The organism is Enterobacter quasimori (genome assembly GCF_018597345.1).
In the GTDB taxonomy this organism is placed as follows: Bacteria; Pseudomonadota; Gammaproteobacteria; order Enterobacterales; family Enterobacteriaceae; genus Enterobacter; species Enterobacter mori.
In genome coordinates, this window is record NZ_JAHEVU010000005.1 from 228822 (window position 1) to 271018 (window position 42197).

The window sequence follows — 42197 nt, forward strand, 5'->3', positions numbered from 1 at the left end:
GAATATTGCGGGAGGCCAGGATCGCGATGATAAAGAAGCCCAGCACGCCCAACAGCACGCTGTGGGAGGTCAGGTTGCCGATGCTCACCAGCGTTTCCGGGTTCGCCACGATCACACCGGCGTTTTTCAGACCCATCATGCCTATGAACAGGCCGATACCGCTGGTGATACCCACGCGCAGGCTCACCGGGATATTGGCAATCATCCAGTAGCGCACGCGGAAAATGGTCAGCAGCAGCAGGCCAACCGCGCCCCAGAAGATAGCGCCCATGCCCACCTGCCACGGCAGGCCCATCGCCTGAACGACCACGAACGCGAAGAACGCATTCAGACCCATTGCCGGTGCCAGCGCAACCGGCAGGTTAGCGAACACGCCCATCAGGATGCTGCCTAGAGCGGCAATCAGACAGGTGGTCACGAAGACGGCGCTGGTATCCATGCCAGCAACGCCCAGAATTTGCGGGTTAACAAAAACGATATACACCATCGTCAGGAAGGTGGTGAAACCGGCGATCACTTCGGTGCGTGCCGTGGTGCCGTGTTCTCGCAGTTTGAACACGCGCTCAAGCAGACCCTGACCAGATGTCTGGGTTGTGTGTTGTTGACTCATCATCAATTTCCGAACAAGGAGGGAAAATTCGTCGCTATCCTATACCAAAATGCGACAATAGTGGCGGTTATGAGATACTTTTTTCATTGATTTTGCTTATACGGCAACGATTGCGTCTCGTTAAACTGCCGTACGTAAACGTTAAACTTGTTAAAAGGGAAAGGCATGTCCGGAATTGAAGCGGTATTTTTCGACTGCGACGGAACGCTGGTCGACAGTGAGGTCATTTGTTCCCGCGCGTATGTCGCCATGTTCCAGGAATTTGGCATTACGCTCGATCTCGAAGAGGTGTTCAAACGTTTTAAGGGCGTAAAGCTGTACGAGATCATCGACATCATTAACCAGGAACACGGTGTGGAGCTGGCGAAAGCCGATCTGGAACCGGTGTACCGCGCCGAGGTCGCACGCCTGTTTGACTCCGAGCTGGAGGTTATCACCGGGGCTAACGCGCTGCTGGATGCGATGACGGTACCCATCTGCGTGGTCTCTAACGGCCCGGTCAGCAAAATGCAGCACTCGCTGGGCAAGCTGGAAATGTTGCACCATTTCCCGGAAAAACTGTTCAGCGGCTACGACATCCAGCGCTGGAAGCCCGACCCGGCGCTGATGTTCTATGCGGCGAAAGCGATGGGCGTCAACGTAGAGAACTGCATTCTGGTGGATGATTCGTCTGCGGGTGCGCAGTCGGGGATTGATGCGGGGATGGAGGTGTTTTACTTCTGCGCCGATCCGCACAACAGGCCGATCGATCATCCTAAAGTGACGACCTTTACCGATCTGGCGCAGTTACCCGCGCTGTGGAAGGCGCGCGGGTGGGATATTACGCGTTAAGTTAACGTAGGGCGGGTAAGCGCTAGCACCACCCGCCACCATCATCACTCTTTCGGATCTTTACCCGCCAGCAGCTTGTCCAGCTCGTCGCCGCCCACGTGACGGAAGTCCTGACCCTTCACGAAGTAGAAGATGTATTCGCAAATGTTCTGGCAGCGGTCTCCGATACGCTCGATGGAGCGTGCGCAGAACAGGGCAGTCAGTACGCTTGGGATGGTACGTGAATCTTCCATCATGTAGGTCATCAGCTGACGCACGATGCCTTCATACTCCTGGTCGACCTTCTTGTCTTCACGGTAGATACGCACCGCTTCGTCCAGATCCATACGCGCAAAGGCATCCAGCACGTCGTGCAGCATCTGCACGGTGTGGCGGCCCAGCGACTCCAGGCTCACCAGCAGCGGCTGGTGCTGCTGAGAGAACTTCTCCAGCGCGGTGCGGCAGATTTTATCCGCCACGTCACCAATACGCTCCAGCTCGGCGATGGTCTTGATGATCGCCATCACCAGACGCAGATCGCTCGCCGTCGGCTGGCGTTTCGCGATAATGCGCACGCAGGCCTCGTCGATAGCGACTTCCATCATGTTGACGTTTTTGTCGCCTTCAATGACGCGCTTCGCCAGCTCGCTGTCCTGGTTGTGCATTGCCGTAATTGCATCAGAAAGCTGCTGCTCGACCATGCCGCCCATGGTCATCACCTGGGTGCGAATGCTTTCCAGCTCTGCGTTGAACTGGCCGGAAATGTGTTTATTAAGATTGAGGTTGTCCATGGTTTCTCCACATGCACTAAGGCAAATCAACCGTAGCGGCCAGTAATATAATCTTCGGTTTGTTTCTTCGCGGGCCTGGTGAACAGCGCATCCGTATCGCTGAACTCAATCAACTCGCCCAGATACATAAACGCCGTATGATCGGAACAACGTGCAGCCTGCTGCATGTTGTGGGTCACGATAACCACGGTGTAATCCTGCTTCAGCTCGGTGATCAGCTCTTCAATGCGGCCGGTTGAGATCGGGTCCAGCGCAGAACACGGCTCATCAAGCAGCAACACTTCCGGGCGAATCGCAATACCGCGAGCAATGCACAGACGCTGCTGCTGACCACCGGAGAGAGAGTAACCGCTCTGGTGCAACTTATCTTTGGTTTCGTTCCATAATGCGGCCTTGGTCAACGCCCACTGAACGCGCTCGTCCATATCGGCACGGGAGAGCTTTTCAAACAGGCGAACGCCAAAGGCGATGTTGTCATAAATCGACATCGGGAACGGCGTGGGTTTCTGGAACACCATGCCTACTTTGGCACGCAGCAGGGCGATATCCTGAGCCTGGGTCAGAATGTTTTCGCCGTCGAGGATGATTTCCCCTTCGGCGCGCTGCTCCGGATAGAGCGAATACATTTTGTTAAAGGTACGCAGCAGCGTGGATTTCCCGCAGCCGGACGGACCGATAAATGCCGTGACCTGGTTCTTCGCGATATCCAGGTTGATGTTCTTCAGGGCATGGAATTTGCCGTAGTAGAAGTTCAAATCACGAACCTGAATCTTACCCGGGGCAGTATCAACCATACTCATTGACTCATTTCCTCATTCGGCGCCGCGAGCTGCCGCGCCGTAAAAATTTAACCGTGTTTCTTCTTCGCGAAAATGACGCGCGCCAGAATGTTCAGCAACAGTACGCAAAGGGTAATGATCAGCACCCCGGCCCAGGCCAGCTGCTGCCACTCCGCGAATGGGCTCATCGCAAATTTAAAGATCGTCACCGGCAGGTTGGCGATCGGCTGCATCATGTCCGTGCTCCAGAACTGGTTGGAGAGGGACGTAAACAGCAGCGGTGCCGTTTCACCCGCGATACGCGCCACCGCCAGCAGGATACCGGTCATGATCCCGGAGACCGACGCCTTCAGCGTAATCGCGGAGATCATCTTCCATTTCGGCGTACCCAGCGCGTAAGCCGCTTCACGCAGGCTGTCCGGCACCAGTTTCAGCATGTTCTCGGTGGTACGAATGACGATAGGCACCTGCAGCAGCGCCAGCGCAATCACACCCGCCCAGCCGGAGAAGTGTTCCATCTGCGCCACCACCACGGTGTAAACAAACAGACCCACCACGATAGACGGCGCGGACAGCAGAATGTCGTTGATGAAGCGAATCACTTCCGCCAGCCAGGATTTACGCCCATATTCTGCCAGGTAGATCCCGGCCATGATGCCCAGCGGCGTGCCGAAGACCGTCGCCCAGAGGATCAGCAGTCCGCTGCCCGCCAGGGCGTTCGCCAGGCCACCACCCGCCGTGTTCGGTGGCGGCGTCATTTCGGTGAACAGCGACAATGACATCCCGTCAATTCCACGAACGACCGTCGAGAAGAGGATCCAGACCAGCCAGAACAGGCCGAATGCCATCGTCGCCATAGAGAGCGTCAGGGCGATGCGGTTTTTCATGCGGCGTCTGGCCTGCATTTTACGACGGGATTCCGCCAGTTCAGCGGTAGCTTGCATTTCGAGAGTAGCCATTAGCGTGCCCCCTCATTTTTAGCGAGGCGCATAATCATCAGCTTGGAAATCGCCAGAACAATGAAGGTGATAACAAACAGAATCAGACCCAGCTCCATCAGCGCCGCAACGTGCAGGCCCGATTCCGCTTCCGCAAATTCGTTTGCCAGCGCAGAGGTAATACTGTTACCCGGCATATAGAGCGACGCGCTGTCGAGCTGGTAGGTGTTACCGATGATAAAGGTGACCGCCATGGTTTCACCCAGCGCACGACCTAAGCCCAGCATCACGCCCCCGATCACCCCATTTTTGGTGAACGGAAGAACAATGCGCCAGATAACTTCCCAGGTGGTGCAGCCGATGCCGTAGGCCGACTCTTTCATCATCACCGGGGTTTGTTCGAAGACATCGCGCATGACTGCCGCAATGTACGGAATAATCATGATGGCGAGGATCACACCTGCCGCCAGAATGCCGATACCGAAAGCCGGGCCAGAGAACAGCGCCCCCACAAACGGAATGGCAGAGAGGACATTACCCACCGGTTCCTGGAAGTACGTGGCGAACAGCGGCGCAAAGATGAACAGGCCCCACATGCCGTAAACGATACTTGGAATGGCCGCCAGCAGTTCGATAGCAATACCAAGCGGGCGTCGCAGCCAGCCAGGCGCCAGCTCCGTCAGGAACAGAGCAATACCAAAGCTTACCGGAACCGCAATCAGCAGGGCGATGAACGAGGTCACCAGCGTGCCGTAAATCGGCACCAGTGCACCGTAGATGTCGTTCGGCGCGTCCCACTCTTTGGTCCACAGGAAGGAGAAACCGAATTTCTGGATGCTCGGCCAGGAGGAGAAAATCAGAGACACGATAATGCCGCCCAGCAGCAATAGCACAATCAGCGCAGCCAGTTTGACCAGCACGCTGAAAATCATGTCACCTTTTTTACCCGGAGGGTTAAATGCAGGCTTGGTTGCAGCCATAAATTACTCTTCTTTATGAGACGTCTTACGAATATGCCCGGTGGCGCTGGCGCTTACCGGGCCTACAGGATAAACCGTAGGGCGGGTAAGCGCAGCGCCACCCGCCATCTTCGTTAAATATATCCTGTTAGTACAGCGCTTTACCGCTGCTGTCTTTCACGTTGGTTTTCCATGCAGCACGAATCTGCTCAACCACGCTGTCTGGCAGGCTGGCGTAATCCAGGTCGTTAGCCTGTTTGCCGCCGTTTTTGTATGCCCAGTCGAAGAACTTCAGCACTTCAGTGCCCTGCTCTGGTTTCTTCTGATCTTTGTGAATCAGAATGAACGTCGTAGAAGTGATTGGCCACGCGTCGTCGCCTTTCTGGTTAGTCAGGTCCTGCGCGAAGGATTTGCTCCAGTCAGCGCCTTTTGCGGCGTTAGCAAAGTTCTCTTCGGTCGGGCTAACCGGTTTGCCGTCGGCTGAAACCAGTTTGGTGTAAGCCAGGTTGTTCTGCTTAGCGTACGCGTATTCTACGTAACCGATGGAGCCAGGCAGACGCTGTACGAACGCGGCGATACCGTCGTTACCTTTACCGCCCAGACCGGTTGGCCAGTTAACGGTAGAGCCGGAGCCGACTTTAGATTTCCACTCTTCGTTCACTTTCGCCAGATAGCTGGTGAACACGAAGGAAGTACCGGAACCGTCAGCACGACGAACCACAGCGATGTTCTGCGAAGGCAGCTTAACGCCCGGGTTCAGCTTAGTGATGGCTTCGTCATCCCATTTTTTGATTTTGCCCAGGTAGATGTCACCCAGGGTTTTGCCGTCCAGCACCAGCTCGCCTGATTTCAGGCCAGGGATGTTAACGGCCAGCACAACGCCGCCGATCACGGTCGGGAACTGGAACAGGCCTTCCTGATTCAGTTTTTCATCAGACAGAGGGGCATCTGATGCGCCGAAATCAACGGTATTCGCGGTAATTTGTTTTACGCCACCGGAGGAGCCGATACCCTGATAGTTAACCTTATTACCGGTTTCTTTCTGGTAGGTATCCGCCCATTTGGCATACACCGGCGCAGGGAAGGTTGCACCAGCACCAGTCAGGCTTGCTGCTGCAAAGGCAGAGAAAGCGCTCATCGATAAGGTCGCGGCGACAACAGTTGCGACAGTGGTACGCATAACTTTCATAATGTCTCCTGCAAGGATTTCGTAAATCATTGTTTAAGTGGCTACGATGAGCAAAATAGGACAAACAGGTGACAGATAAATGTACGAATTATGACAGTTTTATGACAGATAAAATCAACCCACAAGCAATTGAATTTTAATAACTTTTTTAAGAGGGGTAAATATGAGTTTAAAGATGTATGACAGCGACTGTCATAAAACAGTCGCCTGAAGGTCGGAGTGTGAACGAGATCGCTATTTTGTATATTCAATCGTAAATTCAGAATCGGCGTTGGCTGTGCCCGGCGTGATGGTATCGCTAATAGCGATGTAACGAGCCATAAATTGCATATCAGCCGTTCCGGCAACGGGATCAATATCAGCGCTCTTAGACGTTGTGTACAATGGCACCTGTGAACCATCGCGCAGATTATAAATGCGGATAGCCACCCCCGACGCGGCAACGGCCTGGCCAGTCCCCGTATAATCGCCAGGGCTTGCTCCAGCAACCGGAGTACCAATCGCCAGATCGCCATTACCGTTAGCCGCTTCTGTACCGTCAAAACGAACCGCCGCTTTACTATAGGTGTCAGGGCATTTCTCCAGACGGATATGAAATTCGGTCTGCATCGAGGTAGAGCCAATACCCGAAAATGTGGTTCTGTTGACTTTACCTAATGCCACATTCTGATTGGCGGTATCCGCCGTTATTTCACAGGCGCTGTCAATAACTTCACCGAGAAAATGCACGGTGCCATCAGAGGCCAGCGTATTTCCTGCCATAAAAAATGAAGATATCACTAACGTCGTTTTTAGTATTCCTTTCATCATGTTGATTCCCGTTATTAATAAAATAGGATTAGTTCGTTATTTCCAGCGTGATCGTTGCGTAGGCTTCAAATGTACCGGGTTGAGGCCGTGCTCCCGTCGCGCTGGCAGGCGCGGCAGAAAACATCAATGAGTTAGTCTCGGCGCCGCTATTATTGACGCCCATATCCATATCCATTTTTCCGCCCGTCACCTTAACCATCCGATCCCATTTGTCATAAATCATAATTCCGACATCATCATTACCCAGGACTTTCATCATATTGGCGCTGGAATCAACGGGATCAGCGTTAAATGTCGAATAGACGATATTCTCATCCAACATTCCGGTGCATTTCACCTGCACCGTTTTGGTCACTTTATGGCCTGCAGCAGCGGTGCCTTGCGTTGTCGAGAAATCCGCAACCGGGATCTTACCGAAATTCACCTCTATCACCTGGCCGGAATCAATTTCACAACTCTGCGGCGCCACGATATCGCCAACAATTCTGATTTCCGCAAGTTTGTCCGTGCTGGCAGTTGAGGAGCTGGCATCAAGCCCCCCGTATAAGTCAGCCACAATCGTGCCAGGAATAGCCACCTGACCGACAAAAGGTTTATTGATAAGAAAAGAGACTTTGACCTCCGATCCAGTTGCTAATGTTGCAAAACCGCCCTCAACGGTATCGGTATAACATGCGGTCCCCGTTTGTACCACATTAGGTTCCGCTTCAAAGGGAACCGCAATAAAACCTCGCCCATGAACCGTAATCGACGTAGCAATACTCAGGTTATCGTTGAGCGTATAGTATGTGTAACCGTTTTTGGTAGTATCAATACTCAAAGGCGAACGGGCGGTATAATAGACATTACGAAACGTCGATGAAAAGTGGGTCAAGCAATCACAACTAATTTCATACGTTTGTGATGATGTTAAATCCTTTAGATCTCTGAGTTCAGTACCGGCTTTATTAGCCTCGGCCGGAATCTTGGCACCATTGAGATTAAGATCATAAGTATAAACACCATATCTTGTATGGCAAATACCATCGCCAGCCCGGCAAACAGGCGAAATAAGAACCATAAAGCAAGAAGATAATATTATTTTCCATAAGCGCATAATTAAATCCCTTATTGGCAAGTGACGGCTTGCTGCACCAGTTCAGCATTCTCTGGTTTATTACCTAGCGTATAATTAACGGCACATGTTGTTGCTTTATCACCGCCCCAGCTCAGAGTGAAACGACCGTTTTCCGGCATCCCCGACAAATAGAGTTCGCCGTTATCGCCGACAATCCCGGTTACCGTTCCGGAATCTAAATCCGCCGACGCCATCGCGCCAAACGGCGCAGGTTTGCCGTTCGGCTGCATCACATTAAACAACACGCGATAACCGACATGCGTCACAAACGCCGCTTTCACCACGGCGCCGCGCGTTGGCACCAGATTGACTACCGTGTTATCCAGCTCAATATTGGCTTTGGCAAAATAGTTGCTGTCTATCGCCACACGGTTTTCGTCGTAAGGGTTAAGCTGCGTTTTCACCGTATAGCCCCGCCAGTCTGTAGCAACCCCGGTCGTGTTTTCTACGGTAAGGCCATCAGCGCCCGGCGCTTCCACCAGCGCGACGGTTTCCCCCAACTCCTGAGAGAAGGTCACACCGCCGCTGTGAACCAGGATGCCGCCGCGCGCGCCATAGTTCAGCGTCTGTGAATCACGGCTCCAGGCATAACCGCCGTTTACTGAACCATAAGTACCGTCATATCCCATGCTGGCATTACCGCCATAGGTATCTTCCGGCGTACTGGTCCAGGATTCCTGCACGTTATAGGAAAGATTGTGGCCCTCCAGCAACGTGCCGCCAACGCCAGCCTGCATTGTGCTGTCGTTATGATTATTTTGCGTCATCGAGTAGTTAACGTAGCTGCTCTCCATCGCCCCTGAAAGCGGGATGGAAACCGTCAGCATGAATATCTGTTCGCGATCGCTGTCATCATTGTCGTTTTTATTATTGCTACCGGAAGAACGATTCGCAGAGTCGGTATAGTTCCACGACGCGTTCCACGAAATTCGCCGCCAGCTATTGCTATAGCCAAACTGAACCAGGCGCTCGACTTCATCCGTTTGCCAGTATTGCTGACGGCTTAATGTCAGATAAATATTGCCAAAACCGGGTCCAAATGATTGCGTCCAGGTTCCTTCCACGCGGCTGCGGCGGTTGCCCGTCTCCCAGAAATCAGAACTGTTGTCCTGCCGCGATGCCCACTCGCTGAGAGTGTAATAGCCTTCCGTGGAATAACGGTACCCCACCAAACGGAAACTGGTGTCGGTATCATCAAAACGTTTGGAGTAGAGAAAACGCCAGGACTGGCCGCTTTCATTATCACCATCGTCAAAGTGTGAACGAGCGTGGGTCACATCAAACGATACGGCCCCGATCGACCCCATATCTTTACCCATACCAAGCGCGGCGGAAGCATAATCCTCCGCAACCTGCGTGCCGCCATAGAGCGTTAATCCCCACGGCAGGCCATGCAGCACCTGCGCCTGAACGACGTTAGGGGTAAATCCGCTTTCATCGCGCATTTCACCGACGCTAATATCAAAATCGGTCTGGCCTTCACGCTTCAGTATCGCCAGCGACGCGTACGGCTGGGTAAAGTGCTGCTCGCTGCCGTCTTCTTCTTTTATGGTGACATCAAGATCGCCGCCGCCGCTGGTGGTGTTCAGATCGGTGATCTCGAAAGCGCCCTGCGGCACGGCTGACTGATATATGACATATTTATTCTGCCGGATGATAACGGTGGCGTTACTTTTCGCCACCCCGCGAACCACTGGCGCAAACCCGTTCTGGCTCGACGGTAGCATATCATCGTCGGTATAGAGTCTGACCCCGCGGATTTGGGCGCTATCAAAGACATCACTCGCCGTCCAGGTATCGCCAACCATAATCTGGCTGCGCAGCGCGGCGATATCGCGCTGGACATAGCTACTGATGGAGTGATATTCCGTGTCGCTGCCAGTAGCGCTTAGCGTACTGTAGTTACGCAACCGCCATGCCCCCAGGTTAATCCCATTACGCAGGTTCAGATAATAAGAGTCATCGTTCCCATTGTCGTAATTAGACTTTATCGTGTGCGATCCGGAAAGATCATAATTGACCATCATCGCATTGATGCCCTCATCCCAGCGTGATGGGCTGATATAGTCATAGGCCGCCGTGTTCAGATAGATCTGTGGAACAGATATATTTAACGTCAGCTTATTTGCATCTAATAACCAGGTAGAGCCAGAAATTAACGGAACGGGATTCACGCAGGCTGTATTATCGACATCCTGCAAGCCTTTCACCGCGTCGACCTTGACACCATATGACGACAATACCTCCTTAACCGCGACAAAGCAGGGATGCAGTTCGGCATCCGGTTGATCCTGCACAAAGGTCACATCCCGTCGTTCAAACAGTTTCCCATTAATGACGATATCGACCTTATAATCGCCCGGCGGCAACGCGTTGGAACGGTTAAACTGATGAATATCCACGTCCACGGGGTGATCGATTTCCAGCAAACCAGGGTTAAACAGCGTTTCACTGGCCATTGTCGGGAAAGCGATACTTAGATACGCACCTGAAATCAAGACGAGGCAAAGACGAGGGTGAATCATCAAGATATCCTTATCGCAAAACTAAAGCGCTTGCTTAACAGGGCTACTAATCGCGCCATAATCATTAATAAAACGCCAGACTAAAGAGTGACCCGCAACACCAGCAGGTAAATCCAGCGTTAATTTTTCAAAAGGCTTTATCATATTCAATGGAATATCTTTACCATCTACAGAGACATCCATGATATTCATATGAATAGGACTATTATTTTCTACAACCAACTTACTTCCCTGCCGATGCCATTTGACTTTAGCAGCCGCTTTTTCAGGGATAAGCGTAATAGAGGCCGGGCGCCAGAATAACTTGATACGCGTTTTAATTGCGATCTCAAGCGTACTGCTATCTTTATTTTTACTGGATGGCGGAATGTTTTTCACGTTAAACCAAAAAACAGATTCACGATCCTTTGGCAACTCACCTGCTGTTTTAATAATGCGCAGCACTTTTTCCTGACTCGGCTCAAGACGAGAAACGGGCGGAATTACGGTAAAAGGTGGTTTGCTCTTATCATCCTTACTGAAAGGATCAACCCATACTTGTATTAGATAAGGCAAATCAACTTCTTTATTGTAAATAGAAATAGTAGAGTCAGGCTCGCTGCCATGAAAGATGACGCGAGTTCCACCGACAACAATACCTGCCAAAGCAGAGGGAAGATTAAGGCACAGGAGTGCCAGAATAAATATTTTTATTCCACGAGCAAACATAGACATACTCATCCCTGGATAAAAAAGACGCCAGACATTTATACAACGACAGTTGTTCATAATGACAGGCGTCAATACATTAATAAAAGACGATTAAAAAGAACGAATCTTATTTTTGATATTCAACCGTGAACTGAGAATCTGCGTTAGCAGTACCCGCTGTGACGGTTGCGTTAGTGGCAATATAACGAGCAATAAACTTCATGGAAGCCGTACCCGCTGTGGTATCAATCGTGCTGTACGCAGAATCGTTGTACAATTTAACCTGAGAGTTATCCGCGCGGTTGTAAATACGGATCGCTACACCAGATGCCGCAATGGCAGCGCCAGTACCGGTGTAGTCACCAGGAGTAGAGCCATTAGCAGGATTACCGATTGCCAGGTCGCCATTACCGTCAGAAGCTTCAGTACCATCGAAACGAACAGCAGCCTTAGTATACGTAGCCGGGCACCCGGTCAGATCGATATGGAACTCGGTAGGTGCAGCGGTACTCCCCACACCAGCAAAAGCCGTTTTGTTAACTTTGCCTAAACTAACGGTTTGATCCGAGGTTTGTGGCGTGACCTGACAGGTGCTATCTACCACTTCGCCAAGGAAGTGAACGGTGCCATCAGATGCCATAGCATGACCAGCAAATACTGTGGAAGACAGAACCAGCGCACCTGCAATTAAATTAAGTTTCATTACAACCCCATTAATAATATTATATCCCTGTGCTTTACTTATATTCCAAAAATAAAACACACCATCCTTACGGCGGCTTATATTACACAGCGGGTTGCTAATTACAAATAAAAATAATCTTGAAAAAAATCATTAGGCAATAAACTAATAAATTAAAACAATGTATAACCCATGAAATATTTATCAGCGAAATATAAAAAATAACATTTATCGACACAACACCACTAAAATTAAGAATTCATCTATATCATTATTGTATAATATGAAGATCAGTTCGTTTTTTCTTCGCTTTTAAAAAATAAATACATTCACCATATAGATTCAATAATTTATAAAATTTCTAACGGTAATAATAATATAAAAATTGTTTTGTAAGGGGATATTACAAGTAAAACAGGAGTGAAGTTTAAAAGATAGAGATGAAAAGCTGCTGACAATGCAGCAGCTTTTTTAAGTGAAAAATTACTCTACGGTGACGGATTTCGCCAGGTTACGCGGCTGGTCAACGTCGGTGCCTTTGATCAGCGCCACGTGATAGGCCAGAAGCTGCAGCGGAACGGTGTAGAAGATCGGTGCAATAACCTCTTCAACGTGCGGCATCTCGATGATGTGCATGTTGTCGCTGCTGGCGAAACCGGCATCTTTATCAGCGAAGACGTACAGTACGCCGCCGCGGGCGCGCACTTCTTCGATGTTGAATTTCAGTTTTTCCAGCAGTTCGTTGTTAGGTGCCACAACAATGACCGGCATATCTGCATCAATCAACGCCAGCGGGCCGTGTTTCAGCTCGCCTGCCGCATAGGCTTCAGCGTGGATATAAGAGATCTCTTTCAGCTTCAGCGCGCCTTCCAGCGCGATCGGATACTGATCGCCACGACCCAGGAACAGGGCGTGATGCTTGTCGGAGAAATCTTCCGCCAGCGCTTCAATGCGTTTGTCCTGAGACAGCATCTGCTCAATACGGCTCGGCAGCGCCTGCAGGCCGTGAACGATGTCATGCTCAACGGAAGCATCTTCGCCTTTCAGACGCGCCAGCTTCGCCACCAGCATCAGCAGAACGGTCAGCTGCGTGGTAAACGCTTTCGTGGAGGCCACGCCGATTTCGGTTCCCGCTTTGGTCATCAGCGCCAGATCGGATTCACGCACCAGCGAGGAGCCAGGGACGTTACAGATGGCCAGCGAGCCCAGGTAACCGAGCTCTTTAGACAGACGCAGCGCTGCCAGCGTATCCGCCGTTTCGCCGGACTGAGAAAGGGTGATCATCAGGCTGTTACGACGCACCGCGGATTTGCGATAGCGGAATTCAGACGCGATTTCCACATCGCACGGCACGCCCGCCAGGGATTCAAACCAGTAGCGAGAGACCATACCGGAGTTGTAGGAGGTGCCGCAGGCCACGATCTGAATATGCTCAACCTTGCCAAGCAGTTCGTTGGCGTTTGCGCCCAGCTCGCTCAGGTCAACCTCGCCGTGGCTGATGCGCCCGGTCAGGGTGTTTTTGATGGCGTTTGGCTGCTCGTAAATCTCTTTCTGCATGTAGTGACGGTAAGCGCCTTTGTCGCCCGCGTCGTACTGCAGATTCGATTCGATCTCCTGACGCTTCACCTGCTCGCCTTTGGTATCGAACACGGTCACGCTGCGGCGAGTCACTTCCGCGATATCACCCTCTTCGAGGAAGATAAAGCGACGGGTAACCGGCAGGAGCGCCAGCTGGTCAGAGGCAATGAAGTTTTCACCCATGCCCAGACCGATAACCATCGGGCTACCGGAACGCGCGGCCAGCAGCGTGGACGGGTCGCGGGAATCCATGATCACCGTACCGTAGGCACCGCGCAGCTGAGGAATGGCGCGCAGTACCGCTTCACGCAGCGTGCCGCCCTGAGCCAGCTCCCAGTGCACCAGGTGAGCAATCACTTCGGTGTCAGTTTCAGAGACGAAGGTATAGCCGCGCGCTTTCAGTTCTTCGCGCAGCGGTTCGTGGTTTTCGATAATGCCGTTGTGCACGACCACGATGTGTTCAGACACATGCGGGTGCGCGTTACCTTCAGACGGTTCGCCGTGGGTCGCCCAGCGAGTGTGTGCAATACCGGTTCCCCCGTGCAGCGGATGCTCTTCCGCGGCCTGGGCCAGCATCTGCACTTTACCGAGACGGCGCAGACGGGTCATATGACCTTCTGCATCAACGACAGCCAAACCGGCAGAGTCGTAGCCACGGTATTCCAGACGACGTAAACCTTCGAGAAGGATTTCAGCAATATCACGCTGCGCAACTGCGCCAACAATTCCACACATAGTTTTAGATTCCGAATTTAGGCATGATGCCTGCGTTGTCGCTGACCTGTATTTGCCCTTTCCGGGCACCCCGAGCCTTGTAGAGAGTGGGGTTATTTTTATGGGTACTGCTTGTGGGGGGAGGATTATATTATCCCCTCACCCCGGCCCTCTCCCCAAAGGGGCGAGGGAGAAAAACACCGCACCGAACGATCCCCTCTCCCCTGTGGGGAGAGGGTTAGGGTGAGGGGTAAATCCGTTACTTTTTCTTCACCGGGCGTTGCCAGCCCTGCTTGTTGACTTGCGGAACGCGGCTTAACACCAGCTCGTTCGCGGCCACATCGCGCGTAACGGTTGTTCCAGCAGCAATGGTCACGCCGTTACCCACGGTAACAGGCGCCACCAGCTGCGTATCGGAGCCAACGAACACGTCATCACCGATGATGGTTTTAAACTTGTTGGCACCGTCGTAGTTGCAGGTAATGGTTCCCGCGCCGATGTTCACGTTGTCGCCAATTTCCGCATCGCCCAGATAGGTCAGATGACCGGCTTTCGAGCCTTTACCCAGACGCGCTTTTTTCATTTCCACGAAGTTACCCACGTGAGCACCTTCCAGCAGCTCAGCGCCCGGGCGCAGACGCGCAAACGGGCCGATGGTACAAGCCGCGTCCAGACGGGCATCTTCCACCACACTGTACGGGCTGATTTCGCAGTCGTCACCGATAACGCTGTTTTTGATCACGCAGCCGGTGCCAATTTTGACGCGGTTGCCCAGCGTGACGTTACCTTCAACGATAACGTTAGTGTCAATCTCAACGTCACGCCCGTGCGACAGGGTACCGCGCAGATCGAAACGTGCCGGATCGCGCAGCATCACGCCTGCCAGAAGCAGCTTTTCGGCCTGCTCGGACTGATAAATACGCTCAAGACGGGAAAGCTGCAGACGATTGTTCACACCTTCCGTTTCGCTGATACGCGCCGGATGAACGGCGGCAATTTCACGCCCTTCGTGGTACGCCATCGCAATGATATCGGTGATGTAGTATTCACCCTGCGCATTGTTGTTGTTGAGCTGAGACAGCCAGCGCTTCATGTCCGCGCCGTTGGCAATCAGGATACCGGTATTGATTTCCGGTATCTGGCGCTGCTCTTCGCTGGCATCTTTGTGTTCAACAATGCCGGTCACCTTGCCGTTTTCGCGGGTGATGCGGCCATAGCCGCTCGGGTCGTCCAGTACGACGGTGAGAAGGCCAATACCGCCCAGGGGTTTGGCTTCACGCAGGCGGGTCAGAGTTTCAACGGAGATCAGCGGGACATCGCCATACAGCATCAGAATGTCTTCGTCATCGGCAAAGAACGGGGCCGCCTGCTGCATCGCATGGCCAGTTCCCAGCTGTTCAGCCTGAAGCACCCAGTTGAGCCTGTCGTCACACAGCGTCTTTTTCAGTAAATCGCCACCGTGGCCGTAGACCAGGTTTACCTGACGAGCGCCCAATTCATTTGCTGCATCAATGACATGCTGCACCATTGGCTTTCCTGCCAACGTGTGAAGCACTTTAGGCAGATCGGAATACATGCGGGTACCTTTGCCAGCGGCAAGGATCACCACGCTCATCGCACTGTTTGACATACGCATCCTGACGGTAGTTTGAGTGAGAAGTAAAAACGTTTGGTGCTTAAAATTCTACATCTTTTTCATCATGAATTAAGGCAAAAAAAAAGCCAGCCTGGTATCCAGACTGGCTTTTGAGCTTTTCAAGCCGGTGTTACATCGCTTTTTTGGTCAACTCGATAACGCGCAGTTTCGCGATCGCTTTGGCCAGCTCCGCAGACGCCTGAGCGTAATCCACGTCACCATGAGAGCTGCTAATGTGCTCTTCAGCCTTACGCTTCGATTCCAGGGCTCGCGCTTCGTCGAGATCCTGGCCACGAATAGCGGTATCGGCCAGAACGGTCACACTGCCAGGCTGCACTTCAAGAATGCCGCCGGACAGATAGATAAACTCTTCATGACCGAACTGTTTAACGATGCGGATCATACCAGGCTTAATGGCGGTGAGCAGCGGTGCGTGACCCGGGAAAATACCCAGTTCACCTTCACTACCCGTTACCTGGATTTTCTCGACCAGACCAGAGAACATTTGTTGCTCTGCGCTGACGACGTCCAGGTGGTAAGTCATTGCCATATCACCCTCCGATTAAGGCGTTAAAGTTTTTTGGCTTTTTCCACGGCTTCTTCGATGGAACCAACCATGTAGAACGCCTGCTCTGGCAGGTGATCGTATTCGCCTTCCATGATGCCTTTAAAGCCACGGATGGTGTCTTTCAGGGAAACGTATTTACCTGGAGAACCGGTGAATACTTCCGCAACGAAGAACGGCTGGGACAGGAAGCGCTGGATCTTACGCGCACGTGCTACCACCAGTTTGTCTTCTTCAGACAGTTCATCCATACCCAGGATGGCGATGATGTCTTTCAGTTCCTGGTAACGCTGCAGCAGGGACTGTACGCCACGCGCGGTGTCGTAGTGTTCCTGACCAACAACCAGTGGATCCAGCTGACGGCTGGTGGAGTCCAGCGGGTCAACGGCTGGGTAGATACCCAGAGACGCGATCTGACGGCTCAGTACCACGGTTGCATCTAAGTGCGCAAAGGTGGTTGCTGGAGATGGGTCAGTCAAGTCATCCGCAGGTACGTATACCGCCTGAACGGAGGTGATAGAACCGGTTTTGGTAGAGGTGATACGTTCCTGAAGAACACCCATCTCTTCCGCCAGCGTTGGCTGATAACCTACCGCTGAAGGCATACGACCCAGCAGTGCAGATACTTCAGTACCGGCCAGGGTGTAACGGTAGATGTTATCAACGAACAGCAGAACGTCACGGCCTTCGTCACGGAACTTCTCAGCCATAGTCAGACCGGTCAGCGCAACGCGCAGACGGTTTCCTGGTGGCTCGTTCATCTGGCCGTAAACCAGGGAAACTTTGTCCAGAACGTTGGAGTCGGTCATTTCGTGGTAGAAGTCGTTACCCTCACGAGTACGCTCACCCACGCCCGCAAACACAGAGTAACCGGAGTGCTCGATCGCGATGTTACGGATCAGCTCCATCATGTTTACAGTTTTACCTACACCCGCACCACCGAACAGACCGACTTTACCGCCCTTCGCGAACGGACACATCAGGTCGATAACTTTGATACCGGTTTCCAGCAGTTCCTGAGAGCTTGACAGCTCTTCGTAGGAAGGTGCCGCGCGGTGGATAGCCCAACGCTCTTCTTCACCGATGTCGCCTTTCATGTCGATTGGTTGACCCAATACGTTCATGATACGACCCAGTGTTGCTTTACCTACCGGGACTTCGATCGGGTGCTCAAGGTCTTTGACTTCCAGACCACGACGCAGACCGTCGGAAGAACCCATTGCGATGGTACGCACGATACCACCACCGAGCTGCTGCTGAACTTCCAGCACCAGGCTCTCGTTACCATTCTGTACCTCAAGAGCATCGTACACGCGCGGTACGGCATCCTGAGGGAACTCGACGTCAACCACGGCGCCGATTACCTGGACAATTTTTCCAGTAGCCATCTTGAATCCTCTACGAATTAACCTGGTTATACCGCGGATGCACCACCGACGATCTCGGTGAGTTCCTGAGTAATGCTGGCCTGACGAGCTTTGTTGTATACCAACTGCAGCTCTTTAATCAGGCTGCCGCCATTGTCGGTCGCGGCTTTCATCGCCACCATACGTGCGGCCTGCTCGCTGGCCAGGTTTTCTACAACACCCTGATAAACCTGTGATTCAACGTAACGACGCAGCAGGGTATCCAGCAGCGGTTTCGGATCGGGTTCATACAGGTAATCCCAGGCTTTTTGCTTCAGCTCGTCATCTTCTGATGCCGGTAAAGGCAACATTTGAGTGATCGTTGGAACCTGAGACATTGTGTTAATAAATTTGTTGCTGACAACATACAGTCTGTCCAGACGGCCTTCATCATAGGCCTGCAACATCACTTTAACCGGACCGATCAGTTCGGACAGGGACGGGTTATCACCCATACCGGTCACCTGAGCGACAATATTGCCACCCACGGAGTTAAAGAAAGAAACGCCCTTAGAGCCGATCATTGCGATATCGCACTGAACGCCTTTCTCAGACCATGCTTTCATTTCCGTCAGCAGTTTTTTGAACAGGTTAATGTTCAAGCCGCCGCACAGACCACGGTCGGTCGACACCACCAGGTAGCCCACGCGCTTAACGTCGCGTTCTTCCAGGTAAGGGTGCTTATATTCCAGATTACCGTTCGCAAGGTGACCAATCACTTTGCGCATGGTATCTGCATAAGGACGGCTGGCCGCCATGCGATCCTGCGATTTACGCATTTTGGAAGCGGCGACCATCTCCATCGCTTTAGTGATCTTTTGCGTGTTCTGGACGCTTGCGATCTTACTACGTATCTCTTTTGCGCCGGCCATGAGCTTCTCCTCAATGCCAGGCGGCTTGTCGTGAGACAAGCCGCCGGACGATTACCAGGACTGGGTTGCTTTGAAGGAATCGAGGATAGCTTTCAGCTTGCCTTCGATTTCGTCGTTATAGCCACCGGTCTGGTTGATCTCTTGCATCAGCGGAGCGTGATCACGGTCGACGTAAGCCAGCAGAGCGGCTTCGAAGCTACCGATTTTCGCCAGTTCCACATCTTCGAGGTAACCGCGTTCAGCCGCGAACAGCACCAGGCCCTGCTGAGCAACAGACATTGGCGCGTACTGTTTCTGCTTCAGCAGCTCGGTCACTTTCTGACCGTGGCTCAGCTGTTTACGGGTTGCTTCGTCCAGATCGGATGCGAACTGAGAGAACGCAGCCAGTTCACGATACTGTGCCAGTGCGGTACGGATACCACCGGACAGTTTCTTGATGATCTTGGTCTGAGCAGCACCACCAACACGGGATACGGAGATACCCGGGTTAACTGCCGGACGAATACCGGAGTTAAACAGGTTGGTTTCCAGGAAGATCTGACCATCGGTAATGGAGATTACGTTGGTCGGAACGAACGCAGAAACGTCACCCGCCTGGGTTTCAATGATCGGCAGAGCCGTCAGAGAGCCCGTTTGACCCTTCACTTCACCTTTGGTGAAGTTCTCGACGTATTCCGCGTTAACGCGGGAAGCACGCTCCAGCAGACGAGAGTGGAGGTAGAATACGTCGCCCGGGAATGCTTCACGTCCAGGTGGACGACGGAGCAGCAGGGAAACCTGACGATAAGCAACAGCCTGTTTAGACAGGTCATCGTATACGATCAGCGCATCTTCACCGCGGTCACGGAAGTATTCGCCCATTGCGCAACCGGCGTATGGCGCCAGGTATTGCAGTGCAGCAGATTCAGACGCAGTTGCTACCACAACGATGGTGTTAGCCAGCGCGCCGTGCTCTTCCAGTTTACGAACCACGTTGGAAATGGTGGACGCTTTCTGGCCGATAGCCACGTACACACATTTGATGCCGGAATCACGCTGGTTGATGATGGCGTCGATTGCCATCGCGGTTTTACCGGTCTGACGGTCACCGATGATCAGTTCACGCTGACCACGACCGATTGGGATCATGGCATCAACGGACTTATAACCCGTCTGAACAGGCTGATCTACGGACTGACGGTCGATAACGCCCGGGGCGATAACTTCGATTGGGGAGAAGCCATCGTGCTCAACCGGACCTTTACCGTCGATTGGCGCACCCAGGGTGTTAACAACGCGACCCAGCAGGCCACGGCCAACCGGCACTTCCAGAATACGGCCAGTACACTTAACCTTCATGCCTTCGGCGAGGTCAGCGTATGGACCCATCACAACTGCACCTACGGAGTCGCGCTCCAGGTTCAGTGCGATAGCGTAACGGTTACCCGGCAGGGAAATCATCTCACCCTGCATACAATCGGCCAGGCCGTGGATGCGGATAACACCGTCACTTACAGAAACAATAGTACCTTCGTTGTGAGCTTCACTCACAACATTGAACTGAGCAATGCGCTGCTTGATCAGTTCGCTGATTTCGGTGGAATTCAGTTGCATGCTCCAGTCCCCTTAAGACTGCAAGACGTCTGCAAGGCGCTCAAGACGGCCGCGTACGCTGCCATCAATGACCATATCACCCGAGCGGATGATTACGCCTGCCATTACAGACTTATCGATTTTGCAATTCAGCTTAACTTTGCGTGACAGACGTTTTTCCATCGCGGCGGTGATTTTCGCAAGCTGTTCGGTACTCAGTTCAGTCGCCGAAGTCACTTCGACTTCGGCAGTAGCTTCACTCAGCGCACGTAAGTGCTCAAACTGCTCGAGAACATCCGGGAGCACACGGAGACGACCATTTTCAGCCATAACCTTAATCAGGTTCTGGCCATTGGCATCCAGTTGCTCTCCGCACACGGCGATAAACGACGCGGCGAGGGTATCAGGCGCTAATGCACCAGACAGCAACTCGGCCATTTGTTCGTTTTTCGTCACCTCAGCGGCAAACGCCAGCATATTCTGCCAGCGATCGACATTTTGGTGTTCGACAGCAAAGTCAAAAGCTGCTTTGGCGTAGGGGCGAGCTACCGTAACAAATTCAGACATCAGCCCCTCCCTCCTTACAGTTCAGCGACAAGTTTGTCCACGATGTCGCTGTTAGCAGCTTCATCCACGGAACGTTCGATGATCTTCTCGGCGCCAGCAACAGCCAGAATCGCAACCTGCTTACGCAGTTCTTCACGAGCACGTTTACGCTCAGCTTCAATTTCAGCCTGAGCCTGTGTCACGATCTTAGTACGTTCCTGTTCTGCTTCAGCTTTGGCTTCGTCCAGGATCTGAGAACGGCGTTTGTTAGCCTGTTCAATGATTACCTGAGCTTCAGCTTTCGCTTTTTTCAGCTGGTCTGTCGCGTTGGCCTGTGCAAGGTCCAAATCTTTCTTAGCGCGTTCTGCGGAAGCCAGACCGTCAGCAATTTCTTTCTGACGTTTTTCGATGGCAGCCATTAAAGGCGGCCATACATACTTCATGCAGAACCAGACAAAGAGAATAAACGCGATGGCCTGGCCGAGGATTGTTGCGTTCATGTTCACAGCACAATACCTCTTTAATTTCTGTGGCTTGGGGTTTTAATACTACTACTACGCGACAGCAAACATCACGTACAGACCCAGACCTACAGCGATCATTGGGATTGCATCCACCAGACCCATAACGATAAAGAACTGAGTACGCAGCAGAGGAATCAGATCAGGTTGACGCGCTGCGCCTTCCAGGAATTTGCCCCCGAGGATGCCGATACCGATCGCAGCACCGATAGCCGCCAGACCCATCATCACAGCGGCAGCCATGTACAGCAGATCCATATTCAGGTTTTCCATGACAGTCTCCAGTTTGTTTCAATTAAAACGTAGTAGTGTTGGTAAAAAATCAGTGCTCTTCAGACGCCATCGACAGATAGACGATCGTCAGAACCATGAAGATAAAGGCTTGCAGCGTAATGATCAGGATGTGGAAAATGGCCCACGGCACATTCAGAACCCACTGTGACCACCACGGCAGAAGACCCGCGATCAGAATGAAAATCAGCTCACCCGCATACATGTTGCCGAACAGTCGCAGACCCAGTGAAACAGGTTTGGACAGCAGGCTAACGCCTTCCAGGATCAGGTTGACCGGAATAAACGCCCAGTGGTTGAACGGCTGCAAGGTAAGCTCTTTCACAAAGCCGCTTACGCCTTTCATTTTGATGCTGTAGAAAAGAATCAGGATAAACACGCCCAGCGCCATCGACAGGGTGATGTTCACGTCCGCAGACGGTACAACACGCAGTGCAGGCAGGCCGAAGATGTGCTCGCCGATGAACGGCAGCAGATCGATTGGCAGCAGGTCCATCAGGTTCATCAGGAAGACCCAGACGAACACGGTCAGGGCCAGCGGAGCAATCAGCTTGCTCTTGCCATGGTACATGTCTTTGACGCTGCCATGGACGAAGCCGATGATCATTTCGATGAAGGTCTGGAATTTCCCTGGTACACCGCTGGTCGCTCGTTTAGCAACACCGCGGAACATGGCCAGGAACAGAAGACCCAAAACCACCGAGAAGAACATGGAGTCGATGTTGATCGTCCAGAAGGTGGCCGGGGGGTTATGTGGATCCACCAGCGAGAATGTACGCAGGTCCAGCTGAAGGTTATTCAGATGGTGACCTATGTAATCCTGCGGCGTCATATTTTCTGAAGCCATGATGCCTTTTACCCTTTGTTATTGATTACAGCTGGAGCCAGAACTTGTACCACCAGCACCAAAACCCACGTTGCTATCAGCGGCATGAAGACCACTTTCAAAACCGCCAGCGCCATCACCAGTAGAGCAAAGGTCAGCAACACCTTACACACTTCGCCGAGGGCGAAGGACCAGGCCACGCGGCCTTTGGCAGGTGTATGCGCCTGATGACGCCAGGCAAAAATCATAAACAACACGTTTGGCAGCACAACCGCCAAACCCCCGCACACGGCGGAGATGCCCCAGAAGGGGTCTTTGAGGCTAAACAGCAGTCCACTTGCTATCACAGCCAGAAACTGAATGAACAGAAGCTTACGAGCAACGTTTCTACTCAAGAGCGACACAGACATCACGTTTTTACTCCTGCTCCCTTCGAGGTATGCCGCGTGTCGTATAAAACGTCCTTTAAGGCTCAGAGTCAAGCATCAAAAAGCGGTCAAATTATACGGTGCGTACCCGTGATTTCAAACATTAAGTAGCGAAAAGGTGAATAAATGTTTAAATATTTTTCCCCACCGCTGTTTTTCAACTTTTGTCGTCCGCGTTGACCTTCTGGCAAAACTGCAAACAGCACGAAAACGTTGGCGAGAAAGCGTGCACGAGATCACAAAATACACATTTACGATAAGGTTGTATTTATCAAAGTCGTAAATCCGATTATTTCATCCTTTTGAAATTAAAGATAAAATATCGCAACTATTTTCAAAACAACCCTGTATACAACAAAAACCTTTTATTGACATTCTTAATAAAAATTTAACATTGATGTCTTGTTGCCACTTTTCACTTTTAGCAGCCTGATATTTTCGCAGTTGATTATCTTAACGATGAACAATAACCACAACGTTAACTACAAGAAAATCCATGGTAACAACAAGGTTAAATTTAACTCAGAATAATCCCCGGAAATGCGCTGCTTTTTAACACAGTAAGAACAGCACAAATTCCCAATTTTTTATTTAATTTTTAAAAATTGTTTGGCTTAAGAATCACCAGATGACGCTCACCTTCAAGGTGCGGGACCTGTAATTTTTCAATTGATTCCACGGCAATACCTTCCGGGAGGTGCTCAATTTCGTCCTCAGGGACGAGTCCTTTCAGGGCATAAAAACGCCCTTCCTTCGCAGGCAGATGCTTGCACCAGCTCACCATATCGTTGAGCGAGGCAAAGGCACGGCTAATCACCCCATCAAACGGTGGCTCTGCCGGGAACGCTTCTACCCTGCTCTGGACGGGAGTGATGTTTTCAAGCTTCAGCTCGTGCTGAACCTGGCGCAAGAAGCGAATACGCTTTCCAAGGCTGTCCAGCAGTGTGAAATGGCTCTCAGGACGAACAATCGACAGCGGAACGCCCGGTAAACCAGGTCCCGTACCCACGTCGATAAAGCGCTCCCCCTTCAGATACGGCGCCACCACGATGCTATCGAGAATATGGCGTATCAGCATCTCGTTGGGATCGCGCACTGACGTCAGGTTGTACGCTTTGTTCCATTTGTTCAGCATATCGACATAGGCCACCAGCTGGTTTTTCTGGTGATCGGTGAGCGAAATACCTGCTTCATCCAGCAGACGAGAGAGTTTGTTGAGCACGGTGAATACCTGTTAGAGACTTAAGTGGCGGGTGGCGCTTCGCTTACCCGCCCTACGGAGTTCAGTAGGCCCGGTAAGCGCAGCGCCACCGGGCAATTTCAAGACATTACGCGCTGCGGCGCAGCATGCCCTGCTTTTTCAGCCACACCAGCAGAATCGAAATCGCGGCAGGTGTGACGCCGGAGATACGGGAAGCCTGGCCGATCGACACAGGTTTGTGATCGTTCAGCTTAGCGATCACTTCGTTGGAAAGGCCCGTTACCTGGCGGTAGTCCAGCATTTCCGGCAGCAGCGTGTTTTCGTTGCGCTGCTGTTTTTCGATCTCATCCTGCTGACGCGCGATGTAACCTTCGTACTTCACCTGGATTTCAACCTGCTCCGCCGCTTCAGCGTCTTCCAGGCCCGGCGCGAACGCGGTCAGTTTGACCAGGTTCTCGTAGGTGATTTCAGGACGGCGCAGCAGATCTTCCCCGCTGGCTTCACGCGACAGCGGTGCTGTTAAGTGAGCATTCACTTCGGCAGCGGTTTCCGCCTGCGGATTCACCCAGGTGGTTTTCAGACGCTGACGTTCCTGCTCAATTCGCTCCAGCTTCTCGTTGAAGCGCGCCCAGCGTTCGTCATCCACCAGACCCAGCTCGCGGCCCATTTCGGTCAAACGCAGGTCGGCGTTGTCTTCGCGCAGCATCAGGCGATATTCCGCGCGAGAGGTAAACATGCGGTACGGTTCTTTGGTACCCAGCGTGCAGAGATCGTCAACCAGCACGCCCAGATACGCCTGGGAACGCCCCGGTGCCCAGCCCTCTTTCTCGGCAGAGAAGCGGGCTGCGTTCAGACCGGCAAGCAGACCCTGCGCTGCGGCTTCTTCGTAGCCGGTCGTGCCGTTAATCTGGCCTGCGAAGAACAGACCCTGGATGAACTTGCTTTCCAGGGTGGGCTTCAGGTCACGCGGATCGAAGAAATCGTACTCAATAGCGTAGCCAGGGCGAACAATTTTTGCGTTCTCCATGCCTTGCATTGAGCGAACAATTTGCATCTGTACATCGAACGGCAGGCTGGTGGAGATACCGTTCGGGTAAATTTCATTTGAGGTCAGCCCTTCCGGCTCCAGGAAGATCTGGTGCTGGTTACGATCGGCAAAGCGCATCACCTTGTCTTCGATCGACGGGCAGTAGCGCGGGCCGATCCCTTCGATCACGCCAGCATACATTGGGCTACGATCGAGGTTATTGCGGATCACGTCATGGGTTTTCTCGTTGGTGTGCGTGATGTAGCACGGTACCTGCTGCGGATGCTGAGCCGCATTGCCCATGAACGAGAAGACCGGCATTGGGTTATCACCGTGCTGTTGTGCCAGCACGCTGAAATCAATGGTCCGCGCGTCAATACGCGGCGGCGTACCGGTTTTCAGGCGGCTAACGCGCAGCGGCAGTTCACGCAGACGGCGAGACAATGGAATAGACGGCGGATCGCCAGCGCGGCCACCGCTGTAGTTATCCAGGCCGATATGAATTTTACCGTCCAGGAATGTCCCCACGGTTAACACCACGGCTTTGGCGCGGAACTTGAGACCCATCTGGGTTACCGCGCCCACGACGCGATCGTTCTCAACGATAAGATCTTCAACCGCCTGCTGGAAGATCATCAGGTTCGGCTGGTTCTCGAGAGCGGTACGCACCGCCTGACGGTAAAGTACGCGGTCTGCCTGCGCACGGGTCGCCCGAACAGCGGGGCCTTTGCTCGCGTTTAGTATCCTAAACTGGATGCCTGCATGATCGATCGCTTTCGCCATCAGGCCGCCAAGTGCATCCACTTCTTTTACCAGGTGTCCTTTCCCAATGCCGCCAATCGCCGGATTACAGGACATTTGTCCCAGCGTGTCGATATTGTGTGTCAAAAGCAGGGTCTGCTGACCCATTCGCGCTGCGGCCATTGCGGCCTCAGTGCCTGCGTGACCCCCGCCAATGATGATGACGTCAAAAGGATCCTGATAAAACATGGTGGTCTGCCTCGCGTAAAGCGGTATGAAAATGGATTGAAGCCCGGGCCGTGGATTCTACTCAACTTTAGTCTTTCGAGGAAGCATTGGGATCCTGGGCTATTAAAAAGAAGATCTTTTTATTTAGAGATCTGTTCTATTGTGATCTCTTATTAGGATCGCGAACCCGTGTGGATAAGTCCGATCTCATAAAGAAGATCATGCAGTTAGAAAGGATCGTTTGCTGTGAATGATCGGTGATCCTGGACCGTATAAGCTGGGATCAGATCGCGACTTTATACACAGGCCAAAAACGGCGCTACGGTTGTTCTTTGGATAACTACGGGTTAATACGAGCTTTTAACCAGAGTTATCCACATCTGTTCGCGCGATCTTTAATCGTTTTTGAGTAAATTTTTCCATTCCGCGAGCCAGATCTCGGCTGGATCCTCCGGAATGTCATGATCGAGGATGTTGATCTTGAGCGTTTCACCCAGCTGTTTTGCTCCGCAGGAGGTCACAGCGGCTTCAACTTTCTCTATTGCACCGCAGAAAGTGTCATATTCACGACTGCCGATCCCCACTGCACCAAAACGGACGTTTGACAGGTCAGGCTGTTGTTCCAGCAGTTCGTCATATAAAGGTTGCAGGTTATCCGGGAGATCGCCCGCGCCGTGCGTGGAGGTAATCAGCAGCCAGACCCCGTCAGACGGGAGATCTTCCAGCAACGGCCCGTGCAGGGTTTCTGTCGAAAAGCCTGCATCTTCCAGCTTCTCAGCCAGATGTTCCGCCACGTATTCCGCACCGCCAAGGGTGCTGCCGCTGATAAGGGTAATGTCCGCCATTGATCGCTCGCTCAGATAAAGAGGCGATCATTGTACGCTGTGAGCGAGCTGGGATCTACCTGTGGAAAATGTGGGTATGAGTTTGCCCGATCAGGGGCGGATGGTACGCATGATCGGGTTTTGCAGGGAGATCAGCGTCTCGGTGGACTGAATTTCATCGATTGTTTGGATCTTGTTGATAAGTACCTGCTGGAGCGCGTCGATGGATCGGCACATGACTTTAATAAAGATGCTGTAGTGCCCGGTGGTGTAGTACGCCTCGGTGACTTCATCCAGCGCGTTCAGCTTCGCCAGCGCGGAAGGGTAGTCTTTTGCGCTTTTAAGAATGATGCCGATGAAGCAGCAGACGTCGTAACCCAGCTGCTTTGGGCTGACATCGATGCGCGCGCCGGTAATGATCCCCGCCTGCTTCATCTTCTCTACACGAACGTGAATCGTCCCAGGGCTGACGCCAAATTGTTTCGCCAGTTCGGCGTAGGCGGTGCGTGCATTGGCCATTAAGGCCTCCAGGATGCCGCGGTCCAGATTGTCGATCTGATAATTTTCCATAGCTTTTTCTTATGAAGATTAATGAATCACTCTATTCTAGCGTCATATTTTAACGAATCAAAAGTGAAGTGGGCTTTTTGTTGGTGGGTTATTGAGTTATAGGCCGATTCTGTTGCTTAATCATTACCAACAGGACGCAGGAGTATAAATAATGAAAACCGCTTACATCGCAAAACAACGCCAGATCAGTTTCGTTAAATCCCATTTTTCCCGCCAGCTGGAAGATAAACTTGGACTAATTGAAGTCCAGGCGCCGATTCTGAGCCGCGTGGGTGACGGGACCCAGGATAACTTGTCTGGATGCGAAAAAGCGGTACAGGTGAAAGTGAAAACGCTGCCAGACGCCCAGTTCGAGGTGGTTCATTCTCTGGCGAAGTGGAAGCGTCAAACTCTGGGGCAACACGACTTCAGCGCGGGCGAAGGGCTTTACACGCACATGAAAGCCCTTCGTCCCGATGAAGACCGCCTCACCCCAATTCACTCCGTCTACGTAGACCAGTGGGACTGGGAGCGCGTGATGGGGGACGGCGAGCGTCACGTCGGTACGCTGAAATCTACCGTTGAAGCGATCTACGCCGGGATCAAAGCCACCGAAGCGGCAGTGAGCAAAGAGTTTGGTCTGGCACCGTTCCTGCCGGAAACGATCCACTTTGTTCACAGTCAGGAATTGCTGACCCGTTTCCCGGGTCTGGATGCCAAAGGTCGTGAACGTGCGATTGCTAAAGAGTTAGGTGCCGTATTCCTGATCGGGATCGGCGGGAAATTGTCTGACGGCAAACGTCACGACGTCCGTGCGCCAGACTATGACGACTGGAGCACTGCAGGTGAATCTGAATTTGCCGGTCTGAACGGCGATATTCTGGTCTGGAACCCGGTTCTGGAAGACGCATTCGAGCTCTCTTCGATGGGGATCCGCGTGGATGCGGAGGCACTGAAACGCCAACTGGCCGTTACTGGTGATGAAGATCGCCTCAAATTAGAGTGGCACCAGGCGCTGCTGCGCGGTGAAATGCCGCAGACCATCGGCGGCGGTATCGGCCAGTCCCGTCTGACCATGCTGCTGCTTCAACTGCCGCATATCGGTCAGGTGCAGTGTGGCGTTTGGCCGCAGCAGGTACGCGAAAGCGTCGGCTCTCTTCTGTAATTAACGCCGCCAGCGCCTGAGCAGGCGGCTACGCAACCCGGTATCAAAGCGCCAGATATGATCGAAGATGCGCATGATGCCGGGTTTTCCATGCGCGGACATCGCGACGGCATGGAACCGGTGCTGATGTACCCGCTGTAACTCCTTCACTTTATTCACCACGTCATCCGGCAGCCGCTGGGCAATAAAATCGGAAATTACCACCGCGTCGGCGTCGTACCAGTCGCCGCCCTGCATACGCTCCACAATGCTGCGAAAGCAGCTGGCCAGATCGGTGCCGCCGCGAAAACGCTGGCTCAGGAAGCGGATTGCCTGCTCGATCCCCTGCTGGTTCGTCAGCTCATAGCCCACGACTTCGCTGGAGAAGAGCATGATGAAGCAGCGACGGCGATCGGCGAGCGCCACGCGCATCAGCGCCAGACAGAACGCTTTTGCACACTGCTCGTTAAAACCGCCCATCGATCCGGACGTATCCACGCAAACGATGAAGGGTCCGCGCGGCTGTTCGTCAAAGTCCTGATGAACCACTGGACGCTGGCTTACCTTCTCGCGCCAGGATTCCCCATGCAGTCGATAGGTGAGGAGCTGCTTTTCCACCAGCCGACGATAGAACTCATATTCCAGCTCGGTCATCCCCAGCGTGCTTAGCTCGGTCGGCAGCAGGCGTAAGATGTCGTCGCTTTGCTGCAATCCATCCACCTGCTCCGGTACGGTGGCCGGTTCACGCACCAGGGTGCGGAAGGTTTCCATCGGGGCGTCTTTCTTTGGAACCGACTTTGCCTCCCTTGAGCGTCCCAGCTGTTCCGCAAGCTTCATCAGCTCGGGCTGCTGCGTCAGAAAATCGCCGTACTTGACGATCAGCTGATAGTCCCCGCGCTTCAGCTGCCCGGCACTCATGTCCCAGAGACGTCCGGCGGCGTTTTCATTTTCGACCAGCACCTCTTCAAGCTGGCCGCTCAGCGTCATACGCTCCTGAACTTCGCTAAGCAGCTGTTCGCGCTCTTCATCCAGCAGCTGCTGGTTAAGGGTTGTGGCCTGAACGACCAGGCTCAGCCGCCAGCGCTGTAAAAACAGGGTATGCAGCGCCGGGGTAACGGTGGCGTTATCCGTAACCAGCGCCCGCGCCTGGCTGGCAAACGGAGAGTGGACTTTATCAAGCAGCGTAAGGGTTTGCGGAAGCTGGACGATAAACTGCGGTGTCGACAGCCGTTGGCACTGCTGATAGCTGGCGACCTCCTCCGTCAATTCAGGCGGAACTTCCGTCTCCTTAAACCGCTGGCGAAGGTTATCGCGCCAGCGCGGGAGATCGTCGGTCATCGCCTTTTTGAGCTTCGGAAATTTTTCAAAGAAGGCTGCCAGCTGCGGCGAAGCCAGAAGGGTTATGACCACCTCTTCGATCAACCCTTCCTCGCTGACGGCCAGCATGACGTTAAGCGTATCCAGGGTTAGCATTGACGCGCCTGTTTGATCTGCGCGCTGACGTCCTGCAGGCTGGCTTCGATACGACCTAACCAGTCGCTATGAATAAAGAGACATTTTTGCTGCTCGCTGAAGCGGGTGTGCTGCTGGTGCCATTCCGTATCCAGCGCTTCCAGCTGCTGCTTGATCTCTTCCGGCACGCTATCCGAAGCGGTGCCCGGTAGCGCCAGACGCGATCCCTGCAGGCTGACGTCGCGGATCACCAGATGCTGGCTGCTGTCCACTTCCATCGTCAGCGGCTGGGCAAAACCAATACCGTTAAGCTTGCCGCGGATCTCACCGCCCTTATCGAGCCACTGCGCCAGCGTTTCGCGCTCAATCGTAATGTGGACCACCTGCATATCGTGCAGTTTGAGCGGCTGCTGGAGCAGCAGCGTGAGCGTTGTACCAGTCAGATCGGCAGGAAGCTCATAGTGCGGTTTGCGGGCGAACATGCCTCCAAGGCGATTCACTTTCAGGGCGGTTTTATCACTTTGCTGCTGCTGAAGCTGGATGCGCCGCTGGGCAATGGCCCCCAGCTGGTTGAGCATCGCCTGCTGTCCCCAGGCGTGTCCGGTCATCAAAACGTCAAGCTGCTGCTGCATGAGGTTCATGCCTTCCGCGTCGTGCCACAGGCAATCTTTCAGCAGGATGAGATCGATCGGCGCAACGGCATCACGACCGCTAAACAAGGCGCTGGCCTGCAACAGACGGATCGCTTTTTTCCAGCGACGGTCAGAGACGTAAGGTGCAGCAGGCAGTAAATCAAGCTGTTGGCGCAGCATGAAGATCAGCTCGAAGACCGCGTCGGGCAGGGTGATTTTGCCGATATCCTGTTGCCACTGGTGATACTCCTCATCGGTGACCTGCAGCGAAGCAGAGACCGGATTTTCGTTCTCATCCTGCTGGCTTATCAACAGGGAGCGGAAATTTGATTTATCCTGCACCTTGTCCAGCCACAGGCGGATCAACATGCGGTCATACAGCGCTTCCAGGCTGCTATCGGCTTCAGGCAGTTCGTTGGAGGCCGCCACCAGCAGGCGCATCGGGATTTTCTCTTCGCTGGCGCCGTTGCGGAACCGACGTTCGTTAATCGCCGTCAGCAGGGTATTCAGAATCGCCGGGCCGGCTTTCCAGATCTCATCAAGAAAGACAATTTCAGCCTCTGGCAGATACCCTGCCGTCAAACGCTCATAGCGCCCTTCATCTTTCAGCGCCTGAATGGAGAGCGGGCCAAACACTTCTTCGGGGGTGGAAAAGCGGGTCATGAGATATTCGAAGGCGCGGGCGTTCTGAAACGCAAATTTGAGCCTGCGGGCGATCAGGCTTTTGGCAATGCCCGGTGGACCTAGCAGAAATACGCTTTCACCGCTCAACGCCGCCAGTAAACAGAGGCGAATGGCGTGGCTACGCTCGAAAAGGCCTTTCTCCAGCGCGCTGCTGAGGCGGGAAATTCTTTCTGCTAATAAGTGTGAGTGAGCCATAATAGTTTTTGCATCCTTTCGCCGTCGTGGCGGCCAATTGAAGCGAGTATAGACGTTTCGGTCAGGGCTGGTAATAGACTGAAGTGCGGCGCTATTTTCTTTGCGCTACATTAACGCGGTTGCATTTAGGGGTACGATTTTGTAGTGAATCGTGCATACTGTGCGCTTTTTGTGGGCCAAGGGACTAAGCACACATTTGTTATTTAAACGAAAAGACTAGTCTATGAGCACTGATAATAAGCAATCATTACCCGCAATAACGCTTGCGGCGATCGGGGTTGTCTACGGTGATATTGGTACCAGCCCGCTTTATACGCTTCGTGAATGTCTGTCCGGTCAGTTTGGCTTTGGTGTTGAACGCGACGCCGTGTTTGGCTTCCTGTCACTCATCTTCTGGCTGCTGATCCTTGTGGTTTCTGTTAAATATCTCTCCTTCGTGATGCGCGCAGATAACGCGGGTGAAGGCGGGATCCTGACGCTGATGTCACTTGCCGGGCGCAATACGTCCGCCAGAATGACGTCCGTGCTGGTCATTATTGGCCTGATTGGCGGCAGCTTCTTCTACGGGGAAGTGGTGATAACGCCCGCTATTTCGGTGCTCTCGGCGATAGAGGGGCTTGAAATTATCGCGCCACAGCTCGAAGCCTGGGTGGTTCCGCTGGCCATTATCGTTCTGACGCTGCTGTTCGTTATTCAAAAGCACGGTACCGGGCTGGTGGGGAAGTTATTCGCTCCCATTATGCTGGCCTGGTTCCTGATCCTCGCGGCGCTTGGTTTACGCAGTATTATTGCCAACCCGGACGTGCTGCATGCGCTGAACCCTTACTGGGCGGTGCATTTCTTCCTCGAATATAAAGTGGTTTCCTTCGTGGCGCTGGGGGCGGTCGTGCTCTCCATCACCGGCGTTGAAGCGCTGTATGCAGACATGGGGCACTTCGGGAAACTGCCTATCCGCGTGGCATGGTTTATTGTGGTACTGCCGTCGCTGGTGCTGAACTACTTCGGCCAGGGCGCGCTGTTGCTCAAAAATCCGGAAGCGATAAAGAACCCGTTCTTCCTGCTGGCGCCGGACTGGGCGCTGGTGCCGATGCTGATCCTGGCGACGCTGGCGACCGTCATTGCTTCTCAGGCGGTGATTTCCGGCGTGTTTTCTCTGACGCGCCAGGCGGTACGTCTGGGTTATCTCTCACCGATGCGTATCATCCATACCTCGGAGATGGAGTCTGGCCAAATCTACATTCCTTTCATTAACTGGCTGCTCTATTTCGCTGTTGTCATTGTTATCGTCAGCTTCGAGCACTCCAGCAACCTGGCGGCGGCGTACGGTATTGCCGTAACCGGTACGATGGTGCTGACCTCGATTCTCTCCACCACGGTGGCGTACCGTAACTGGCACTGGAATAAGTTCCTCGTAGCGATGATCCTCGTGGGATTCCTGTGCATCGACGTGCCGCTGTTCTCTGCGAACCTCGACAAGATTGTGTCCGGTGGCTGGCTGCCGCTGACGCTGGGTCTGGTGATGTTCATTGTCATGACCACCTGGAAAAGCGAGCGCTTCCGCCTGCTGCGCCGCATGCACGAGCACGGGAATTCTCTGGAGGCGATGATCGCTTCTCTGGAGAAATCTCCGCCGGTCCGCGTGCCGGGTACCGCGGTATACATGTCTCGCGCCCTGAACGTCATCCCGTTCGCGCTGATGCATAACCTCAAGCACAACAAAGTGCTGCATGAGCGCGTGATCCTGCTGACGCTGCGCACCGAAGATGCGCCGTATGTCCACAACGTGCGCCGCGTGCAGATTGAGCAACTGTCGCCGACTTTCTGGCGCGTGGTGGCAAGCTACGGCTGGCGTGAAACGCCAAACGTGGAGGAGGTGTTCCACCGCTGCGGTCTGGAAGGGCTGAGCTGCCGGATGATGGAGACGTCGTTCTTTATGTCGCACGAGTCGCTGATCATCGGCAAACGCCCATGGTATCTGCGCCTGCGCGGCAAGCTGTACCTTATCCTGCAGCGTAACGCCCTGCGCGCGCCTGACCAGTTTGAGATCCCGCCTAACCGCGTGATTGAGCTGGGAACGCAGGTCGAGATCTAATCCCTACTGAAAATGCCGGGTGGCGCTTCGCTTACCCGGCCTACCGAACCTGTAGGCCCGCGCAAGCAAAGCGCCGCCGGGCAATTTATCCCCTCCACATTTCACTTAGCGAAACGTTTCGACGTCGATCACAAATCTGTTACGTCATGATGGTTTTCTGAACACTCTTGCGTCTACACTACTTTTAGCGAAACGTTTCGCTAGTGGAGCAAGAAAATGAAGAAAGGCACGGTTCTCAACTCAGAAATCTCATCGGTTATTTCCCGTCTTGGGCATACCGATACGCTGGTAGTTTGCGATGCAGGCTTACCGGTTCCGCGCGGCACAACCCGTATCGATATGGCGTTAACGCAGGGCGTTCCTTCGTTTATGCAGGTACTGGAAGTCGTGACGGCGGAGATGCAGGTTGAGGCGGCCATTCTCGCGGCGGAAATCAAACAACATAATCCGCAACTCCACGAAACGTTGCTCAGCCACATTGAGCAGCTGCAACAACACCAGGGAAACACCATAGAAATTCGTTACACGACGCACGAACAGTTCAAACAACAAACCGCAGACAGTCAGGCGGTGATTCGCAGCGGGGAGTGTTCCCCGTATGCGAATATCATTCTCTGTGCTGGCGTCACCTTCTGAGGCCATCATGGACGCATTACTGCAACTCAAAGGGATCGATAAGTCGTTCCCGGGCGTAAAAGCGCTCTCCGGCGCGGCGCTGAACGTCTACTCTGGGCGCGTCATGGCGCTGGTGGGCGAAAACGGCGCCGGCAAATCCACCATGATGAAAGTGCTGACCGGTATCTACCAACGCGATGCCGGTTCACTCCTTTGGTTGGGTAAAGAGACCACCTTCAATGGCCCGAAATCCTCTCAGGAAGCGGGCATCGGTATTATTCACCAGGAGCTGAACCTCATCCCTCAGCTCACCATTGCGGAAAACATCTTCCTTGGCCGCGAGTTTGTTAACCGGTTCGGTAAAATCGACTGGAAAACCATGTATGCCGAAGCGGACAAGCTGCTGGCGAAGCTGAACCTGCGCTTTAAGAGCGACCGCCTGGTCGGCGATCTCTCGATTGGCGATCAGCAGATGGTGGAAATCGCGAAGGTGCTGAGCTTTGAGTCGAAGGTCATCATTATGGATGAACCGACCGACGCCCTGACCGATACCGAAACCGAATCCCTGTTCCGCGTTATCCGCGAGCTGAAATCGCAGGGGCGCGGGATTGTCTATATCTCTCACCGTATGAAAGAGATCTTCGAAATCTGCGATGACGTCACCGTTTTCCGCGACGGGCAGTTTATTGCCGAGCGCGAAGTGGCCACGCTGACCGAAGATACGCTCATCGAAATGATGGTGGGACGTAAGCTGGAAGATCAGTACCCGCATCTGGATAAAGCGCCGGGTGAGATCCGCCTGAAAGTGGACAACCTCTGCGGTCCGGGCGTGAACGACGTCACCTTTACCCTGCGCCAGGGCGAGATCCTGGGCGTAGCGGGCCTGATGGGTGCCGGACGTACCGAGCTGATGAAAGTGTTGTACGGCGCACTGCCGCGCACCAGCGGTTATGTCACCCTCGACGGCCATGAAGTGGTCACCCGCTCTCCGCAGGATGGTCTGGCGAACGGCATCGTCTATATCTCCGAAGACCGCAAGCGCGACGGCTTAGTGCTGGGCATGTCGGTAAAAGAGAACATGTCCCTCACCGCGCTGCGCTATTTCAGCCACAGCGGCGGCAGCCTGAAGCATAAAGACGAGCAGCAGGCGGTGAGCGATTTTATCCGCCTCTTTAACGTCAAAACCCCGTCGATGGAGCAGGCGATTGGCCTGTTGTCCGGCGGGAATCAGCAGAAAGTGGCGATTGCGCGCGGGCTGATGACGCGTCCGAAAGTGTTGATCCTCGACGAGCCAACCCGCGGCGTAGACGTGGGCGCGAAGAAAGAGATCTATCAGCTGATTAACCAGTTTAAGGCCGACGGTCTGAGCATCATTCTGGTCTCTTCCGAGATGCCAGAAGTATTAGGCATGAGCGATCGCATTATCGTCATGCATGAAGGGCATCTCGGCGGTGAATTCACTCGCGAGCAGGCCACCCAGGAAGTTCTGATGGCTGCCGCTGTGGGCAAGCTTAATCGCGTGAATCAGGAGTAAGAAGATGACTACCCAGGCTGTTTCTGGTCGCCGCTATTTTACAAAGGCGTGGCTGATGGAGCAAAAATCGCTGATTGCCCTGCTGGTGCTGATCGCGATTGTGTCGACCATGAGCCCGAATTTCTTCACCGTTAATAACCTGTTCAATATTCTGCAGCAGACGTCGGTGAACGCCATTATGGCGGTCGGCATGACGCTGGTGATTCTGACCTCGGGTATCGATCTGTCCGTCGGTTCCCTTCTGGCGCTCACCGGTGCGATCGCCGCTTCAATTGTAGGGATTGAGGTCAATGCGCTGGTGGCCGTTGCGGCTGCCCTGGCGGCTGGCGCGGCGATTGGTGCCGTCACCGGCGTAATTGTGGCAAAAGGCCGCGTTCAGGCGTTCATCGCGACGCTGGTGATGATGCTGCTGCTGCGCGGTGTGACTATGGTGTATACCAACGGCAGCCCCGTTAATACCGGCTTTACCGAGAATGCCGATCTGTTTGGCTGGTTCGGTATCGGTCGCCCGCTGGGTGTTCCTACCCCGGTCTGGATCATGGCAATCGTCTTCCTGGCGGCGTGGTACATGCTGCATCACACCCGTCTGGGCCGTTATATCTATGCGCTGGGCGGTAACGAAGCGGCAACGCGCCTGTCCGGTATCAGCGTTAATAAAGTCAAAATTATCGTTTATTCCCTGTGCGGTCTGCTGGCGTCACTGGCAGGCATCATCGAAGTGGCGCGCCTCTCCTCCGCGCAGCCGACGGCGGGTACGGGGTATGAGCTGGATGCCATTGCGGCAGTGGTTCTGGGCGGTACGAGTCTTGCGGGAGGTAAAGGTCGCATTGTTGGGACATTGATCGGCGCACTGATTCTTGGTTTCCTGAATAATGGTTTGAATTTGTTAGGTGTTTCCTCCTATTACCAGATGATCGTTAAGGCAGTGGTGATTTTGCTGGCGGTACTGGTAGACAACAAAAAACAGTAACTGACGACACTACAGGACATCTTAGATATGAACATGAAAAAACTGGCTACCCTGGTTTCTGCTGTCGCGCTGAGCGCAACCGTAAGTGCTAACGCCATGGCGAAAGACACCATCGCGCTGGTTGTCTCTACCCTGAACAACCCGTTCTTCGTCTCCCTGAAGGACGGTGCGCAGAAAGAAGCGGACAAGCTGGGCTACAACCTGGTGGTGCTGGATTCACAGAACAACCCGGCGAAAGAGCTGGCTAACGTTCAGGACTTAACCGTTCGTGGTACCAAAATTCTGCTGATCAACCCAACCGATTCCGACGCCGTCGGCAACGCCGTGAAGATGGCAAACCAGGCGAAAATTCCGGTGATCACCCTGGACCGTCAGGCAACGAAAGGCGAAGTCGTGAGCCACATTGCGTCTGATAACGTGCTGGGCGGCAAAATCGCCGGTGACTACATCGCGAAGAAAGCCGGTGAAGGCGCGAAAGTTATCGAACTGCAGGGCATTGCCGGTACGTCCGCAGCCCGCGAGCGTGGTGAAGGCTTCCAGCAGGCGGTGGCTGCACACAAATTCAACGTGCTGGCGAGCCAGCCGGCTGACTTCGACCGTACTAAAGGTCTGAACGTTATGCAGAACCTGCTGACTGCTCATCCTGACGTGCAGGCGGTATTCGCGCAGAACGACGAAATGGCGCTGGGCGCGCTGCGTGCCCTGCAGACCGCAGGTAAATCTGATGTGATGGTTGTCGGATTTGACGGCACGCCGGATGGTGAAAAAGCAGTAAATGATGGCAAACTGGCTGCGACCATCGCTCAGCTGCCTGAGCAGATTGGCGCGACTGGCGTTGAAACTGCCGACAAAGTGCTGAAGGGCGAAAAAGTTCAGGCTAAATACCCTGTTGACCTGAAACTGGTTATCAAGCAGTAAAAGGCGAATCAGGCCGTCACTGGCGGCCTGAGGGACACCAATAAAGAAAAGTGTGGCATACGCCACCGGGTAACACCGGTGGCGCTCTCAGATGGACAACCCAACCATGAAAACCGCAGGCAACCTCGTCGTCCTTGGCAGTATCAATGCCGATCACATTCTTAACCTTGAATCGTTCCCTGCACCGGGCGAAACCGTCACCGGCAATCAGTATCAGGTCGCGTTCGGCGGTAAAGGGGCAAACCAGGCCGTCGCTGCCGGTCGCAGCGGGGCGAATATTGCGTTTATCGCCTGCACGGGTGATGACGATACCGGCGAGCGCGTACGCAAGCAGCTGGCGAGCGACAACATCGATATCGCACCGGTCAGCGTTGTTGCAGGGGAATCTACCGGCGTGGCGCTGATTTTCGTCAACGCAGAAGGTGAGAATGTCATCGGTATTCATGCTGGCGCTAACGCAGCGCTGACGACGGAGCGCGTGGAAGCGCAACGTGCAATCATTGGCGGCGCCGAGGCCCTGCTGATGCAGCTGGAGTCGCCGGTTGAAAGCGTGCTGGCCGCGGCCAAAATTGCGCATGAAAATCATACCACTGTCGTACTTAACCCGGCCCCAGCCCGTGTATTATCAGACGAGCTGCTGGCGCTGGTGGATATCATCACGCCGAACGAAACCGAAGCCGAAAAGCTGACGGGCATTCGCGTAGAAAACGATGACGATGCCGCGACAGCCGCGCGTGCGCTGCACGACAAAGGCATCGGAACCGTGATCATCACCCTGGGCAGCCGTGGGGTATGGGCGAGCGTAAACGGTGAAGGCCGTCGCGTGCCGGGCTTTAAGGTGAAGGCGATTGATACCATTGCAGCGGGAGACACCTTCAATGGTGCACTGGTGACCGCGCTGCTGGAAGGCAAGAGTATGGATGATGCGATCCGCTTCGCGCATGCGGCTGCCGCGATTGCGGTGACGCGCAAGGGCGCTCAGCCTTCCGTTCCGTGGCGTAAAGAGATCGATGAATTCTTAAGTCAGCAGGGGTAACGCTTGGCTACAATGAAAGATGTCGCCCGCCTGGCGGGCGTTTCTACCTCGACGGTCTCTCACGTCATCAATAACGATCGCTTCGTCAGCGAGGCGATCCGGGAAAAAGTCGACGCGGCGATAAAAGAACTCAACTATGCGCCGTCGGCGCTGGCGCGCAGCCTCAAGCTTAACCAGACGCGCACCATCGGTATGCTGATCACTGCCAGTACCAACCCTTTTTATTCTGAACTTGTGCGCGGCGTGGAGCGCAGCTGCTTCGAGCGTGGCTACAGCCTGGTGCTGTGCAATACCGAAGGCGATGAGCAGCGCATGAACCGCAACCTGGAAACGCTGATGCAAAAACGCGTCGACGGGCTACTGCTGCTTTGTACCGAAACGCACCAGCCCTCGAAAGAGATCATCCAGCGTTATCCTTCTATCCCAACGGTGATGATGGACTGGGCACCGTTCGACGGCACCAGCGATCTGATTCAGGATAACTCCCTGCTGGGCGGCGATATGGCGACTCAGTACCTGATTGATAGAGGACACACTCGGATTGCCTGTATTACGGGACCGCTGGATAAAACCCCGGCGCGTTTGCGTCTGGAAGGGTATCTCTCTGCCATGGAACGGGCGGGGCTTGCTATTCCTGATGGCTATCGGATCACCGGTGATTTTGAGTTCAACGGCGGTTTCGAGGCGATGCAGAAACTGCTTGCGCAAAAGCCGCGCCCGCAGGCGGTATTTATCGGCAACGACGCGATGGCGTTTGGCGCCTACCAGGCCTTGTATCAGGCGGGGCTACGCGTGCCGGACGATATGGCGGTGATTGGCTACGACGATATCGAACTGGCCAGCTATATGACGCCACCGCTGACCACCATTCATCAACCAAAAGATGAACTGGGCGAGCTGGCCATCGATGTGTTGATCCACCGGATGGCGCAGCCCACGCTGCAGCAGCAGCGTCTGCAGCTTACTCCTGTTCTGATGGAACGCGGTTCGGTTTAGCTTTCTCTTTGTGGCGCTCTTTAATCAGGTTTCGGCCGTCTTTCGGTTTTAACAGCATAAAGACCAGCGCTGATACCACGGTGAGTGCGCCCATGGTGATAAAGGTATAGTGGAACTGCTCAACGGTATTCGCGCTGTCGAAGCCTTCATAAAATCGCAGCACCGCCGCACTCACGGCAACCCCCAGACTTATCGATAATTGCTGTGTGACGGCCAGTACGCTGTTGCCGCTGCTGGCATTCTCGTCAGTCAGGTCGGCGAGAGTGATGGTGTTCATCGACGTGAACTGCGTCGACATCGCCATCCCCAGCACAAACAGCGGCAGGATCAGCATCCATACCGGCAACGCGGCGGACTGTAATGAGAACTGCGCAATCATCAGACCGATAAACACCGTCACTCCAACCAGCGTTTTACGATAGCCAAACCAGCGCAGCACCTGCGTGACGGTCGACTTTGCCAGGATCGAACCCATCGCCGTGGGGGCCATCATGCAGCCTGCAATCAGGGCCGGGTAGCCGAAACCGACCTGCAGCATCAATGGCATCAGGAACGGTACGCAGCCCGTCCCCAGACGCGAGGCAATGTTTCCCGCGATCCCGACGGAAAACGTTCGGGTGTTAAAGAGCCCCAGGGAGATTAACGGCGTCGGGTGACGGCGCGCGTGACGTATATAAAGAAGGAATAACAGAATACCGCCGAGGATAACGGAGAGCGCTATCCACGTCGCGACGATCTTCTCGCCAACCAACTCCATCCCGCTGGAGAAGAGCACCAGGCTCAGGCCAAACAGGAAAAAGCCGCCCATGTCGAAGCTGCGTCTTGGCGTGGTGAAGTCCGGCATATATTTGCGGGCATAAAACAGGCCCGCCACGCCAATCGGAATATTAATCAGGAAGATCCAGTGCCAGCTCGCCCAGGTGACAAACACCCCGCCGAGTACCGGGCCCAGTATCGGGCCGACAAGACCAGGTATGGTGACGAAATTCAACACCGGGAGTAATTCGCTGCGCGGATAGGCTCGCAATAACGCCAGACGCGCGACGGGCATCATCATCGCGCCGCCGATCCCCTGAAGCACGCGGAAGATAACCAGCTCCGTGAGGGAGGTTGAGAGCGCGCAGGCCAGAGAGCCGAGCGTGAAAAGCGTCACGGCCAGCATGAATATCTTACGGGTGCCGAAACGGTCAGCCAGCCACCCGCTCACGGGGATCAGCATCGCGACCGTCAGGGTGTAACTGATGATAGCGGACTGCATCGCCAGTGGGGAACGGTTGAGGCTTTGGGCTATCGCGGGAAGTGCGGTATTAAGGATAGTGGCATCCAGTGCCTGCATAAAAAACGCCATGGCTGCAATCCACGGCAATCCGGCCATGCTGCGCGCTTTTTTCTTTGTCATTTAGTCACCTGCTGGTGGGTGGGTGCGGCCAGCAATGTCTGACACGCGCTCAGGGCCCGCTGCCCGTCGCTCTCCTGAATGGCGTCTACAATTGCCTGGTGCAGCTCCAGCTTCACCACTTCATCCTGGGTAATAGAGGTAAAGTAAGTGTGATACACCGAATGGAATAATGAAGCAAAGGAGGTCAGGAACGGGTTGGCGCTCATCGTATAAATATGTTCATGCCAGGCCATGTCGACTTCAACCCAGCGTTCGCGGTTAAAGTGTTTTTTCAGGTAGGCCATCTCTGCCATTAAGGTATTAAGCTGGGCTTTTTGTTCGGCTGTTCCGAGCGTGGCGGCAAGCAGACACGCCTGAGGTTCGAGGCTGCTGCGCATCACCAGAAAATGATCGACGACCTGATGGAAATTATCTTCAGTCATCCACCAGGAGAGTAATTCCTGATCGAGGAAGTTCCAGTTAGCCTGAGGCATCACTCGCGTGCCAATGCGCGGACGCGGGAGCACCATGCCTTTTGCCGTTAACGTTTTCACAGCTTCGCGAACGGCTGTGCGGCTAACCCCAAACTGTTCCCCCAGTTCAATTTCGCCCGGCAGGATGCTACCCGGGGCATATTTACCCGCTAAAATCAGCTGAGCCAGCTTCTCTGCCAGTACATATGACAGGTTTTTTTGGGCTGCCAGCTGTTGTGCGCTTAAGGGCATCGCTTTTATTCCTTAATGATTCATGCTGATAAGTATGCCACCTCGGGTGTGATTGTGGTTGCAGATACATCAAATAGAACAATTTGTAGCTTGATTTCACCGTTGTTGGTGAAAAAAAGCGCGGACGGAAACTTTTTTTAAATTTCCCCTTGTCACATCAGAATAACTCCCTATAATGCGCCTCCACTGACACGGAACAACGGCACACACGCCGCCGGGTCAGCAGAGAAAAGCGAAAATAAACGCTTGACTCTGAAGCGGGAAAGCGTAATATGCACACCCCGCGCCGCTGCGAAAAGCGAAGCGGCACTGCTCTTTAACAATTTATCAGACAATCTGTGTGGGCACTCAAAGTGACATGGATTCTTAATGTCTTCGGACAATAAATGAATACCAAGTCT

General features: G+C 53.7%; 40 protein-coding genes (1 of these 40 only partly in view). 9 read left to right on the top strand and 31 right to left on the bottom strand.

Annotated features, from left to right (window positions below):
* Positions 1–610, bottom strand: the 5' portion of a protein-coding gene (gene adeP, locus KK102_RS19175; RefSeq protein WP_216358236.1) for an adenine permease AdeP. Its footprint begins 728 nt before the window's first position; 610 of the gene's 1338 nt are visible here — the first part of the coding sequence; it begins with the start codon at positions 608–610; its stop codon lies beyond the left edge, outside the window.
* A 165-nt stretch (positions 611–775) separates the two neighbouring features.
* Between adeP and yieH the strand changes: the two genes are divergently transcribed.
* Entirely contained in the window at positions 776–1441 is a 666-nt protein-coding gene (yieH, locus tag KK102_RS19180) for a 6-phosphogluconate phosphatase (RefSeq protein WP_216358237.1), read from the top strand.
* Between the two features lie 44 nt (positions 1442–1485).
* Here yieH and phoU read toward each other — a convergent pair whose 3' ends face one another.
* The 25 genes from phoU to asnC form a co-directional block, all read right to left on the bottom strand.
* Positions 1486–2211 (bottom strand): phosphate signaling complex protein PhoU, encoded by a 726-nt coding sequence (phoU, locus tag KK102_RS19185; protein WP_008500182.1) that lies wholly within the window; start codon positions 2209–2211, stop codon positions 1486–1488.
* Positions 2212–2237: 26 nt separating this feature from the next.
* The gene (gene pstB / locus KK102_RS19190; protein WP_010426574.1) at positions 2238–3011 is read right to left on the bottom strand and encodes a phosphate ABC transporter ATP-binding protein PstB; all 774 of its coding nucleotides are present in this window, start codon (positions 3009–3011) and stop codon (positions 2238–2240) included.
* A 47-nt stretch (positions 3012–3058) separates the two neighbouring features.
* Positions 3059–3949, bottom strand: a complete 891-nt coding sequence (pstA, locus tag KK102_RS19195) for a phosphate ABC transporter permease PstA (RefSeq protein WP_024907882.1) — start codon at positions 3947–3949, stop codon at positions 3059–3061.
* Complete coding sequence (pstC, locus tag KK102_RS19200; protein ID WP_126545784.1) at positions 3949–4908, bottom strand: phosphate ABC transporter permease PstC; 960 nt, start codon at positions 4906–4908, stop codon at positions 3949–3951. Before pstC ends, pstA begins: the two co-directional genes overlap by 1 nt.
* Before the next feature lie 127 nt (positions 4909–5035).
* Entirely contained in the window at positions 5036–6076 is a 1041-nt protein-coding gene (gene pstS, locus KK102_RS19205) for a phosphate ABC transporter substrate-binding protein PstS (protein WP_010426579.1), read from the bottom strand.
* 234 nt (positions 6077–6310) lie between these two features.
* The gene (locus KK102_RS19210; protein WP_126545785.1) at positions 6311–6886 is read right to left on the bottom strand and encodes a chaperone-usher fimbrial major subunit; all 576 of its coding nucleotides are present in this window, start codon (positions 6884–6886) and stop codon (positions 6311–6313) included.
* Positions 6887–6914: 28 nt separating this feature from the next.
* The gene (stgD, locus tag KK102_RS19215) at positions 6915–7982 is read right to left on the bottom strand and encodes a fimbrial protein StgD (RefSeq protein ID WP_216358238.1); all 1068 of its coding nucleotides are present in this window, start codon (positions 7980–7982) and stop codon (positions 6915–6917) included.
* 11 nt (positions 7983–7993) lie between these two features.
* Positions 7994–10528: a fimbria/pilus outer membrane usher protein gene (locus KK102_RS19220; protein WP_126545787.1), complete on the bottom strand. Its 2535-nt coding sequence runs from the start codon at positions 10526–10528 to the stop codon at positions 7994–7996.
* 21 nt (positions 10529–10549) lie between these two features.
* Complete coding sequence (locus tag KK102_RS19225) at positions 10550–11236, bottom strand: fimbrial chaperone (protein WP_235843735.1); 687 nt, start codon at positions 11234–11236, stop codon at positions 10550–10552.
* A 109-nt stretch (positions 11237–11345) separates the two neighbouring features.
* A complete protein-coding gene (locus tag KK102_RS19230; protein WP_126545788.1) occupies positions 11346–11921 on the bottom strand; it encodes a chaperone-usher fimbrial major subunit in 576 nt (191 codons plus the stop codon).
* 462 nt (positions 11922–12383) lie between these two features.
* Positions 12384–14213: a glutamine--fructose-6-phosphate transaminase (isomerizing) gene (glmS, locus tag KK102_RS19235; RefSeq protein WP_216358239.1), complete on the bottom strand. Its 1830-nt coding sequence runs from the start codon at positions 14211–14213 to the stop codon at positions 12384–12386.
* A 238-nt stretch (positions 14214–14451) separates the two neighbouring features.
* On the bottom strand, positions 14452–15822 hold the full coding sequence (gene glmU / locus KK102_RS19240) for a bifunctional UDP-N-acetylglucosamine diphosphorylase/glucosamine-1-phosphate N-acetyltransferase GlmU (RefSeq protein WP_216358240.1): 1371 nt from the start codon (positions 15820–15822) through the stop codon (positions 14452–14454).
* A 136-nt stretch (positions 15823–15958) separates the two neighbouring features.
* Entirely contained in the window at positions 15959–16378 is a 420-nt protein-coding gene (locus KK102_RS19245; protein ID WP_006177560.1) for a F0F1 ATP synthase subunit epsilon, read from the bottom strand.
* 20 nt (positions 16379–16398) lie between these two features.
* Positions 16399–17781: a F0F1 ATP synthase subunit beta gene (gene atpD, locus KK102_RS19250; RefSeq protein WP_003862362.1), complete on the bottom strand. Its 1383-nt coding sequence runs from the start codon at positions 17779–17781 to the stop codon at positions 16399–16401.
* A gap of 26 nt (positions 17782–17807) precedes the next feature.
* Positions 17808–18671, bottom strand: a complete 864-nt coding sequence (atpG, locus tag KK102_RS19255) for a F0F1 ATP synthase subunit gamma (RefSeq protein ID WP_126545790.1) — start codon at positions 18669–18671, stop codon at positions 17808–17810.
* A 51-nt stretch (positions 18672–18722) separates the two neighbouring features.
* The gene (atpA, locus tag KK102_RS19260) at positions 18723–20264 is read right to left on the bottom strand and encodes a F0F1 ATP synthase subunit alpha (RefSeq protein ID WP_010426588.1); all 1542 of its coding nucleotides are present in this window, start codon (positions 20262–20264) and stop codon (positions 18723–18725) included.
* 12 nt (positions 20265–20276) lie between these two features.
* Positions 20277–20810 carry a F0F1 ATP synthase subunit delta gene (gene atpH, locus KK102_RS19265; RefSeq protein WP_126545791.1) on the bottom strand — a complete coding sequence of 178 codons (534 nt, stop codon included), beginning with the start codon at positions 20808–20810 and terminating at the stop codon, positions 20277–20279.
* 14 nt (positions 20811–20824) lie between these two features.
* Positions 20825–21295, bottom strand: a complete 471-nt coding sequence (gene atpF, locus KK102_RS19270) for a F0F1 ATP synthase subunit B (protein WP_003862370.1) — start codon at positions 21293–21295, stop codon at positions 20825–20827.
* Between the two features lie 48 nt (positions 21296–21343).
* Positions 21344–21583 (bottom strand): F0F1 ATP synthase subunit C, encoded by a 240-nt coding sequence (gene atpE, locus KK102_RS19275; protein WP_000429386.1) that lies wholly within the window; start codon positions 21581–21583, stop codon positions 21344–21346.
* A 49-nt stretch (positions 21584–21632) separates the two neighbouring features.
* Positions 21633–22448 (bottom strand): F0F1 ATP synthase subunit A, encoded by an 816-nt coding sequence (gene atpB / locus KK102_RS19280; RefSeq protein WP_008500193.1) that lies wholly within the window; start codon positions 22446–22448, stop codon positions 21633–21635.
* Positions 22449–22456: 8 nt separating this feature from the next.
* Positions 22457–22837, bottom strand: a complete 381-nt coding sequence (gene atpI / locus KK102_RS19285) for a F0F1 ATP synthase subunit I (protein ID WP_008500194.1) — start codon at positions 22835–22837, stop codon at positions 22457–22459.
* A gap of 616 nt (positions 22838–23453) precedes the next feature.
* Positions 23454–24077 carry a 16S rRNA (guanine(527)-N(7))-methyltransferase RsmG gene (gene rsmG / locus KK102_RS19290; RefSeq protein ID WP_126545793.1) on the bottom strand — a complete coding sequence of 208 codons (624 nt, stop codon included), beginning with the start codon at positions 24075–24077 and terminating at the stop codon, positions 23454–23456.
* Positions 24078–24183: 106 nt separating this feature from the next.
* Entirely contained in the window at positions 24184–26073 is a 1890-nt protein-coding gene (gene mnmG / locus KK102_RS19295) for a tRNA uridine-5-carboxymethylaminomethyl(34) synthesis enzyme MnmG (protein ID WP_126545794.1), read from the bottom strand.
* Positions 26074–26447: 374 nt separating this feature from the next.
* Positions 26448–26897 (bottom strand): FMN-binding protein MioC, encoded by a 450-nt coding sequence (mioC, locus tag KK102_RS19300; RefSeq protein ID WP_126545795.1) that lies wholly within the window; start codon positions 26895–26897, stop codon positions 26448–26450.
* 90 nt (positions 26898–26987) lie between these two features.
* Positions 26988–27446, bottom strand: a complete 459-nt coding sequence (gene asnC / locus KK102_RS19305) for a transcriptional regulator AsnC (RefSeq protein WP_008500198.1) — start codon at positions 27444–27446, stop codon at positions 26988–26990.
* A 151-nt stretch (positions 27447–27597) separates the two neighbouring features.
* On the opposite strand from asnC, the gene asnA reads away from it, so the two are divergent.
* Positions 27598–28590 (top strand): aspartate--ammonia ligase, encoded by a 993-nt coding sequence (gene asnA / locus KK102_RS19310; RefSeq protein ID WP_126545796.1) that lies wholly within the window; start codon positions 27598–27600, stop codon positions 28588–28590.
* On the opposite strand, the gene viaA is transcribed toward asnA, so the two are convergent.
* Together viaA and ravA are read right to left on the bottom strand one after the other, a co-directional pair.
* Complete coding sequence (gene viaA / locus KK102_RS19315; protein ID WP_126545797.1) at positions 28591–30042, bottom strand: ATPase RavA stimulator ViaA; 1452 nt, start codon at positions 30040–30042, stop codon at positions 28591–28593.
* Positions 30036–31532, bottom strand: a complete 1497-nt coding sequence (gene ravA / locus KK102_RS19320; protein ID WP_126545798.1) for an ATPase RavA — start codon at positions 31530–31532, stop codon at positions 30036–30038. Before ravA ends, viaA begins: the two co-directional genes overlap by 7 nt.
* A gap of 223 nt (positions 31533–31755) precedes the next feature.
* On the opposite strand from ravA, the gene kup reads away from it, so the two are divergent.
* The 7 genes from kup (at position 31756) to rbsR (ending at position 39693) form a co-directional block, all read left to right on the top strand.
* On the top strand, positions 31756–33624 hold the full coding sequence (gene kup / locus KK102_RS19325; protein ID WP_126545799.1) for a low affinity potassium transporter Kup: 1869 nt from the start codon (positions 31756–31758) through the stop codon (positions 33622–33624).
* A 216-nt stretch (positions 33625–33840) separates the two neighbouring features.
* On the top strand, positions 33841–34260 hold the full coding sequence (rbsD, locus tag KK102_RS19330) for a D-ribose pyranase (RefSeq protein WP_126545800.1): 420 nt from the start codon (positions 33841–33843) through the stop codon (positions 34258–34260).
* Between the two features lie 7 nt (positions 34261–34267).
* Entirely contained in the window at positions 34268–35773 is a 1506-nt protein-coding gene (rbsA, locus tag KK102_RS19335; RefSeq protein WP_126545801.1) for a ribose ABC transporter ATP-binding protein RbsA, read from the top strand.
* Positions 35774–35777: 4 nt separating this feature from the next.
* Positions 35778–36743: a ribose ABC transporter permease gene (rbsC, locus tag KK102_RS19340; protein ID WP_063202193.1), complete on the top strand. Its 966-nt coding sequence runs from the start codon at positions 35778–35780 to the stop codon at positions 36741–36743.
* 27 nt (positions 36744–36770) lie between these two features.
* On the top strand, positions 36771–37661 hold the full coding sequence (rbsB, locus tag KK102_RS19345; protein WP_010426610.1) for a ribose ABC transporter substrate-binding protein RbsB: 891 nt from the start codon (positions 36771–36773) through the stop codon (positions 37659–37661).
* Positions 37662–37767: 106 nt separating this feature from the next.
* The gene (rbsK, locus tag KK102_RS19350) at positions 37768–38697 is read left to right on the top strand and encodes a ribokinase (RefSeq protein ID WP_216358244.1); all 930 of its coding nucleotides are present in this window, start codon (positions 37768–37770) and stop codon (positions 38695–38697) included.
* A 3-nt stretch (positions 38698–38700) separates the two neighbouring features.
* Positions 38701–39693 (top strand): ribose operon transcriptional repressor RbsR, encoded by a 993-nt coding sequence (rbsR, locus tag KK102_RS19355; RefSeq protein WP_126545803.1) that lies wholly within the window; start codon positions 38701–38703, stop codon positions 39691–39693.
* Here rbsR and mdtD read toward each other — a convergent pair.
* The 3 genes from mdtD to KK102_RS19370 form a co-directional block, all read right to left on the bottom strand.
* On the bottom strand, positions 39659–41092 hold the full coding sequence (gene mdtD, locus KK102_RS19360; RefSeq protein WP_216358241.1) for a multidrug transporter subunit MdtD: 1434 nt from the start codon (positions 41090–41092) through the stop codon (positions 39659–39661). The two genes, rbsR and mdtD, sit on opposite strands and share 35 nt — an antisense overlap.
* Complete coding sequence (locus KK102_RS19365) at positions 41089–41796, bottom strand: FadR/GntR family transcriptional regulator (protein WP_010426614.1); 708 nt, start codon at positions 41794–41796, stop codon at positions 41089–41091. The genes mdtD and KK102_RS19365 overlap by 4 nt, the downstream gene beginning before the upstream one ends.
* A 170-nt stretch (positions 41797–41966) precedes the next feature.
* Positions 41967–42197 (bottom strand): hypothetical protein (locus KK102_RS19370; RefSeq protein WP_133551188.1); only part of this gene is annotated, 231 nt, incomplete at its 5' end.

Bases quoted from the DNA above. Each gene is read 5' to 3' on its own strand.
- yieH (WP_216358237.1), top strand. From the start codon at position 776: ATGTCCGGAATTGAAGCGGTATTTTTCGACTGCGACGGAACGCTGGTC.
- phoU (WP_008500182.1), bottom strand. From the start codon at position 2,211: ATGGACAACCTCAATCTTAATAAACACATTTCCGGCCAGTTCAACGCA.
- pstB (WP_010426574.1), bottom strand. From the start codon at position 3,011: ATGAGTATGGTTGATACTGCCCCGGGTAAGATTCAGGTTCGTGATTTG.
- pstA (WP_024907882.1), bottom strand. From the start codon at position 3,949: ATGGCTACTCTCGAAATGCAAGCTACCGCTGAACTGGCGGAATCCCGT.
- pstC (WP_126545784.1), bottom strand. From the start codon at position 4,908: ATGGCTGCAACCAAGCCTGCATTTAACCCTCCGGGTAAAAAAGGTGAC.
- pstS (WP_010426579.1), bottom strand. From the start codon at position 6,076: ATGAAAGTTATGCGTACCACTGTCGCAACTGTTGTCGCCGCGACCTTA.
- KK102_RS19210 (WP_126545785.1), bottom strand. From the start codon at position 6,886: ATGATGAAAGGAATACTAAAAACGACGTTAGTGATATCTTCATTTTTT.
- stgD (WP_216358238.1), bottom strand. From the start codon at position 7,982: ATGCGCTTATGGAAAATAATATTATCTTCTTGCTTTATGGTTCTTATT.
- KK102_RS19220 (WP_126545787.1), bottom strand. From the start codon at position 10,528: ATGATTCACCCTCGTCTTTGCCTCGTCTTGATTTCAGGTGCGTATCTA.
- KK102_RS19225 (WP_235843735.1), bottom strand. From the start codon at position 11,236: ATGTTTGCTCGTGGAATAAAAATATTTATTCTGGCACTCCTGTGCCTT.
- KK102_RS19230 (WP_126545788.1), bottom strand. From the start codon at position 11,921: ATGAAACTTAATTTAATTGCAGGTGCGCTGGTTCTGTCTTCCACAGTA.
- glmS (WP_216358239.1), bottom strand. From the start codon at position 14,213: ATGTGTGGAATTGTTGGCGCAGTTGCGCAGCGTGATATTGCTGAAATC.
- glmU (WP_216358240.1), bottom strand. From the start codon at position 15,822: ATGTCAAACAGTGCGATGAGCGTGGTGATCCTTGCCGCTGGCAAAGGT.
- KK102_RS19245 (WP_006177560.1), bottom strand. From the start codon at position 16,378: ATGGCAATGACTTACCACCTGGACGTCGTCAGCGCAGAGCAACAAATG.
- atpD (WP_003862362.1), bottom strand. From the start codon at position 17,781: ATGGCTACTGGAAAAATTGTCCAGGTAATCGGCGCCGTGGTTGACGTC.
- atpG (WP_126545790.1), bottom strand. From the start codon at position 18,671: ATGGCCGGCGCAAAAGAGATACGTAGTAAGATCGCAAGCGTCCAGAAC.
- atpA (WP_010426588.1), bottom strand. From the start codon at position 20,264: ATGCAACTGAATTCCACCGAAATCAGCGAACTGATCAAGCAGCGCATT.
- atpH (WP_126545791.1), bottom strand. From the start codon at position 20,810: ATGTCTGAATTTGTTACGGTAGCTCGCCCCTACGCCAAAGCAGCTTTT.
- atpE (WP_000429386.1), bottom strand. From the start codon at position 21,583: ATGGAAAACCTGAATATGGATCTGCTGTACATGGCTGCCGCTGTGATG.
- atpB (WP_008500193.1), bottom strand. From the start codon at position 22,448: ATGGCTTCAGAAAATATGACGCCGCAGGATTACATAGGTCACCATCTG.
- atpI (WP_008500194.1), bottom strand. From the start codon at position 22,837: ATGTCTGTGTCGCTCTTGAGTAGAAACGTTGCTCGTAAGCTTCTGTTC.
- mnmG (WP_126545794.1), bottom strand. From the start codon at position 26,073: ATGTTTTATCAGGATCCTTTTGACGTCATCATCATTGGCGGGGGTCAC.
- mioC (WP_126545795.1), bottom strand. From the start codon at position 26,897: ATGGCGGACATTACCCTTATCAGCGGCAGCACCCTTGGCGGTGCGGAA.
- asnC (WP_008500198.1), bottom strand. From the start codon at position 27,446: ATGGAAAATTATCAGATCGACAATCTGGACCGCGGCATCCTGGAGGCC.
- asnA (WP_126545796.1), top strand. From the start codon at position 27,598: ATGAAAACCGCTTACATCGCAAAACAACGCCAGATCAGTTTCGTTAAA.
- viaA (WP_126545797.1), bottom strand. From the start codon at position 30,042: ATGCTAACCCTGGATACGCTTAACGTCATGCTGGCCGTCAGCGAGGAA.
- ravA (WP_126545798.1), bottom strand. From the start codon at position 31,532: ATGGCTCACTCACACTTATTAGCAGAAAGAATTTCCCGCCTCAGCAGC.
- kup (WP_126545799.1), top strand. From the start codon at position 31,756: ATGAGCACTGATAATAAGCAATCATTACCCGCAATAACGCTTGCGGCG.
- rbsD (WP_126545800.1), top strand. From the start codon at position 33,841: ATGAAGAAAGGCACGGTTCTCAACTCAGAAATCTCATCGGTTATTTCC.
- rbsA (WP_126545801.1), top strand. From the start codon at position 34,268: ATGGACGCATTACTGCAACTCAAAGGGATCGATAAGTCGTTCCCGGGC.
- rbsC (WP_063202193.1), top strand. From the start codon at position 35,778: ATGACTACCCAGGCTGTTTCTGGTCGCCGCTATTTTACAAAGGCGTGG.
- rbsB (WP_010426610.1), top strand. From the start codon at position 36,771: ATGAACATGAAAAAACTGGCTACCCTGGTTTCTGCTGTCGCGCTGAGC.
- rbsK (WP_216358244.1), top strand. From the start codon at position 37,768: ATGAAAACCGCAGGCAACCTCGTCGTCCTTGGCAGTATCAATGCCGAT.
- mdtD (WP_216358241.1), bottom strand. From the start codon at position 41,092: ATGACAAAGAAAAAAGCGCGCAGCATGGCCGGATTGCCGTGGATTGCA.
- KK102_RS19365 (WP_010426614.1), bottom strand. From the start codon at position 41,796: ATGCCCTTAAGCGCACAACAGCTGGCAGCCCAAAAAAACCTGTCATAT.